We start from the raw sequence: 57,671 nt of genomic DNA, 5'->3' as shown, positions 1-57,671 counted from the left end.
ACGTGGTTGCTAAAATAGCGGATGTTGCAAACACCTTTATAGTTTTTTGTAATCTACAATTCTTTCTTCTGTTCATATAGATCAGTCCCTTCGTTAAAATTCATTATTACTTACATACGAAATATCAGTTTTTTCACTAATGCCGAAAGTGGATTTTTTAAATTCACACTTATAAAAAAATGTTGATGATATTTTTAGATGAGTAAAAAAAGCATAGTAACACTTCAAGTTCCCTTCCTGATTAATTTAGAAACACATTACCTTCATTGATTTTTTTAATCACTCCTCTAAGTAAACAATTAAGATAAATGTCCTATCTCAAAGCTCCTTTCCTAATTTTGGGATTACGAATTAAGTATAGTTCAAAAATAAAGTTATACAATTGAGAAAAATTAAAATGTTAAAAAATTACATTCTCGTAAAAATTTTAACATTTACTAAAAAATATTTGTTATAGAGAGGAGATTCACATACCCATCAAGCTAAACTTTTGAAATATCTCCAAAACGAAAATTCTATCTCTTCATAATTATTCATACAATCCGATTCAGTTTTCCTTTCTATGGGGGCAATTTAACTCTTAACTTGATGGGCATGTGGCGTTACCTCTAGGAGATAGCTTCATCTAGATAGGATAATGTAAACATGAAAAAATGGGTAAAGTGGAAACACGTTTGTTTATTTGCAAAATGAATAAAAAGAAAACCCCCTTGCAGATAAATGTAAGGGGGTTTTTTTGAGTAGTAATTTCGTATCCATGTGTGCGTAAAAATTTTTCCGTTATCGCTCCCTTTGATAGAATCCATTTTCATATAGGTTTTTTACTGAATTTTTTTAAAAATTAAATTTTACGGCTTGATAATTCGTTCAAAATGATTTAATCTTATTTCAAATGATATGTTTATCTATCAAAAATTCTTTTGTAAAGATAAAGGAGTGATTGAGAATGTTAAACGTCCCATTGATGGTAAGCCTTTAGGTGCAGCAGCATTGAAAAGGTTGGGAAGAAATGAGTGAGCTTTCACAATAAAGAACTCTATAACTTTATGTAATGTTTGATACCTTCGATTAGATTTTTTGAAAAACAAACTAATATTAATTGAATCAAAGTTTAGAAAGTAAATATATGAGTAGTAGAAAAAATCCATTAGTTGTTATCATGTCTTGATGAAAAATGTAAAAAATAGGCAAGAGAAATTCTGAGAAAACCTGTTCAGAAAGTATGGTATGAAAGCAGGTTAGTGAGGGGAATTCAAAACCAATTTGATAAAAGCGAGGTAAATAATATGACTTTTGAAGAAAAATTACAAGCATATGCAGAACTTACGGTGAAAATCGGTGTCAATATTCAACCAGGGCAATACTTATTAGTCAATACATCAGTAGATACATTGGATTTCGCCCGTATAGTTGTCAAAGAGGCTTATAAGGCTGGGGCAGGGCGTGTTCATGTTAATTTTTCGGATGAAGAAATGGAACGTGCGTACTTTGATCATGCCTCAGATGAAGAATTTAATCGCTTCCCAGAGTGGATAGTTAAAATGAATGATGAGCTGATCGAACGTAAAGGAGCACTATTAATGATAGATGCTACAGATCCTGATAAATTTACAGGTATTTCATCTGATCGTCTAGTTACCTATCAAAAGGTAGCAGGAGCTGCTCTGAGAAACAATCGCAACGCCGTAATGAAGGATTCAATAGCTTGGTCGATGGTAGCAGTTCCTTCACCAAAGTGGGCATCGAAGGTGTTCCCGGATTTAGCAGCTGAGGATCAAGTACCAGCATTATGGGAGGCTATTTTTAAAGCTGTTCGTATTGGTGAAGGCAATGCTATTGAAAAATGGCGTGAACATGTAGAGAATTTAGAATCTCGTGCGGTCCTACTGAACAATAAAAAATATATGAAGCTTCACTATACAGCGCCAGGAACTGATTTAACAATTGCATTAGCACCACAGCATAAATGGATTACTGGAGGTGGTAAAACTCCTGATGATACTATCTTTATGGCTAATATGCCGACAGAAGAGGTGTATACGTTACCGATGAAACAAGGGGTAAATGGCTATGTAAGCAATACAAAACCATTAATTTATCAAGGGAATATTATTGACGGCTTTAAACTGACATTTGAAGAAGGAAAAATTGTTAAAGCTGAAGCACAGGTAGGACATGATTTATTACAGGAGCTTATTAATGTGGATGAAGGCTCTTGCTATTTAGGTGAAGTAGCACTTGTACCACATGAATCACCAATTTCAGCATCGGGAATTTTATATTTTAATACATTGTTTGATGAAAATGCATCGAATCATTTAGCGATTGGTAAAGCTTATCCAACTTGCTTAGAGGGTGGAAGAGATTTAGAAAACGATCAGCTTGAAACGTTAGGTGCAAATATTTCAGTAACACATGAGGACTTTATGATTGGTAGCAGTGAGATGGACATCGACGGTATTCTATCAGATGGAACTGTAGAACCAATTTTCCGTAAAGGTAGCTGGGCATTTTAAGTTTTTAATTTGAAGAAAGGAGTAGAGTGGATGAAACGATTAGCATAATCGGTGCAACTATATAGGTGTTTCATCTGCTTTTGCTCAAACTGAAAACTACCTCTTTAATTAGAAGTAAAATGCATGCAAAGGAGATATGCCAATGAATTTCTGGGAAGTTGTTTTGATAGTTGTGAATTTTAGTCTATTAAGTTGGATACTGTTAGTAGGAAGAGAAACGAAAAAGTGGTCTAAATTAGCTACTTTGGTTGCCGTTGTAATGGTTACAGTTCAGCTATTGGTAGAAGGTTTTAGATGGCAGATGATTCCGGCATATGTATCCCCAGTTATCTTAATTTTATGCTATTTATTAACTGTGCGGAAAAAGGGCTTTAGAAGTTGGGGTATATTCATAGTTAAGGCTTCGTTGCTATGTATCTATTTGTCTGTAGCAGTTGCGCTACCCTTACTTATGCCAGTATTTTCATTTGAAGAACCAACTGGCCCACATAGGGTCGGTACGAAGGTATATCATTGGATTGATCATCAGAAAAATGAACCATATTCGAAAAATCCAACCGATCGGCGCGAACTGATGGTGCAAATTTGGTATCCTGCAGCTGAAAAAAGCAAGGGGGATCCAGAACCTTATATTCGTAACATAAATGAGCTCTCCAAGGGATTGGAAAAAACATTGTCCATTCCTGCATTTGCATTCAGCCACATGGAATTGGTAAAGTCTCATTCGTTTATGGATTTACAACTCTCAGACTCAGAGAATCACTATCCCATATTACTTTTCTCTCATGGTTTTAATGGTTTTCGTAATCAAAACACGTTTCAAGTTGAGGAGTTGGCTAGTCAAGGGTACATTGTTCTAAGTATCGATCATACCTTTGATGCTGCAGCTACCGTCTTTCCAGATGGTCGAACTGCTTACGTACAGCCCATCAATTTAACTGATGAAGGGGATAGCCACATAAAATTATGGGAGGAAGATGTCAGCTTTGTCCTTAATCAGATAGAGAAACTTAACCAAAACGATGAGACCGGCTTCTTTACAGGAAGACTGGATACATCGCGAATTGGAATGTTTGGCCACTCTTACGGTGGAGCTACCGCAGCACAAATACTGGCAAAAGATTCTCGTGTCAAAGCAGCTATCAATATGGATGGTACATTGTATGGAGAAATTTTTCCTGAAAGTGGAATTGGAAAACCGTTTCTGCTCATGAGTGCAGAAGAGCCTGATGAAGCAGATCCCTATGAAGTGAGGGAGCGATACGGACGTGGGTTAGCTGGTGGTGGTATGTCAATGCTCATTCCTCATACGGATCATACAAGTTTCACTGATTTACATTTGTTCTCCCCTGTGTTGCAGAGCCCAGGTGAAAATCCAAAGGAAGTTCATCGTATTATCAACGAATTCAGTCTGGCATTTTTTGACCAGTATGTAAAACAGAAGGATGACGGCTCCACCCTTAAAAGGCTGATGACCAAATACCCGGAAGTGAATTTTAAGGAAAACCGATAACTTTATGCAGAAAGTAACTTCATTATAAAATATTCAGTAATTAAATGAGGTGCAAACGGATTTAATAAAAGTAGAAAAATTACTGTAATTATTAATTCGCCATGAAAAACCCAGATAAGGTAATCATTTTCTCTACTAAGAAAGCGATTCGTACCATTTCCTTTGGCTTTTGTATTTATTACATTAAAGAATTTAATTTCTTCATCGTTATCTAAATAATGAAATGCTAAAAATGAAACATTCAAAGTACTATCAGTTTCAGTAATATAATTCTTTTTGAAAAGCTACATTCAGCAGCTGGACACTTTATTTTAAATTGTTTATTATAATATCAAATGATATATTTATCTATCAAAAATGACGACTTTATACAGAAAAAGGAGAGATTGACGATGAAGAAAGACTTGTCAGCGTTGAAGGAAGCGAGATTTAATGCAATTCTTGATTCGGCTACTATATTGCTTGTTGAAAATCCTACTGCTTCGATGAATGAAATTGCGGAATATGCGGGAATTGGAATTGCTACACTCCATCGCTACGTCGAAAGCAGGGAGAAATTGATGCTGTTCTTGGGCCATCGGGCTATCCAACTGGTAAGTGATACTGTAAACCAGATTCCACTGGATGAGGAAAGAAGTGAAAACTATATCCCGGAACTCATTGAAGCGTTAATCCCTTTAGGTGACAAAATCTATTTTCTAGGTCATGATGCATCTGTATTTAACAACAAAGAATTAGGTGAAGCAGAAGAGAAGCTGAGGGAACCCTTACGACGCGTTATTGAACTGTTACAACAAAGAGGTTACTTTCAGCAAACGGTTAGTAGCGAATGGATTTTAAATACGCTTTATGCTCTGCTTTTCCATACCTGGGAACAGGTACATGAAGGAAATGTGGCTAAAAAATCTGCCGCAGAGCTTGTTTTAAATACATTTTATTATGGTTTCAAAGCTAAGGATGAGTTGAGAGGAGAGTGAACTGATTTAAATCTATGATAATTAATATCAATAATATAGAAAGTGAAAAGGAGCAATAGAAAATGAATCAAATCTCTATTGTAAAGGCTGTTCATCAGTCCATGGTCGGCGCCCAGCTAAATGTAATGGCATTGGAATACATGGCGTTTCCGCTTGCAGGATCTGAGGAGAAGAACACAGTCGAAGGGACATTTTGTAGGCTATGGCGGCAGGGGAACAACCGTTTTAGTCATCAATACGCCTATGAAGCTCAAATGGACGGGAAAACTTTAGGGATGATTACTTGCTATCCCATACCCGTCTTAAATCGTCTTGCCTGGCCCACTTATAAACAACTGCTTTCGTTCCGAAAGCTGGGGTTTGTTGTTTATAACATTCTGAATATCAAAATGCTTTATTCCATGTTTACCTTGAAGGAGGGAGAAGATGACGAGTTTCACATCGGAACAATTGCCTTACTGCCCGAAAGTCGAGGACTAGGGATAGGTACCAGACTACTTGAGTTTGCCGAGGAGCAAGCTTCGCTGCAAGGTTTTTCCAAATGCTCTCTGACAGTAAAGAAAGAGAACCAACTTGCCATTAAATTGTATCAGAGGATAGGCTACCAGATTACAGGTGAAATTAATAAACCAAAGTTATCGTTGTACAGAATGGTCAAAAACGTAGAACCTTACAACCGTTTATAAAAAAGTTGTACCGTATCAGGGTGCCGCCACATACCTATCAACTAAAAGATTCTGAATTGTCAACAAACTAAAAATGAACTTTTTGTTACAAGTGAATACAAAATTTCGTTCTGGAGGCACTAAAAAATTTTAGCTTGATAGTGATGGGATGGGGCCTCTATAAAAAAACACAGTTTACAATCAAACTGTGTTTTTCGACGTACAATGATTTATCAACATCTCTTGTTATTCTTTAAAATCTGCAACAGAACCAGGATTTCCCCTCAAAGTATAAATTCCAAGGGGAACCGTTTTTTTATTTACTTATATACGTACAGCTGTACCACTGACAGCAACCATTAACATTCCATCACGAACAACTTCGTAATCTACGTCAATACCAACGATAGCGTTCGCACCTTTTTCTTTTGCAAGTTCTTTCATTTCGCCCATTGCAATATCACGAGCGTCTTTTAGCTTACTTTCATAAGCACCAACACGGCCACCGACAACATCACGAACGGAAGCGAATACATCGCGGACAATATTTGCACCCATAATAGCTTCACCATTTACAATGTCAATATACTCAATAATCTCTTTACCTTGAATTCCAGAAGTTGTTGTTACAATCATGACTGACACTCTCCTAATATATTATAATTTTTGATTAGCTTTCTTATGCCATAGAAAAAGTATTTTTGGCACCAGAAACAAGTCTAGTTTCTTACAGAATGAAACCAAGGCAATTGTTTAACATGTGTATCGCTATAACATATGCAATGGATCTTTTAGAAATAAGATAAGCCGCAGTAAGTATTAACGATCCAGGTAAATAAATAGCAATATCCGAAAGTTGGTTCGTATGAAGAAGTGTAAAAATCATAATCGAAATGATAGATGCAATAGCAGTACCAATATGGTAAGAAAAACGATTTATTAATATGTGGCGAAACACAATTTCTTCAAGTATTGGACCCAGAATACCAAATACAAGCAATGTAAATACAAGAGGTACCTCTGCACCCGTTTCAAGGAGCTGCTCTTGGTTCTCTGGTTGACCAGTTGCTAGAAAATACATAACACACTGTTCCACAATTAACGTAAATAAAACTACCATAGGAATACTTACTATTTTCAAAATTGTCTTCTCTTTAAAATAAGTAAAACTTTCAATAATTTCTTTCCTAAAGCAAATGATTCCTACAATAGCAGGTACAGTAAAACCGATGGCACTAAGAACAAATTCTGATTCAACTAAATTGACATTAGCTAAAAGTGATATGCCAAATAGTATGTACAAGCCAATTTGAAATGGTACAAACAGTGTAAAGATTATTAGCATAATGATTTCTTTTTTATTCATTTTTATAAAGTTCACTGTATTGCCCCCATAATTAAATTACCTATAATTTTTGATTTTTCTTTCTACATAACGCTCTCCTTCTAAATATATTTATATAAGATTCTAAACCGGACGGTTCGGTCCGAATCGAAATCTAATGATACTACAAGTTTCTAGTTTTTTAAACCCTTTTTATAAAGTATTAACAAAATCAAAATGGAAAAAAGCAAATATATTTATATTTCAGTTGCTTTGTTACAATTTAATTTCAGTAATCATTAATGGTTAATCTTTTATAGAATGAAGTGAAAGTGGGGGTAGTTCAAACACTTTAGCTAAACATATTAATAAAAATTATATATAATAATCATATGTCTATACGTTAAAATTAACTATATATTTTTACACCTCTACGATTTTAGGTAAAATTAGTTGTATAATATGACTGAATTAAACAATTGGTCATGCTGTTTTGACAGAAAATTCACTTAAGTTATATAGATAATACAATGTGATTAACTTCTTTTCAAACTGTATTGTTTGAGGTTTCCATAAGATAGGGATTGATAAGAAATTTTTGTTCCAAACTTATTTATACTTACAAAAAAATTAAGAAAATAGAGGGTAAACATTACCTAGAATATTAGGATCGTTTTCATTAGGAGGATTACAAAACATGACTAAAGTTGATAAGGTAAAAGAAAAAATTATTGAAACATCTTTATATTTATTTAATACTAATGGGATAACTCGCACATCCATCCAGGATATAATGACAGCTACTGAACTACCTAAAGGATCTATTTATCGTAGATTCAAAAGTAAAGAAGAAATTGTCCTTGCTGCCTACGACAAAAGTGGTGAGATTATGTGGAGTCATTTTCATAAAGCAATGGAAAATAAAAAGACAGCAATTGATAAAATTCTTGCAATTTTCCTTGTATATCAAGATGCAGCTAATAATCCTCCTATTGCCGGAGGCTGTCCATTACTTAATAGTGCCATTGAAAGTACTGGAGTATTTCCAGAATTACAAAAAGCAGCAGCAAAAGGTTATGATGATACAGTAATGTTAATGGCTTCTCTCATAAAAGAAGGAATAGAGAAACAAGAATTTAAAGAAGATATAGACATTATATCACTCGCTTCCTTTCTTGCATCTTCAATGGAGGGGGCTATTATGGCAAGTCGAGTATCTAACGATAATATACACCATCATTATTTTATTGAACAAATAAAACATCATCTTTTCTCCTATTCTAAATAAGTGAGAACTTGCATTGCTTTCATTTAACTTTTATAGACTTAAATTGAATAAACACCCCTCATAAACAGTATCTTCTGTTTATGAGGGGTGTTTGAATAGTTTTTAGACGATGGTTTATGTTTCTTATTAAACGGTTTCATTGTATATAATAAGTGGAATAAAAGTTCAGTTAGATAAAATTCGGTAGTCGAATTTTTTTGCATAAAGCTGTATAATGCTTGTAACGAAAGGGAAATACAGGAAGGGATTTGTAATGAGTTACTATGGAAAAAGATAAACAACAATTAAGCGTTGAAGTTGCAAGATTATATTATCAATCAGATTATAGTCAGCAAGAAATTGCTAACAAATTAAATATTTCAAGACCGACGATTTCTAGATTGTTAAAGTACGCGAAAGAAAAAGGGTTTGTTCAAATTAGCATCGCCGATCCATTTGCGGATTTAGATAACGTTGGGAATTTACTGAAAGAAAAGTACAACTTGTTAGAGGCACATGTTGTGTTTTCTCCAGTACCGGAATATGCAACGATTACAGAGTATATAAGTAAATATGCTGCTGAGTATATGGAAAAGACGGTTAAAAACGGTGATATTGTTGGTGTAAGCTGGGGAATGACGATGTATGAAATTGCTAGAAAAATCGTACCGCAACATGTAAAAGGGGTAGAGGTTGTCCAGCTAAAAGGCGGTATTAGTCATTCGAGTGTAAATACATATGCGAATGAGACGATAGCTTTATTTGCAGATGCTTTTCAAACGACGCCAAGAAATCTCCCTCTTCCAGTTATATTTGATAATGCAGTGACAAAAGAATTAGTAGAGCAGGATCGACATATTCATCACATTATTGAAATGGGGAAACAAGCGAATATTGCAGTTTTCACTGTAGGAACAGTGCGAGACGAAGCGCTATTATTCCGATTAGGTTATTTCGATAAGGATGAAACAAGTTTACTCAAAAAACAATCGGTCGGTGACATTTGTTCACGTTTCTTTGATGGAGACGGAAATATTAGTAGCGAAGAAATTAATAAGCGTACAATTGGAATTGAGTTAGAGGAACTAAAATTAAAGAAACGCTCTATTTTAGTTGCAGGTGGTAATAGAAAAATAAGAGCAATTGATGGTGCGTTGCGTGGCGGGTATGCAAATGTATTAATTATCGATCAGCATACAGCAAAAGAACTGTTGCATTATGAAAAAGGTTAGAAATAAAAGGCGTTCTCAAGATGTTAATTTTGAGAACGCCTTTTATTTTGTTATGTATGAATGATAGGAGTCTTTTTTGAACACAAATTGCCTTTTTAAAAATAATTATGGATATGGAGATACATACTACCATTGTTAACATAGAAAATTTGATTATATATGAAGTGTTCTTTGTTAGAATGCGTTTTATTTACTACAAGAAAATTCCTTTTAAAAAAGAATGAACAAAATTTCAAAAGTATATTTACATTTGTTCAACTAAGAGTTAGAATGAAGTTGTTAAAAGATATGAGGAGTGAAGATAATGAACATTGCAAAGTTAATTGACCATACAATTTTAAAAGCTAATTCTACAAAAGAAGATGTTATGAAAGTAATCGAAGAAGCAAAGGAATATAAATTCGCTTCTGTTTGTATTAACCCAACATGGGTAAAATTAGCGGCTGATGAACTAGCTGGACATGATGTAGATGTTTGTACTGTAATCGGTTTCCCATTAGGAGCAAGCACTACTGAAACAAAAGCATTTGAAACAAAAGATGCTATCGCAAAAGGTGCAACTGAAGTTGATATGGTAATCAACGTAGGCGCTTTGAAAGATGGCGACAACGAACTTGTTGAAAAAGACATTTATGAAGTAGTACAAGCAGCAAAAGGAAAAGCTCTTGTAAAAGTAATCATTGAAACTTGTCTATTAACAGATGAAGAGAAAGTACGCGCTTGTGAATTATCAGTAAAAGCTGGTGCTGACTTCGTAAAAACTTCAACTGGATTCTCAACTGGCGGAGCAACTGCTGAAGATATCGCATTAATGCGTAAAACAGTAGGACCAAACATTGGTGTAAAAGCATCTGGCGGTGTTCGTACACGTGAAGATGCAGACAAAATGGTAGCTGCTGGAGCTTCTCGCGTTGGAGCAAGTGCTAGTGTTGCAATCGTATTAAATGATGCAAAAGGTGCTACGGATAACTACTAATCGATAAAAGGTTAAAGCAATAGATATACGTTTAAAGTATATCTATTGCTTTAATAATTGAAAAAAATGTAAGCGGATACGAATGGGAGGAAACGGCTTATGAAATACTTAATCGGTGTTTTTGGCCTCGTATTGATTTTAGGTATCGCTTGGCTTGCTAGTAATGATAGAAAGAAAGTCAAATATCGCCCAATCATAACGATGGTTATATTACAATTCATTTTGGGGTTTCTATTATTAAATACAAGTGTAGGGAATATATTAATTAGCGGAATAGCAGATGGTTTTGGAGAGCTATTAAAATATGCCGCTGACGGTGTGAATTTCGTATTTGGTGGATTAGTAAATCAAAAAGAGTTTTCGTTCTTTTTAAGTGTATTAATGCCAATCGTATTTATATCAGCCTTAATCGGTATTTTGCAACATATTAAGGTATTACCTATTATTGTAAAATCTATCGGTCTAGCATTAAGTAAAGTAAATGGAATGGGGAAACTAGAATCATATAACGCTGTTGCATCTGCGATTTTAGGACAATCTGAAGTATTTATTTCAGTTAAGAAACAACTAGGGTTATTGCCAGAGAAAAGAATGTATACATTATGTGCATCAGCAATGTCTACAGTTTCTATGTCTATTGTTGGATCATATATGGTGTTATTAAAACCACAATATGTTGTAACCGCTTTAGTGCTTAACTTATTCGGTGGCTTCATCATTGCTTCTATTATTAACCCATATGAAGTTACTGAGGAAGAAGATATGTTAGAAGTACAAGAAGAAGAGAAGAAGACCTTCTTTGAAGTATTAGGGGAATACATTATTGATGGATTTAAAGTTGCGATTACAGTAGCAGCTATGTTAATTGGTTTCGTAGCTCTTATCGCATTCATTAATGCAGTATTTAAAGGTGTAATCGGTATTTCATTCCAAGAAATTCTTGGTTATGTATTTGCACCATTTGCATTTATTATGGGTGTACCTTGGCATGAAGCAGTTAATGCCGGAAATATTATGGCAACAAAATTAGTATCAAATGAATTTGTCGCTATGACAGATTTAGCACAAGGAAACTTTAATTTCTCAGATAGAACGACAGCGATTATCTCTGTATTCTTAGTTTCATTTGCAAACTTCTCTTCAATTGGAATTATTGCAGGGGCAGTTAAGAGCTTAAATGAAAAGCAAGGGAATGTAGTCGCAAGATTTGGTTTGAAATTACTATTCGGTGCAACATTGGTAAGTTTCTTATCAGCAACAATCGTTGGTTTATTATTTTAATAGATTTATATAATATAAAAAGGAATGGTGATTGTAATGAGAATGGTAGATATTATTGCAAAAAAACGTGACGGCAAAGAATTAACGACTGAAGAAATCAAATTCTTTATTAATGGATATACAGACGGAAGTATTCCTGATTATCAAGTCAGTGCCCTTGCAATGGCAATCTTCTTTAAAGATATGACAGATCGCGAACGTGCAGATTTAACGATGGCGATGGTTGAGTCTGGAGAAACGATTGACTTATCAGCAATTGAAGGAATTAAAGTAGACAAACATTCAACTGGCGGTGTTGGTGATACAACAACATTAGTATTAGGACCATTAGTAGCTGCTTTAGATGTACCAGTAGCAAAAATGTCTGGTCGTGGATTAGGACATACAGGCGGAACAATTGATAAATTAGAAGCGGTAGAAGGATTCCATGTTGAAATTACGAAAGAGCAGTTCATTGATATTGTAAACCGTGACAAAGTAGCTGTTATTGGACAAACTGGAAACTTAACACCTGCAGATAAAAAGATTTATGCATTACGTGATGTAACAGGAACAGTAAACTCAATTCCATTAATCGCGAGTTCAATTATGAGTAAAAAAATTGCAGCTGGTGCTGACGCAATCGTACTTGATGTAAAAACAGGTGCTGGCGCATTTATGAAAACAGAAGAAGATGCAAAAGAATTAGCTCATGCAATGGTGCGTATCGGAAATAATGTAGGACGTCAAACTATGGCTGTTATTTCAGACATGTCACAACCTCTTGGATTTGCAATTGGTAACGCTCTAGAAGTGAAAGAAGCGATTGATACGTTAAAAGGTGAAGGCCCAGAAGATTTAACGGAATTAGTACTTGTATTAGGAAGTCAAATGGTCGTACTTGCGAAAAAAGCAAATACGTTAGAAGAAGCTCGTGAAATGCTAATTGAAGTGATGAAAAACGGAAAAGCAACTGAGAAGTTTAAAGAGTTCTTAAGCAATCAAGGCGGAGATAGTTCAATTGTAGACAATCCAGAAAAAATGCCACAGGCGAAGTATGTAATTGATGTACCTGCAAAAACTTCAGGTGTTATTTCTAACATTGTTGCAGATGAAATTGGTATCGCAGCTATGCTACTTGGTGCTGGCCGTGCGACAAAAGAAGATGAAATCGATTTAGCAGTAGGATTAATGTTACGTAAAAAAGTTGGCGATGCAGTAAAAGAAGGCGAGCCATTCGTAACAATCTATGCAAATCGTGAAAATGTAGAAGATGTAAAAGCAAAAATTTACGAAAATATTTCTATCGCTGAAACAGCAGTGGCTCCTAAATTAGTTCATACAGTTATTACTGACTAATCATAATTACACATACTTTAAGGGGGAAATAATATGGATAAGAAAAAATATATCGAAGAAGCAAATAAGATGTTAGCAAAAGCATATATTCCGTATTCGAAATTTCCTGTTGGCGCAGCATTAGTTACGAAAGAAGGTAAAATCTATACTGGTTGTAATATAGAAAATGCTTCTTACGGTTTATGTAACTGTGCAGAAAGAACAGCGATCTTTAAAGCAGTATCAGAAGGAGAGCGCGACTTTAGTTACTTAGTTATTACAGGAGAAACTGATGGACCGATTTCACCATGTGGTGCGTGTAGACAAGTAATTGCTGAATTCTGTGATCCGAAAATGCCTGTATTACTAACGAATGTAAAAGGTGATGAAAAAGAAGTGACTGTTGAGCAATTACTTCCAGGTGCTTTCACAATTGACGATTTAAAATAAGTTAAAAAGCCATTTTGCAATTATTAATTGCAGAATGGCTTTTTTGTTCATATTCCGTTCATAAACTTTGCGTAAAATGATTGCAGCGAATATGGAAAGTTTACAGCAGGAGGAATATAATGAAGAAATTCTATAATGCGGCATGTAGTTACTTATTGGTTTATGATTTTGCTAAAAAAGTCATTTAAATAGATAGGAGTGGAAAGTATGATAGCACTTTTATCAAGTGTCATAGCGGTTTGTATGGCTGTTGGGGTAATGTTTCTACGTTTTAAAGCAGCGAAAAAGCCGGTAACGAAAAAGAAAATTATATTACCACCAATTTTTATGAGTACAGGCACGATGATGTACTTTTTACCAGATTTTCGATTAACATCGTTAGAAATAGTCGAGGCAATTAGTATAGGGATTATTTTCTCTATTTTTCTTATTAAAACAACTAAGTTCGAAATAAAAGGCGAACATATATTTATGAAACCGTCAAAAGCATTCATATTCATTTTAGTAGGCTTATTAGCTGTACGCGTGGCATTAAAGTCATATTTAAGCCAATCAATTGATTTGGCAGAGTTAAGCGGCATGTTTTTCTTACTAGCATTTGCGATGATTGTGTCGTGGAGAATTGCGATGTATCGCTCGTTTACTAAATTAGAAAAGACAATAAACAGAGCTGGAATTTCTATATAGGAAATCCAGCTCTGTTTATGTTTTATTGAAATTCTTTAGCGCGGAACTCATTTGCTTAATTTTAAACGTATTTGAGCATCTTGTAATGCAACTGGTGTAACGTTAAGACCATTCGAATCAACAATTTTTGTATTTAATAAAATGGAATCTAGGCTTCCACGAAATGTTTCTGTATAGTTTTGACGTAACATTTGTTGTTCTTGTTTTTCATCAACTGTTAATCCAGATGTTCTTTCTTTTTTTGATAATTCATTAATACGGAATAAAATGTTTTGCATTTGTTTTCACCTCTAGTTATAATTAATTACATTAGTTACTTACTAATGTATAGTTATTGTAACCTATCTTTCATTAAGTGTCAACGTCTATAAAAATTTCTTTTTTGTAAGGGTATGGAGTGAAAAAGGATGTGAATAACTTAATGATACTTGAAATAGAAAAGATGTTAATATACAATACCGTAGTAGGGTATAAAATTTGTTGTTTTACATTATGAAAGAAATGAGCACAAAGGAGTATGTAATAATGAATGCAGTAATTTCAAAGAAAGAAACAATCATCTCATATACGATTGCTATTTTATTTATTTTAGCCATGGTAACAGCGGGTGTGTTATTAAATGATCCGGAAGTTATTCTGCCGGAAATAGCAGCGATGGCAATTGCTTTATGGGCGTATCGTGAGCCAGGATGGTTAAGGCAACCAGAAAAAATCTTCATTGCACCTTCAATAACAGCTGTGATTGGTTTTATGGTGAATCAAATGGATATTGCTTATTTAGGGAAAGTAAGTTTAACGCTTGTATTCATGATGCTTTTTTTACGTGTAATTCAATCCAATTTAGCACCATCTATTGCGACAGGTTTATTACCATTAGTAACAAATGCGACGGAATGGTCATTTGTTATCGCGGTATTCGCTTTAACATTTATTTTAATGGTTGGTGTTCTTATATTTAAATTGAATAACGGTATTAAGCGAAAAGTGCAAATACAGTATAAATATATGACTGTATTTCTCATACTAAATTTCGTATGGATTAGTTTATGTTGGATAACTGGTTATGAACAATTAGCAGTTATTCCACCAATATTAGTTGTTGTATATGAATCACTTCAAAAGCCGATGTACAATGAAAAAATGGCTTTTAAACAAATAGTAGTATTAACTACATCTGCAACTGTTGGAACAATATTGTACTTTGCGATTGATTCATGGATTGTAGTCACTTTATTAAATATGATATTAATGCTTATTTTATTAAAAATTGTTGGTGTACGTATTCCAGCAGTGTATGCATTTCCATTATTGCCGCTCGTATTTCCAGATGGAATGATAAAGATGTTACCAGTAGCTTCATTTGTCGCGGGAGTATTTTTATTTGGTGCAGTACTACTGTATAAAAAGTGGGAGATGAAGCAAAAGGGCATGGCAATGTAGATAGAGTAAAGATAGCTTTTAATTAGTAAAATAAATAGACACCTGTGAGTGTCTATTTATTTTATGAAAAATTTAGTTTAATTCATTTAAGTAATGAACAAGTTCTGATGCTTTAGAGAAAAATGGGGAATGATCAGCTTCTAAAGTAATAATTTTCTTGCAAGCTGTTTCTGTATTCATTCGGCGCTGAAAATCAATTGGAATCGCCCTATCTAGAGTCGTTTCAATATAAATGCGATCTATGGCTCCAAAGTTTTCTTCAGATATTTTCAGCTCTTGTTGGAAGGGTCCTAGTGGTTGAGGACGCATTTGATTAAAAGATGCTTCTTTAATAGAACCGTCTTCTGTAGCATTTAAAAATGTTTGTTCAATTAGATTAGGTATAAGTTCAGCAGTCAAGTCATTTTCATTTATAGTGAATTGCGGGCCATCTTCTCCGTCTAATTTACTACCAAGACTTTCTCCATTTCGTGGTAAGAAAGCACAAAGATATACTAATTTATCGATTTTATTTGGTATAAGTTCAGCAGTTTGAGTAATAACGATTCCACCCATACTATGTCCAACAAGAATAACCTTTTCATTTTGTTGATTTATATTAGCTGTTACTGCATCAACATAGGAATCTAACGTTATATTTTGTGAAGGAGTTGTATCTTTCCCACTTCCAGGTAAGTCTAGTGTAATAACAGTGTGACCTAAAGCCTCTAGTTGAGGTTTTACTAATTCCCATGCCCATTCACCTTGCCATGCTCCATGTACTAAAATGTAAGTACTCATTTAATCAACACTCCTCTAGGGTATATAAGTTTCATCTATTTGTAATATTGATGATGTATACTCAGTGTAAATGAAGTGGTTTCATAAATATAATGAAGGTTATTTATAGATGATATAAATATATTTTATATAAGGAGAACAGAATGAATGTTTTTGATTTTAAAGTCTTTACATATGTGGCTCGTTTAAATAGTATTAGTCTGGCAGCAAAGGAATTACATATGACACAGCCAGCAATAACACATATTATTAACAAATTAGAGAAACGATATGCTATAACGTTATTTGATCGCTCTAGACAAGGAACGATTCTAACTGAAAATGGCAAAGAATTTTTAGTTGGTGTGAATCGACTTCTAATGGAGTATGAAAAACTTGAGGAAACAGCTTTCCAGTTGAAGAATAAAAGCTTGTATAAAATTGTACTAGCTACGTATCCTTCCGTTACTGTATATTGTTTGGCGGAGTGTATTCAACTAGGGAATATTTATCATAGTCAATATGTACTTGCAGTTCGAGAAGGAAGCTATCAAGAAGTGTTAGATTGGCTATCATCAGGTAGTGCAGATTTTTCTATTTCTATAAAAGAAAATTTAATACAAGGATTTCATTATGATGTCATTGGTGAAGATCCGTATGTTATGGTTTCTTCAAAAAAAGTTCCGCCTAACCTTACTATTAATGATATAAAAAATTATCCTTTTATTATGCCGCTTTCTGGTTGCAAAGAAGTGCTCGAACCGTATTTGATGAAAAATGAAATAACAGTTAATAAAGTGATGGAGTCAGAATCAATTAGTTCAGCATTAGCACTTACTATACAAGTTAATGGTATAACAATCGTTCCGTTATCAGGACTACATAAGCAAATTATTCATGACTTCATTGTACAGCCGATAGAAATTACAATTCCACGACAACTTATTATGCAATGGTCACCTAAAAAAGAGAATGACCCGCTGTTTCTCGCGTTTGTTAAGAATTTATTAGCTCAACTACAGCAAAAGAAAAAATGAATATAATATTACAAAAGATAAGCTCATTTCACTAGAGCTTATCTTTTGTATGTATTACCAATAAAGAGCAGTATCATAAAATCCGATTAAAATAAGGAGAAAACCAGCTATACGCTGAATGCTATTTCCTATTTTCCTGCTCTTCTTCAGTAATGCCCCGTTTAATCCCAGATAGGAGATGAAGGACATTAATACGACGATAGGAAGAGCAGTTCCTATCGAAAAGAACGTTGGAAACAAGTAACCATAATTATATGATAAAGATAAAGGGATTAACGTTCCAAAAAATAGAACGAACATAGTCGGACAAAAAGCTAAGGAAAAGAAGAATCCAAGTAAAAATGAGCCAACTTCATTTTGTTCTCGTATAAATTTGATTGAGAAGAAGTTTCTTGCTTTTATAATACCTGCCAACATTAACCCCATTAAAATTAATAGGGGTCCCATCATTTTTCGTAACCATGGGAAATACAAAGTTAATATTTGCTGAATCTCTTTTCCTAAAAACCATACTAATAGTCCAAGTATCGTAAAAGCCATTATTTTTCCTAAAATGAATAACAGTAGATGTTTCCATACATGTCCCTTTTGTAAAGATTGAGTGCTATAAAGTGTAATAGCACTAATGTTTCCTGTTAATTGGCAAGGAGCAAGGGTACCTACTATGCCTAATAAAAACGAAAATAAAAGAGGTACAGATTTCGTAGTATTCGCGGCATCCATTAAAGGAGACATGAGTTGATAGCTCCATTCACTTATTGTTGAAAACACGTTATATTCACCCTTCTACTTAAATTGGAATGTTCCTTCATTAGCAATCTGCTTCCACGTATTACCCTCATCTGTAGAGATGAACACATTTGATTTCATTGTAGCAAATACGATTTCAGCTGAATTTTGAGGGTTTTGTGAAATATACATAATTGCATCTTTAGAATCTAAAGGTGGAATTTGTATGTTTGTTTCTTCATTTGTAGCAATTGATTTCTTCGTTACGATTTGCTTATTAATAGGGGCGTAAATAACATCTTCATTACTTAATGTAATTGCGGTCGATTCAAGTGATTTAGAGAATAGTTCAAATGTATTTCCGTAATCTGTAGATAAGTAAACACCGTCTTTAGCACTTACCGCGACTACACTAGATTGATTCGGATGTACTGAAAAGGAATGAATCGTACTTGAAAGACCTTTTAACTTACTATTTTTCCATTCTTGTCCGTTGTTCGTACTGAAATAAAAACCTTGTTGTAATTCAGAATTAGGACGTTCGTTGTATAAATAAATTGCTTCCGTATTATATCCGACAGCAAGGTTATGAAAATCGGATTCTCCATAAAACGCTAGCTTTTCAAGGGTATTACCGCCATCAGAACTTTTCAATAATCCTAAAGGATTTTTTTAATTTGCACCTGGTTCAGGGTGACCGCTGGCAAAGAATCCGTTCTTCGTTGCCTGAAATCCCATATAATCATGTAGCTCAGTCTTAGTTTCAAACCATTTTCCATTTTGATAAACTTTTATCCCGCTATGAGTGGCGATAGAAATACCAGACATATTTCCTGCATAACCAATTCCGTGAATGTGCTCGATTTTTCCAGATGTAATTTCTTTATAGAAGTCTTGCGGACTCGTATTTGCTGTTTCTGTATTTTTTGGTTGAGATTGCGCCGTTTCGTTCTTCACTGGTGCTGTTTCGAAGTTGCTAGAACATCCAGAAATTATTAATAAAGAAGTAATTGCTAAACCTGTTGCTACATAATGTTTCAAATTTGTAGACCCCTTTCCTATACATGAGATTTTAAGTATATGGAATAAATATCAAGAAATTGTGGAGTGGTATGCATAATTTAGCGTGGAAGGGGCCCTAGTAATGAAAATTCTCCTTTCGCTATGAGTATAATTAATTGACGAAAAATTATAACAATAATAGAATGAATTGTATTGATGATTAGTTTCACAAGCATACATAGAACACTAGGGGGATTATTATGAAATCAACATTTTTTGCTCAAAATAGAGAAAGACTAACGAAAACATTACCTGATGAATCCGTTACGATTTTATTTGGGGGACAAGCACCGCATATGTCAGCTGATGCACATTATAAATTTGTACCGAATCGTAATTTTTACTACTTAACGGGAATCGATGAACCAAATGTTATTTTTATGCTGAAAAAGTTTGGGAATAGTGTAGAAGAGACACTTTTCATTGAAAAATCAGATCCAGTAATGGAAAAATGGGTTGGGAAGACAGTTTCTAGCGAAGAAGCAGAGGGAATTTCAGGTATAAAGAAAGTTTTATATTTAGATAGCTTTGAAAAAGCAGTATCAAATATACTCTTTACAGAAAATGCGAAGCATCTATATTTAGATATAGAACGTCGCGAGTGGAATGGTACGGAGACAAAAACATTAGCATTTGCTAAACATGTAAGAGAAAAATATCCACACGTAACAATTGGTAATGTATATCCGAACATTTGTGAATTACGAGTTTTTAAAACCGAGGAAGAAATTGAAATTATTAAAGAAGCGATTGCTATAACGAAAGACGGTATTTACAACGTACTTAAGCATGCAAAAGCAGACATGATGGAGTATGAATTAGAAGCTCAATTTGATTTTACACTGAAATCATCTGGCATTAAGCATCATGCGTTCAATACAATTTTGGCAAGTGGTAAAAATGCTACAGTTCTTCATTATGAAGATAATGATGCACAAATTCAAAATGGTGATTTAGTATTGCTAGATTTAGGTGCTCAAAAAGACTACTATAACGCTGATATTAGTTATACATTCCCGGCAAATGGAATATTCTCTAGTCGTCAAAAACAAATTTATAATATTGTATTAAAAGCATTAAAAGAAACAACAGAGATTATTAAGCCGGGATTAAAGTTCGCTGCATTAAATGAGCATACAAAAAAGGTACTGGCAGAAGAGTGTAAAGCAATTGGTTTAATTCAAGAAGATGAAGAGTTATCAAAATACTATTATCATGGTGTCAGCCATTTCCTTGGTTTAGATACACATGATGTAGGAACATATAAAGATAGAATGTTAGAAGAAGGTATGGTTATAACAATTGAACCTGGTCTTTATATTGAAGAAGAATCAATTGGAATTCGTATTGAAGATGACATTCTTGTAACGAAAGACGGGTATGAAAACTTGTCAAAAGATATCATTAGAGAAGTTGAAGAAATTGAAGAATTTATGAGTGTAAATAATGAACATATAAAAGGAAACCAAGCTGTAGTTAAATAATAAAAGAGTCATCACTAATTTATTTGAACTTTATCTCGAATCGTGGACAATTAAAAAAACCATGATTCGGGATAGGGTTCTTTTCTTCGAAATACTAATCTTTAATTATTAATCCTAATAAAGTAGCAAACTGAACAGCTTGATATGTTGATACTTTACATCCTCTTAAATCGTTCACTGAAACTGTAAGTGTATCAAAGGTAGAAGAACTAATATCTATCCCCTTCAGTGATGTCTGATCAAAATTAGCTTCATCAAGACTACATAATTGGAATTCAACTTTTTTAAGTTTACAGTCAAAAAAATCTGCATTATTTAATGAAGTTTCATTAAATATAATTTTTTCTAGTTTAGAATTTCCAAATGCCGCTAAATTCAAAATTGAATTCTCAAATTTAACATTTCCTAAGCTAGATTCTGCAAAATTAACCCCGATTAATTTACTGTTTTTAAATTCGACTCTATGAACAGAAGAATTGCTTAAATTAACATTTGATAAATCGCAGTTTTCAAAACAAACATCTGTAATATCAATATTGCTAAAGTCTGTATTAGTGAATTTACAATTCTTTATCACTGCATCATACAATCGCACTCTATCTACAGATTCATTTTCGAAAGTGGAGTCTATAATTTCACACACTTCTAATGTTGGATCTTCTTCATAAAAAATATCTTGAAAATTCTTTGAAGATAACTCTGGTGAAATTTTTGGTCTATCAATTTTCATCGTATATCAATCCTCTTCTATTTGATATATTTGTGTAATTTGAGTCCATTGTCTGTAAAGAACATTAGTTCTTATTATACAAAAATCTAAGTTCTTTTGTGAAGAGCATTTTAGCTACATTTTTCTTATTTAATAATAGCAGTGTTATTGTTTCTTAAGAAATAACGTCAAAACAAATACGAGAACGGCTAATATAGTCGCTACAAGGAAAGCATTTTGTATTTCTAAAATATTCGCCTCTTGTAATGTCTCCGCTTTTAGTAATCTTCCAATTAGCTTACGTAAGATCTAATTACATCTCCTTATTTTCTTGAAAATCAACTTCTATAATGATTTTGAAAAAGAAAAAGGGGGGATTTTCCATGAAGCGATTTGTATTAGCAGCCATTACAGTCTCTGTAATATTTTTAATTGCTGCCTGTTCTGTGACGACAAATACAACAAATGATCATAAAAATATGAATGATAAAAAAACACTACAGACTGAAACAGCTACAACACCATTGAAGGTTGAAAAAGGACCAGAAGTTACTTTAATAGCGAAAGAAGAAAAGCAAAAATTAAGTAACGGTGTTATTGTTCCAGTCTGGACATTTAATGGCTCATCTCCTGGTTCAGAAATTCGGGTGAAAAAAGGTGAAAAGGTGAAAGTGACATTAAAAAATGAATTATCTGCACCAGTATCTATTCATTGGCATGGATATCCTGTCCCAAATAACATGGATGGAATTCCAGGCGTGACACAAGATGCAGTTGAACCAGGAAAAAGTTTCACTTACGAATTTGAAGCGAACGTACCAGGAACGTACTGGTATCACTCGCATCAAGATTCTGTAAATCAATTAGATAGAGGTTTGTATGGAGCGCTCATTGTAGAAGACACAAAGGAAAAATATGATAAAGATTACACATTAATGTTGGATGAATGGGTTATAGATAAAGAAGAAATTAATAAGCAGTTAAAAGAAATGACAAAAGGGCAAATAGGTAATAAATCTAAAGGTAATGAAAATGGGGAAAAGAATGATGATAAGAACGGCATGGATCATTCTGATATGAACATGGGCAGTGATAAAAAAGACTCTAGTAATATGGAAGGAATGGACCATGGAAATATGAAGATGGAAGGTCATGATATGAGTATGTACGATTTATTCACAATCAATGGAAAAAGCGGTGATTTAGTAGCGCCATTAAAAGTGAATAAGGGAGATAACGTTCGTCTTAGACTCGTCAATGCTGGTTATCTATCACATGATATACATGTTCATGGCCATGATATAAAAGTAATTGCGACAGATGGTCAACCAATAAACGATCCAAAAGTTATAAAGGATAAAGTAATTTCAATCGCACCGGGTGAACGTTATGATATTGAATTTACTGCTAATAATCCTGGGAAATGGTATGTTGAAGACCATTCAAAAAATAAAGGTGCAAAAGGAATGAAAGCTGTTATTGAGTATGATGGCAGCAAAGAGATGAAAGATAAAGCAAACGAAAAAGAAAAATTACCGAAAGTAGATATAATGAAATATGGTACTAAAAAATTAGGTAGTTTCACATTAAATCAAGAGTATACTGCCACATATAATATGGACTTAAATACGCAAATGAATGGAAATGAAATGGTATATACAATTAACGGAAAGGTATTTCCGGATATTGACCCAATTGAAGTGAAAAAGGGTGATTTAGTAAAAGTGAAGTTGGTAAATCGTTCTAAAATGGATGATCACCCAATGCATTTACACGGACACTTTTTCCAGGTGTTGAGTAAAGATGGAAAACCGATAGAAGGTTCTCCAATTGTAAAAGATACATTGAACTTAAAACCGGGTGAAGAATATGAAGTAGCCTTTGTAGCAGACAATCCGGGTAAGTGGATGTTCCATTGTCACGATTTACACCATGCTTCAGCAGGGATGGTAACGGAAGTGAACTATACAGATTATAAATCTGACTATGTTCCAAACCAAAACATTCCTAATAAGCCAGAATAATAGGAAGCAGTTATCCTTTGGATAGCTGCTTATTCATTTTTGTTGCAAGTACTAATGTATGTGTTGATCATGCCCGGATGAAGGTGAGGGAGTATGATCTGGGAATGTCGCGAATACGGCAACGATAATTACTACACTAATTGAAAGTAATAACAAAAAACGCTGTTGAATAAAAGTAGAAAAGTTCTCCGATAACAATTGAATCACACAGGACATAGTAATCGTTATAGTAAGTAAAAGGCTAATGAACAATATATTATGAGCTTGTTGAGCGTTTAACATTTCTGTAATCATTGCTCCCATCATACTTGCCATTAATCCAGAGAACATTCCTTCTAAAGCAGTATATAGGTGAAAACGTAGACCGATTAAGAAACCGATAAAACCACTAATTAAAATAGCAAGCAAAGTAGAATATAGTAATTCCCCCTTAAAGAGAATGCCTAAGTAAAAACCAATACTTAAACCGATACTCATACTAAAAGACATAATAAATACCATATACTCCATTAGGGTACCCTTACGTTTAGAAATATAGGATGTAATAAGAATCGAGGTACAGCAAAGTGTTAAGGTAGTTAACGTATAAGCAAACATTATGATACCTCCTTGTCCTATCGTTCATTTCATCATATGTTTATATGGAGGGTACTTATGCTTATTAATATCTGCATATTATCTGCACAATTTCATAGATGTAAGCAAAGGAACGCTTGATTTGTTAGGGCGTCTTTTTTAATTATAAGCATGTGAAAGAAATTGTTATATTATGAGTTTCTATTGTGAAGCCATAAAGAATAAGCGTATAATATTATAGGTCTCCCATTTGCGAGACAAACCGCGAATGATAAATAAGATTGTTGTTTTATCATCGCTTCTAAACATATAGACAATGAAAGTAACACTGGAATACAGATAGGGAGTTATAAAATGAAATTAATTATTGCCGAGAAACCAGATCAAGGGTTGGCTCTTGTTTCACAGTTTAAATATCGCCGGAAAGATGGATATTTAGAGGTAGAAGCGAATGAGTTATTTCCAAATGGAGCGTACTGTACATGGGCAATTGGTCATTTGACGCAGTTATGTAATCCAGAGCATTATCACGCAGAGTGGAAAAAATGGTCACTTAATACATTACCGATGATTCCAGAACGTTTTCAATTTGAAGTAACAAAGTCAAAGTATAAGCAATTTAACGTTGTGAAACAGCTGTTACATAATCCACAGGTAACAGAAATCATTCACGCAGGAGATGCTGGTCGTGAAGGGGAACTGATCGTACGAAATATTATTAATCTTTGTAACGTGCAAAAGCCGATGAAACGTCTATGGATTTCATCTTTAACGAAGCAAGCTATTTACCAAGGATTTAAAAATCTACTTGATGAATCAGATACAATTAATACGTATTACGAAGCATACACAAGATCTTGCGCTGACTGGGTTGTTGGTATGAATGCATCACGTGTCTTTAGTATTTTGTTAAAGAAAAAAGGAATGAATGATGTATTTTCTGCTGGTCGTGTCCAAACACCAACGTTAGCATTGATTGTAAAGCGAGAGAAAGAAATTGAAAACTTTAAGTCAGAGCCTTTCTGGGAAGTGTTTGCAACCTTTAATATAGAAGGAAAGAAATATGACGGAAAATGGGAAAAGGATAATGAATCCCGCTTAAAAGATCCTGATATGGCGAATAAAATTGCGGCATTTTGCCAAGGGAAACCGGCTGTTGTGAAGGAAATGAAAACGGAGCGTAAAGAGTTTCAGCCGCCGCTTTTATTTAACTTATCATCACTGCAAGCAACGGCAAATAAAGCCTTTAAGTTTTCACCGAAAAAGACGCTTGATATAACGCAAGCACTATATCAAAAAGGGATTGTTTCTTATCCACGTTCAGATTCTAACTATGTTACACAAGGAGAAGCAGCGACGTTCCCTGATATTTTACAGAAGTTAAGTCAGTTTGATGAATATAAAGGCTTATTACCGGCTCCGGTTGAATCCATTATGAATAACAAGCGTTATGTAAATGAAAAGAAAGTAACAGATCACTACGCAATTATTCCGACAGAGCAAGTTACAAACCCAAGCAGACTATCAGGTGATGAAAAGAAAATATACGATATGATCGTAAGAAGGCTTATTGCAGCTCATTATGAAGTTGCAATCTTTGACTATACAACGATTGTAACGCTTGTAGATGAACGTGCTGAATTCATTTCAAAAGGAAAACAGCAAATTCAAGAAGGTTGGCGTAAAGTTATTTTCCAAGACGATAAAGATGACGAAACCATTCTTCCAATTGTAGCTGAAGGCGAAGAAGGAAAAGTTGTAAAGGTGAAAGTGAAAGAAGGAAAAACACAGCCACCGAAGCGCTATACAGAAGGACAACTTATTACGTTAATGAAAACAGCTGGTAAGTATTTAGAGAATGAAGAGCTGGAGAAAGTATTAAAGAAAACAGAAGGTTTAGGTACGGAAGCGACTCGCGCAGGTATTATTACGATGCTGAAAGACCGTAAGTATATAGATGTAAAGAAAAACCAAGTGTATGCGACTGATAAAGGAAAAGTATTAATTACCGCAATTGGTGATAAAATACTAGCTTCACCGGAAATGACTGCGAAATGGGAACAACGTCTTGCGGAAATTGGTGAAGGTACAGCTTCACCAGCTACATTTATGGAACAGACGAAAAAGCTATCAGCTAAAATTATTGAAGACGCAGTGGAAATGTCTGAGAAGTGGGATTTCACGGGACTACATGTTGAATCGATTGAACGGAAAGGATCGAAATTTACAACGGGTAAAAAGGTTGGTAGCTGTAAAAAATGTGATGGTGATGTAATTGATAAGTCAACGTTTTACGGTTGTTCTAACTATAATACAACGCAATGTGATTTCACCATTTCAAAGAAGATATTAAGTAAAACAATTTCGCAAAAGAATATGACAAAGCTCTTAAAAGGTGAAAAGACTGATTTAATTAAAGGCTTTAAAAAGGGCGAGAAAACGTTTGATGCGAAATTAGAGTGGAAAGATAATAAGATTAATTTTGTATTTGAGAATTAATTTGTTAAAAGAGCATGACATAAAACTGTCATGCTCTTTTGTTATTCTTTTATTTAAAATTTAACGATAAAAAAAATCCTTTAAATAATAATTTTTTATTGTAAAACGATAAATTTTGTATTAAAATCAAAATCATAATAAATGAGTGAGGTGCTTTTGTTAAAAGGTAACAACCTTATTTTTAAAATTAGAGGAGGTATAACTATGAACATTAACAATTTGATTGTTAAAAATATGGATAACCCCCATGAGTTGGAGAAGATGTATAGAAAAGATCCGAAAGCTTTTAAAAAAGCATTCTCACAAGCATGGGACCAAAACCCTGATTCTCAGGTTCTAGGTGCTTGGTATGAAAGGTTGCATTTCAAGGAGAAAGTAAATAAAGAAAAAACATCTTTGTTTCAAAAAGGTTTCTTATTCATGGGCCTTTTAGCTATTCTGGCCGGCATAAGCACCAGGGTCATTTTCCACTTTGTCGAACAGGAAGCAATTGCTCCAATTAACTTGGCTTTTGGTGTAATTCCCTTTATTGCTGCTTATTTTGTTTACAATAATACTCCCAAAAAAAGTATTATTTATTCCCTTGCAGCGTTGTTCCTAATTTCCGGGATGTATCTTAATACGTTGCCATTAAATTATAAAGACAGTACCATTCTTGCTTATTTACATCTTCCTATATTTTTATGGGTCTTAGTAGGGCTTGCGTTTACAGGAAATGAATATTCAAAAGGCAGTACAAGATTAGCCTATATAAAATTTAATTTAGAATATTGTCTTCTCTACGCCAGCATGGCAGTGAGCGGAATGATACTAGCAGTATTCACCATGCGTTTATTTAGCTTTGTTGACTTAGATATAGGAGAATTCTATTTTAGTAATGTTGTTTTATTTGGAGCAGCGGCTCTCGCTATTGTGGCTGCATACTTAGTATCAATGAATCTTAAGCTTGCTAAAAATATTACACCATACATATCTAAAATTTTTAGTCCTCTCGTCCTGATCACGTTGCTTATCTATCTTATAACGGTAATTTGGGTCGGGAAAAATCCGTTCTTGGATCGCAATTTCCTAATGGCCTTCAACGGAATCCTCCTTGTTGTATTGGCTGTTACTATATTTTCTATCGTTGAAAGTGACTCGGACGAGAAAAAGAATATTTCAGATTATATAAATTTTCCCTTAATTGTTCTGGCGCTTATTATTGACACTGTCGCATTGTCAGCCATAGTATTTAGACTTTCTTCTTACGGGATTACACCTAATAGACTTGCTGTTTTAGGAGTAAACATAGTGATTTGGGCAAATCTCATTTGGATTATGTTTGCCTATATGCGTTTCTTGCAAAATAAATCAGGACCAAAAGCTATCCAAGATGCCGTTACGAAGTATTTGCCAATATACGGACTTTGGGCAGCTTTCGTTATATTTACGTTTCCTATCATTTTTAATTAGAAAGGATCTGTTAATGTAACGAAAAGTTAATTCTCTATAACATATAAAATTTTTTGAGCCGATCATTTTATAATTGGTATTATTAAGTTTGTAGTTTCGGTAATTTCATTTGTATTGATAAATAAGAAATAAGTGTTGTATGTAATCTTTCCATAATAAAAAACGTCCCAAAATGGGACGTTTTTTATTATGCGTATTGCCGTTTTTTCTTAATAAGCAACAAAACTTGTGAAACAAAAGCTAGTACCGGTAACTCAATCAACGGTCCAATAACGAGTGCAAGTGCGATAAGAGGCTCGTCTGGAAAAGCTGTTACAGCGATAGCGAGTGCAACAGGTGAGTTTCTTGCTAACGTTGTTAAGCTTAGACTTACTGTATCTTTGTAAGATAAATGCATGATGCGCCCGATAAATTGTCCTAGTAAGAAATTAATGATGAAGAACAATAGAACAGGAACGAGTAATAATAAAACGACATTCATATTTTGAAGTAAATATTTACCTTGTGATGCAAACATCGCTACTATTGCTAAACTTAAAAATACAATTTGAGCAGAGCTGAAAAACGGAATGAGTTTATTCTCGAGAGTTTCAGCTTTTTTCATTTTATTCATAATGAATTTTGTAGCGTGTGCAAGTATAAATGGTAAGACGATTACGATAACAATACTTTCTACTAAAACAGAAACCGCTACAGTTTTCATGACACCAGCAAATAAAAATAAATAAATTGGAAGGAGTAGTACTTGCAAAATTAAATTTACAGGTAAAATTGCAGTAGAAAGTGCTACATTTCCTTTCGCTATTTCAGTAAAGATTAAGTACCAATCTGTGCATGGAGTAACCATTAACATTATAAATCCAACCCAAAGTGCTGGATGATCTGAAAGAAATAGTGCTCCTAATCCCCAAGCGAGTAAAGGTGTCCATAAGAAGTTAATAGTAAGACTTGTTCCAGCAAATTTTAAATTACGAAATCCGTTTTTTATTTCTTTTAATGGGATGCTGAGGAATAATCCATATAGCATGAAAAATAAGAAGGGGACAATAAACTGGTCTGAATACGTATGTATCATATTAAATTGTCCGAGTACGATGCCGCATGTAACAGCAAAAAGAATAATAAAAGTTTGAATCTTTTCTATAGTGCTCATGAATAAATCCTTTCTATATATGAATTTTCCTCTCTAAGTTTATTATACAAGTAATAAAGATGTATTTGGTGTTCAATTGTATTTTAGTTAATATTTTTAAATTGAGATTTTATTTTTTATTAAAAGTTACTTGACTAAAGTAAGTGACTATATTACAATCACTTACATAAGGTAATTAAATAACAAAAAGTTTTGATAGCTTAACTTAAGGTATCTATTGGAACTTTTTCTTAGAATAAGAATTTTTATGATGATGAATAATGAATATGAAAAGAAAGATTAGGTGAAGAAAATGGGACTATTTAGCTCATTATTTGGTAAAAAAGAAGAAAATACGAATGTAGAGGGGAATAAAAAAATGTCAAAAGTATTATTTGTAAAAGCAAACGATCGTCCAGCGGAGCAAGCAGTTAGTTCAAAAATGTATGAAACATTTGTAAGTACTTATAAAGAAGCAAATCCAAATACAGAAATTACGGAATTAGATTTATTTGCATTAGATCTTCCTTATTACGGAAATATCGCGATTTCAGGTGGATATAAACGTAGCCAAGGCATGGAGTTAACAGCTGAAGAAGAGAAGGCAGTTGCTACAGTAGATCAATATTTAAATCAGTTTTTAGAAGCTGATAAGGTTGTATTTGCATTCCCATTATGGAACTTTACAGTACCAGCACCATTAATCACATATATTTCATACTTATCTCAAGCTGGAAAAACGTTTAAATATACAGCAAATGGCCCAGAAGGTTTAGTTGGTGGTAAAAAAGTAGTTGTGTTAGGTGCTCGTGGTTCAGATTACTCTTCAGAGCAAATGGCTCCTATGGAAATGGCAGTTAATTACGTAACAACTGTACTTGGATTCTGGGGAATTACAAATCCAGAGACAGTTGTAATTGAAGGGCACAATCAATATCCAGATCGTTCACAACAAATTGTTGAAGAAGGTCTAGAAAACGTTAAAAAAGTAGCAGCGAAATTTTAATTTATGATAGTAAATCGAAAAACCAACATGGATGACCGTGTTGGTTTTTCAGTCTATTTTTCATGTTAAAAAATGTATATTTATAAAATAAAAGAAAAGTTCGAAAATAGTATTGCAAAATATTATATAGCAAACTATAATGAGTTCAAGAATAGTTGATACTTAAATTAAATATTCAGAAAATTCAATTAGTTAAAATTGGAAAATGAGATAAGGAAATTTGAATGGGGGTTATATTATGGCGAATAAAGTACCGTTTTCGTTCATAGTAGTTATTGGATTAATGTTATTTGCACTATTTTTTGGAGCAGGAAATTTAATTTTCCCAGCGATGCTTGGTCAATCAGCAGGAGAGAATGTATGGATTGCTAACGCTGGATTTTTAGTAACTGGTGTTGGATTACCATTACTAGGTGTACTAGCATTTGGTTTTTCAGGTAAAGATGATTTACAGTCATTAGCAAGTCGCGCTCACCCAGTGTTCGGGATTGTGTTTACAACAGTTTTATACTTAGCAATCGGTCCGTTATTTGCAATACCTAGAACAGGAAATGTTTCTTATGAAATTGGTCTTAAGCCGTTTATGCCAGAAGGAGTAGGTTCTACACCTTTAATTCTTTTCACAATTATATTCTTTAGTATCACTTGTTTTTTTTCGCTAAATCCCGCGAAAATTGTCGATATTGTTGGAAAAATCTTAACGCCAATTAAGTTGACTTTCATCGGTATTTTAGTAATCGTTGCTTTTATACATCCGATTGGAGATATGCAAGCACCAGTGGAAGCTTATACATCACATGCATTCTTTAAAGGATTCCAAGAAGGATACTTAACGATGGATACGCTTGCATCATTCGTATTCGGGATTATCATTATCAATGCTATTAAAGAAAAAGGTGCGAAAACGAAAACACAAATTATGGTCGTTTGTGCAAAAGCGACAATAATTGCAGCATCTATTTTAGCAATTATCTATACAGCTCTTTCTTATATGGGTGCTTCAAGTGTTGCAAAGCTTGGACATTTAGAAAACGGCGGAGAAGTATTAGCGAAAGTTTCTAACTACTATTTCGGATCATATGGCGGAGTATTATTAGGATTAATGATTACAGTAGCTTGTTTAACAACTAGTGTGGGACTTGTATCAGCATGTTCTTCATTCTTCCATAAGTTATTCCCAAATGTTCCTTACAAAGCAATTGCAATCACACTATGTGTATTTAGTGCAATTGTTGCAAACGTAGGATTAACACAGTTAATCGCAGTTTCTGTTCCAGTATTAACAGCAATTTATCCACTAGCAATCGTATTGATTTTCTTAACATTCTTCCATTCATTATTCAAAGGAAGAGCTGAAGTTTATCAAGTGAGCTTAATCGTAACATTTATCATCAGCTTATTCGATGGATTAAGTGCAGCTGGAGTTAACATTGAAGTAGTAAGCCAAGTGTTCACTAAATTCCTTCCGATGCAGGAAGTAGGATTAGGCTGGATCTTCCCAGCGATTATCGGTGGATTTATCGGATATGGCATTAGTGTTGTAAAAGCAAAAAATCAAGTTCAACCAGCTAGTGCGAATAAGAAAATAGGTTAAATAAAAAAGTTATAGAACTTGTTTCTATAACTTTTTTTGTTACTATTGATAAGGATAGAAAAAATAAAGTAGTAGGGGAAATAAAATGAAAAAAACAATTGATCATATCGGCATCGCAGTTCGAGATATAGATAGTACGATACGTTTTTATGAAAATGTGTTACTAGGAACTTTAATAGATCGTTACGTAAGTGAAGCTCCTGGTGTGGAAAGCGAAGTAGCCATTCTTGAAGTGGATGGAGATAGAATTGAATTACTTGCACCGACGAATAATACGACATCTCCAATTGCCCGTTTTATTAAACAAAAAGGTAAAGGTGTTCATCACGTTGCGTATCGTGTCGATGATTTAGATGTGGCTCTAGAAGAGTTAAAAGAACAAGGCATTCGAACGTTAGAGCATACACTTCGAATTAATAAACACGGCAGAAGATTAATTTATCTTAACCCAGCGGATACTGAAGGAACGATTATCGAGTATTGTGATTATCCGGAAGAGAAATAGAAGAGGGACATTTTTTAAAAGGTGTTACGTAATAACGTAATACCTTTTTATTTATGTATTTCACATTTTCTTCACAAATGATTCACGATAACTTTTCTTCTTTGATAACTTACATAAATATATTTTATGATATAATAACAATCGACTTTAAAAATGTAAGTTGTATCTATCGTTATAGTTACTATTATATTGAAAGTTTGGAGGTGGAAGAGAAATAAAGAGTTATACTTTATAGAAATTTATATTTAACCAGGTTAATATTTCTACGGAGAATCAAACTTTGGAAGTTAAAGTAATGAAAATAGAGCAATGAGGAAGAGAGAAGTGAAATGAGTGTGAAAGTAATGAGAAGATTAGGGATATGGCTATTACTTGTGTGTGTGCTTATCATATTGATACCGCAAAGTGCATTTGCTCATGCGTACGTTGTGAAATCAAACCCTACTGAAAATGAAACATTGAAGAAAGCACCATCTGTTGTAAAAATCGAATTCGATGAAGACATACAAGTTTCAAGTTTTAATACATTGTACGTGAGAGATACATCAGGTAAAAGAGTCGATTTAAAAGATGCTCATATTGATAAAAAAAATAAAAAGCTATTAGAAGCTGGATTAAAAGACAATCTCAAAAATGGTCTTTACTCCATTCAGTGGAAAGTGATTTCAGCTGATGGACATCCAATTCAAGGAGTTATCCCGTTTCGGATTGGATTAGCGGAAGCGGAAACAGACGATATACAAGTGGAAGAGATGGGGTATGTCCCGCAAATCGATATGATTATGGAACGTGGGATTCTATATACGAGTTTCTCGCTATTTTTAGGAGTTCTCCTCTTTAATCTTATTATGTATAAAGGGAATGCAACCTCGGTTCGATCAAGGAGTAAGAACATAATATGGATCTCCTTATTTGGGATATTTATTAGCTTGTTATTCAACCTACCATTGCAAGCGAAAATAAATGCCGATGTTTCGTGGCTAGAAGCATTCAACCCTTTACTATTAAAAGAAACATTACAGCTTTCTGTTTTTGGTTATATATGGATCACTCAAATGGTTCTCATTAGTACGCTTATAATTGTTACGTATTTTGCGGTGAAGCATGAGAAGTTTTCGTCGTTTAAAGTATGGAGTATTCCAATACTATTATTTATAGGGTTACTTGTTATGAAAGCATTTAATAGTCACGCATATGGTTTAAAGTTTAAAGACATTGCTGTCGTTATGGATTTTCTACATTTATTCGCAGCTTCATTATGGGCTGGTGGTTTATCATCTATTATTCTTCTTTTACGTAATGAGGATAACAAGTGGCATATGTATTGGGATATAATTAAGCGTTTTTCACCGTGGGCAACAGGTGCTGTCATCGTGATTTTAATAACAGGCCTTTTTAACAGTACATTTTTTATTCCAACAATCCACTCGTTATTTGATACGAAGTATGGATTGGCTTTATTAACAAAGATACTTTTATTCATTTTCATGGGGATATTGGGAATTATTCATTATATGAAAGGTAGAATGCGAGCGCAGCAAGGATTAGGAGCTACGGTGAAAGTAGAGTTTATCATTGGAATTATCATTTTCGTCATCGTAGCTTTTATGACAAACGTACAAACACCACCGATGCCTCCTACTGGACCTTTTACAGAGAGTAAGCAATTAGATAATGGATATGAACTTACGCTAAATGTAAGTCCGAATAAGGTAGGACAAAATAAATTCCATATTACACTAAAGGATGAAAAGGGACAGCCTATTACTGATATGGAACAAATGATATTGACGACTCAATCATTAGATATGAACATGGGAAAAGGTTCATTTAAAGTTTCAGTAGTTTCACCGGGAGAATATGAAGCAGAAGGTATGTATATTAACATGACAGGAAACTGGAATATACATGTTCATGGATTAACAAAATCTCTTGATAGTTTCGATACAGATTTTAAATTTATTGTCGGTGGCAGATAAAAAGAAGCTATGTATGAAAAGGAGCTAATAGAAAATGAAACGTATAAAAAAATTAGGAACAACAATGATCGCAACAATTATTGCAATGGGAATTTTTTCGTTACCTGTTAGTGCGCACGTCACTGTAAAACCAGCAACTTCTGATATTGGTTCTTGGGAGACTTATACGATAAAAGTACCAGTTGAAAAAAATGAAGCAACGACGAAAGTTACACTGAAAATACCGTCTGGAGTAGAGTTCCAACAGTATGAACCAGTCCCAGGATGGAAAGTTGAGGAGCAAAAAGATACAGCCGGAAAAGTTAAAACTGTAGTATGGGAAGCGACAGGAGAAGGGATTTTAACCGGCCAGTTCCAGCGATTTACTTTCGTCGCTAAAAATCCGGATAAAGAGCAAAAAATAGCTTGGGACGCATATCAACAATATAAAGACGGAGAAATTGTTGAATGGACAGGTGATGAAAAAGCTGAAAAACCGCATTCACTTACTACAATTGCAAAAGGTACGTCATTAACAGGAGAACATGGTGAAGTGTCTAGTATTGAAAAAAATGAGAGTACAAGTAATATGACAACGATAGCAATTGTCTTATCTATTTTAGCGATTGTATCGTCGGTAAGTGCGTGTGTTCTTGTAGTACGTCGTAAAAAGTAAGACGTAAGAAAGAGCATACAAACAGTAGGCTCTTTCTTACGTTTATTTCATTTCAACTTGCTGCCTTACAGCAAGTGTTTTCGGTTTCATATTTACAAAACAAATACTCACAACAATAAATAATAGTCCGATGAATAAGCTAATGGTAATAGCCTCATGTAAGAAAATTGAACTTACAATAATAGCTATTAGTGGAATGAGGAAGGTATAAGCCCCAACTTTACTTGCTTCACCAGCTCCAACAAGTGTGAAGTATGCAAGCCACCCCATTGCAATAACAAAGAATGAAATAAAGAGAAGTACGCTAACAAATGGCATACTCCAAGCGATACTAGACCAGCTTTCAAACTCTGAACCAAATCCAATTAAGCAAAGGCCACCAATAATAAGCTGAAGTGTTACCATCCAAATGGCATTAACACGGTGACCAGTCTTCTTAATGAATACTGTGCCAAGTGCCCAGCCAATAGCGCATCCTAACGCGAGAAGGATTCCAATAACAGAAATATGTCCTGTTAAACTGCTTGAGCTAATAACGCCTACACCAATAAATCCGAGAACAAGCCCGAAAATTTTCAAGCCGTACATTGATTCTTCAAGCCATATCCACGAGAAAATACCGAGTAAAACTGGTTGTAGAAATACAATGGCGGAAAATAACCCAGCAGGCATATATTGAAGGCCGACAGTTTGTAATCCGTAAAATATAATGATGTTAAGTAAAGAAGAAATAACGTATAAATGCCACGTTTCTTTTAAATGTAACTCTTTGTATTTCGGTAATGCGAACAGGAGTAAAATAAATCCTCCAATTAAAGTTCGAACGCCTGCGAATAAAACAGGTGGTGTATAATGCAGGGCAAACTTTGATAAAGGCCAATTGATTCCCCACATGAAAACGAGAAAGGTAAGGATTATGGCCGTCTTAGTTCGAGAAAGCTGTGTCACTGAAAGACCTCCTTGTTGTTATTCATTTCACTATGATATGATATCGACTGTAATAAATAAAATGAATCTTTTTTATGAGGAGTATAAGTGATTAGTTATGACCATTACACAACTGCAAGTATTAATAAAAACTGTTGAGTTAGGTAGTTTTACGAAAGCTGCCAGGGTATTAAATATGACGCAGCCAGCTGTTAGTCATGCGATTTCAAGTATTGAGTCAGAGTTAGGAGTTACTATTCTTATACGTGATAAACGAAAAGGCCTCCTCGTTACGGATGTAGGAAACAGGATTCTTGTACATATTAGAGAGATTTTGAACGGTGTAGAGAAGATTGAACAAGAAGTTGCGATGGAGAAAGGACACGAAGTTGGGACGATTCGAATTGGTAGTTTTCCGAGTGCTTCTGCACATTTCTTACCCAAAATGATAAACCTTTTTAAGGAGAAGTATCCGAACTTAGAAGTAGTTCTTTGTGAAGGAACGATTAAAGAAGTTGAAGATTGGTTAGTATCGAGGGTTATTGATATAGGAATTGTTATTTTGCCTAATAAAGATATGGAGATTGTTCCATTAACGAAGGGGAAAATGGTTGCTATCTTAAGAGAGGATCATCCTCTTTGTAAGAAGGACTCTATTACAATTCGTGATTTGGAGAATGAACCGATCATATTATGTAAGGGCGGATACGAACCACCCATCATTGATATGTTTAAACAAGCCAACGTACCACTTCGGGCTGAGTATGTAATTTCTACCGTTACTACAGCTTTAAATATGATTCAAGAAGGATTAGGCATTGCAATATTAGCTGAATTATCTTTAACGAATTTACCACAGAATGTGCAAACGAGAGAATTGGAACCGCAAGTATGGAGAGAAATTGCTTTAGCTGTTCCTTCATTAAAGGATTCTTCAATCGCTGTACAGCTATTTATTGAAGAATTTCAAGCGCTATTTGCAGAATAAAAAGGGGTGTCTCATATATCATAATGGGGCACTTTTTAATTTGCTTATAAAAAATCTATGAAAAGGATTGACTTATTTTTTAGTTGTAACTATAATGATTACATCGAGGTGGTGATTACGATGAAAATTAGTAGCCGCTTTTCCATAGCTGTTCATATTTTATCTATTTTGAAAAACAATCCATCTTCACTTTGTACTTCAGACTATATGGCTGAAAGTGTAAATACGAATCCGGTAGTCATTCGTAAAATGATGTCGTACTTGAAACAAGCTGGCTTTGTTTACGTAAATCGTGGACCGGGTGGCGCGGGATTACTAAAGGATTTACATGAAATCACATTGTTAGATGTGTATCATGCAGTGAACGTAGTCGAAGAAGACAAGCTATTTCATATTCACGAGCAACCGAATCCAGATTGTCCAATTGGGGCGAATATTCAAGCGGTGTTAGAAATTATTTTAATTCAAGCACAATCCGCGATGGAAGAAGTTTTGAGAAATATTACGATGGGGCAGTTGTTTGAAACTTTGCAAGAAAAAATGAATGTTTAAATAATATTTATATTTTTTTATCATTAATGTAACTAATTTGATTACAACGATAAGGTAAGGTGTAAAAGTTATGACTGTAAAAATGAAAGTATACTCAGATTTTATATGTCCGTTTTGTTTTTTAGCAAAAGGTCCATTAGATGAGGTAGCGAAAGAGAAAGATGTAGAGATTGAATGGATGCCATTTGAATTACGTCCAAGTCCATATTCAAAAATAGATCCATGGAATGAACCAGAAAAATTAGGTTCATGGGATGCTTTCATTCTTCCGACAGCGAAGAAGTTAGGAATTGATATGCGCTTGCCACGTGTTTCACCACATCCATATACACATTTAGCTTTCGAAGGATGTCAATTTGCGAAAGAACGTGGACTAGGTAATGAGTATCATCACCGCGTATTCACAGCATTTTTCCAAGAAGAGCAAAACATTGAAGATATTGATGTGTTAACAAAATTAGCGGTAGAAGTAGGACTTCCTGAGGCGGAATTTAAAGATGCTTTAGTAACTCGTAAATATAAAGAAAAGCATCAAGAAGCAATTCAACACGCATATGATGAAGCGAATATTATGGCTGTTCCAACTGTCATGATTGGAGATGAAGTCATTCAAGGGCTTGCTAGTAAAGAAACACTAGAAAGGGTCATTGATAAAGAAATTGAAAAGGATAAAACAAATTCATTTGAAGGTATGCAATGTAATACCGATGGATATTGCTAATTCGCTTGTTATGAAATAACAAAATAAATTATAAAACAAACATTTGGAGGAATTAAAATGTCAGCAACTACAACAAACTTAAAAGAAGCAATCGTGAACCGCCGTTCAATTCGTAAAGTAGCAAAAAACGATGCAATTACGAAAGAAAGAATTGAAGAAGTGTTAAAAACAGCTTTACACGCACCAACATCTTTCAATATGCAAAGTGGTCGTATGGTTGTATTAATGGATGGAGAGCATGAAAAGTTTTGGGATATCGTTAAAGAAACACTAAGAGCCCGCGTACCAGCAGAAAACTTTGAAGCGACTGTAGAAAGACTAAAAGGCTTCCATGCAGGTGTAGGAACAGTTCTATTCTTTGAAGATCAAGCAACTGTAGAAAAAATGCAAGAAAATGCCCCATTATATAAAGATCAGTTCCCATTCTGGTCTCATCAAGGAAATGCGATGTTACAACATACTGTGTGGATGCTATTATCTTCTGAAGGAATTGGAGCGTCATTACAACATTACAACCCAATCGTAGATGCTGAAGTGAAAGAAACTTGGAACATTCCGGCAGAGTGGAGCTTAGTAGGTCAAATGCCATTTGGTGAACCAAACGAACAACCAGCAGAAAGAACGTTCTTACCTACTGAAGATGTAGTGAAATTTTATTAAGAAATACAATATGTAACGAGAAGGAAGCTGTGCTTAAAAACAGCTTCCTTTTTTGTAGTGGTGTTAATTTATGCGTATTTAGGGAAGAAATATAAGAAATAATACGGTGAGAAGGGAATTAGAAAAATGAATGATGAGAAAAAATATACAGTGGTAGGTACTGATGTTGAGGAAGTAAAGCGTTTAAATAAAAATTCAGGGTTAACGTATAATCAAGTGAAAGAAATGTTAGCAAAGCAAATGCAAAAAAAGAAGTAATTAGATTGAAATCTTTCATTTTTTCATTTAGCATTTTGATTGGAGAGAGTTAAGTAAAAGGTAACTCTCTTTTTTGTATAGCTAAGCATCTTATAGAGTGGAGGAAGCAACATGAAGAAATGGGTAAAGGTAACGCTGTCTATCACTGGAGGCATTGTCTTATTAGCGTGTGCCGGTGGATATTACGTGTATAAAAATTATTTTCCAAAGGAACCTGAGCGTATTGTATATGATAAAGAAAGAGTGCTACAACCGATACATAATCAGCTTAAAGGAATCAATATAGAAAATGTAAAGATAAAAGAAAAAGAAGTCGTAAATGCGACTGTAGATGAGCTTCAAAAAATGATTGATGATGGAAAGTTGTCATATGAAGAATTAACGAGTATTTATCTCTTTAGAATACAAGAACATGATCAAAATGGAATAACATTAAATTCTGTTACAGAGATAAATCCTAATGCGATGGAAGAAGCAAGAAAGTTAGATCAAGAGCGGGGTAGAAACAAAAATTCGAATTTATATGGTATTCCTGTCGTTGTAAAAGATAATGTACAGACGGAAAAAGTGATGCCGACTAGTGCAGGAACTTATGTATTAAAAGATTGGATTGCAGATCAAGACGCAACAATTGTGAAGCAGTTGAAAGAAGAAGGAGCATTTGTTTTAGGAAAAGCGAATATGTCTGAGTGGGCGAACTATTTATCTTTTACAATGCCAAGCGGGTATAGCGGGAAGAAAGGACAAAATTTAAACCCGTACGGTCCGATTACATTCGATACTTCAGGATCAAGTTCAGGATCTGCTACAGTAGTTGCAGCAGATTTTGCGCCGCTTGCAATTGGAACAGAAACGACGGGATCGATTGTTGCACCCGCGGCGCAGCAATCAGTAGTTGGGTTACGTCCATCTTTAGGTATGGTAAGCAGAACAGGAATTATTCCGTTAGCTGAAACTCTTGATACAGCAGGACCTATGGCAAGAACAGTAAAAGATGCAGCAACGTTATTTAATGCAATGATAGGTTATGACGAAAAAGATGTTATGACAGAAAAAATGAAAGATAAAGAAAGAATTGATTATACAAAGGATTTATCGATAGATGGATTAAAAGGGAAAAAGATAGGGCTTCTTTTTTCTGTAGACCAACAAGATGAAAATAGAAAAGCAGTAGCAGAAAAAATTAGAAAAGACCTTCAAGATGCAGGTGCGATATTAACTGATAATATCCAGTTAAGTGCTGAGGGTGTAGATAATTTGCAAACATTAGAATATGAGTTCAAGCATAATGTAAACGACTATCTTTCACAGCAAAAGAATGTACCGGTAAAATCGTTAGAAGAGATTATAGCGTTTAATAAAAAGGATAGTAAAAGACGAATAAAATACGGACAAACATTAATTGAAGGGTCTGAAAAATCTGTTATAACGAAAGAAGAGTTTGAAAACGTAGTGCAAACGAGTCAAGAAAATGCAAGAAAAGAGCTAGATAGGTATTTAGTAGAAAAAGGTTTGGATGCTCTAGTTATGATTAATAACGATGAAGTTCTTCTATCAGCTGTAGCTGGTTATCCGGAATTAGCGGTTCCTGCTGGATATGATAAAAATGGAGAACCAATCGGTGTAGTGTTTGTAGGGAAACAGTTTGGTGAAAAAGAGCTTTTCAATATTGGATATGCGTATGAACAGCAGTCTAAAAATAGAAAATTACCTAGTTTATAAAAGATTATATGAAAAATAACTGGAATCTAACAATATGAAAAGAAAAAAAGGATTCTTCTCAATTAGTAAGAAAGATTGTCTATAGGAGTTCATAAAATGTAATATATTCAATTTCCATCCATTGAAGGGGGAGGTTAATTCTTAATGAATGAAGTAAAGAGTTTTTTTCGAAGTAGAGGGTTTCAACGGTTTCTCGTTTTAATAATAGTAGCGTTTGTATTATACGCATTAAAAAGTATGATTAATTTAATATTAATTACGTTTATACTGACGTTTTTAATGGATCGATTTCAACGTTTTATTTCAAGAAAATTGAAAGTAAACCGGAAAATTGTTATTGCATGTTTATATATAATACTAGTTTCCTTTATAGGCACAACGTTATATAAATATTTACCTGTGCTGACGATACAAATTTCACAATTAATTTATCAGTTTAAACTATTTTTTCAAAATCCACCTGATAATGAAATCGTTAAATATGCACTTTCGACAATTAATGGCATGGAAGTATCAAAATATATAGAACAAGGTGTAGATGTCATCTATCAATCGATAGCAAATATAGGGAAGGTAAGTTTACAAATATTATTATCTCTAATTTTAAGCTTATTTTTCTTATTAGAAAAAGAGCGTATTATTACATTTACATCTAAGTTTAAAGATAGTAAGTTAAAAATCTTTTATGAGGAAATTGCATATTTTGGTGAAAGATTTGCAAGATCGTTCGGCAAAGTAATTGAAGCTCAGTTTTTAATTGCCGTGGTAAATTGTATTCTTACTGTTATTGCATTAATCGTTTTAGGATTTCCACAGCTACTTGTATTAGCTGTTATGATTTTCTTACTAGGCTTGATTCCTGTTGCAGGTGTGATTATTTCTTTGTTTCCACTTTGTATCATTGCTTACAACGTAGGCGGAGTTATGTACGTAGTATACATACTCGTATTCATAACAGTAATCCATGCTCTTGAAAGTTATTTTTTAAATCCGAAGTTTATGTCTGCAAAAACAAATTTACCAATATTCTACACATTTATGATTCTTATCTTCTCAGAGCATTTCCTCGGAATATGGGGGCTTATTATCGGGATACCAATCTTTATCTTCTTATTAGATGTACTTGATATAAATAATGAGGATGCGACTAAAAAATAAGAAATGATAGAAAATCACAAAAAGTCATAGGAGATAATGAAAATAAAAAGCAATCCAAAATAAATTGGATTGCTTTTTATTTTCATTAAAGAACCGGAGCCATTGTTTCTTTCAATACTTGAACAGAGTGGTCGAATTTTAATTCTTCATCTTCACTTAATTCAACCTCTAAAATTTCACGAACACCGCCGCGATTTAAAACAGCAGGTACCCCGATATAAACATCTTTTTGACCGTATTGACCTTCTAAGTAAGCTGATACAGTTAATACACTATTTTCGTCGTTTAAAATTGCTTTTGTAACACGTAGAAGTGACATACCGATACCATAATAAGTTGCGCCTTTACGCTCAATAATATGGTAAGCTGCATCACGGACGTTTATGAAAATTTTGTCTAAATCTTCTTGATTATACGTGTTGTCTTTTTCAAGCAGTGTTTGTAGTTTTTGGATACCAACGGAAACATGACTCCAAACAGGAAGTTCAGTATCGCCGTGTTCTCCGATAATATAAGCGTGAATGTTGTGTGGACCAATATCGAAGTACTCACCTAACATATAGCGGAAACGAGCAGAATCAAGCGTTGTACCAGAACCGATTACACGTTCTTTCGGTAAACCAGATTCTTTCCAAGTTACGTAAGTTAAAATATCTACAGGGTTTGTTGCGATTAAGAAGATGCCATCAAATCCGCTATCCATAATACTGCGAACGATTTGTTTAAAGATTTTAGCGTTTTTCTCAACTAAATCTAAACGTGTTTCGCCTGGCTTTTGTGGTAATCCAGCTGTAATAACTACAAGGTCAGCATCTTTACAATCTTCGTAGCTGCCTTTCCATACTCTAGTTGGAGCTGGTGCGAATGGAACAGCATGACTTAAATCCATTGCTTCCCCTTCAGCTTTTGCCTCATTTACATCGACTAAAACAAATTCTTCAGCTACGGCTTGGTTAATCATGCAGTAAGCATAACTACATCCAACTGCTCCTGTTCCTACTAATACAACACGGTTAATACCTTTTTTCATTTCAAAATTCCTCGCAATTTCATTGATTTTATTATGTAAGATAATACGTCTTACTTCTATAGAGTCATATCTAGTTTATTACATTTTATAAAAGATATTCAAGTATTTGAAAATGTATCCGTGCAAATCCGCGAACAAAACATAGGAATTCAGTGAACCGAATATAATTCAGTAAAATCCTTTGTAAAAGGGGAAATGGCATGGGGAACCCATTAGCAATGGAAGAAATGCTTCATATTATTCATGCAGGGCTTGTTAAAAAGAATAACCCAAAACGGATTACGATTGCAGGTGCAGGGATTTCTGGATTAGTTGCAGGTTCTTTATTAAAAGAGGCTGGGCACGAAGTAACGATTATAGAAGCAAATAACAGAATAGGTGGCAGGGTGTATACGATTCGGGAACCATTTAGTGTGGGTTTATATTTTAATGCGGGACCGATGAGAATCCCTGACACCCATAAGTTAACCTTAGCGTATATTCATAAATTTAAACTACCTTTAAACCTTTTTATAAATAAAACTTTTGCAGATATCATTTATACGAATAACATTCAAACGAGATTGAATGTGTTTGAAAATGATCCAAGTGTACTTGAATATCCGGTTTTGGATAAAGAAAGAGGAAAAACGGCAGAAGAGCTAATGATTGAGGTATTAGAACCAATACTAAATTATATTAAGAAGGATCCTGATAAAAACTGGCTTATTGTTGAAAAAAAGTATAAAACGTATTCGCTTGGTTCATTTTTAATGGAGTATTATTCAGATGGTGCAATAGATATGATTGGGGTACTTCTTGATATGGAAGCTTATATGGGAATGTCCTTAATTGAAGTATTACGTGAAATGATTTTCTTTACTTCAACAACGAAATATTATGAAGTAACTGGTGGAATGGATAAGTTATCGAATGCATTCTTACCACAATTAAGAGAACATATTTTAATGCCGTATAAGGTTGATAAAATTATACAAGAAGATAATAAAGTAATGTTACAAGGAAATCATGAACAAACGTTAGAGCAATTTACAATAACAAGTGATTTTGCTATTATTACAATTCCATTTTCAGCGTTAAGATTTGTAGAAGTTCAGCCATACTATTTATTCTCTTATTTTAAAAAAAGAGCAATTCGTGAATTAAATTATATTGCTGCAACTAAAATTGCAATAGAGTTTAAAAGTAGATTTTGGGAGAAAGCGGGACAGTGTGGCGGTAAATCTATTACTGATTTACCGATACGGTTTACATACTATCCGAGTTATGGCATTCATACTCCAGGACCAGCTATCGTAATAGCAAGTTATACGTGGGCAGATGAGGCGTTAACATGGGATAGTCTCCCGCAAAGAGATCGTATTCGTTACGCATTAAAAAATTTAGCGGAAATATACGGTGACATCGTCTATAGTGAGTTTGTCACTGGAACATCTTTTAGCTGGAGTAAAAATCCGTATTCTTGCGGTGCATTTACAGCTTTCGAACCAGGCCAAGAGCTCGAGTTATTTCCGTATATTACACCACCATCTGGAAAAGTACATTTTGCAGGAGAGCATACGACATTAACACATGGATGGATGCAAGGGGCAATTGAGTCTGGAGTAAGAGTTGCATATGAAGTAAATGAACAGTGAATCTCTTATATTTACAAATGGTCATTCTTTTAATAAAATGATAAATATAAATCGTAATTATTACGCTTTGAATACATTTGAAGTAAAGAAATGGATGGTCGGTTGAATGAATAAAGTGGAGATTCATATATTAGGTGGTTTTTTAGGTAGTGGAAAATCAACATTATTACAAAATTTATTGTTAGCAGAGAAAAAGAAGAATAGAAAAGTTGCAGTATTAATGAATGAAATTGGTGAATACTCGGTAGATACAGATATTATTGGAAAAGAGAATGTTTTAAGAGAACTTCTTAAAGGATGTATTTGTTGTACATTAAAAGAAGAGCTTGAAATACAATTACATTCGTTATACCAACAAGAAAGACCAGATGTAATTTATATAGAAACGACAGGTGTTGCGCATCCAATTGAAGTGTTAGACGCGTGTGTCTCGCCAATTTTAGCTCCTTTTCTGGAAGTAAAATCAATTGTAGTCGTTTTAGATGCAGTAAGGTGGTTAAACCGAAGTATATTAAGTGCAAATGTACAACAGCTATTGCATGAGCAACTGAAATTTGGTAGTCACATTCTTGTTAATAAAGCAGATTTACTAACAGATGAAGATAAGAACACAGTATTTGAAGAAGTAGAGGCAATAAATGATCATGCGAAAATGTATGAGACAAAGTATTGCAATATATCTTTAAAAGATATAGAGGAAGCAGAATTTCCAAATGATGAGGAACATGAGACACTACATGTCAAACAGCATTTACATATACAAACGATGACGTATCAATTTACGAAACCGATTGAACAAGACAAATTATATGAATGGCTTTCGAATTTACCAGATAGTATTTATCGAGTGAAAGGTTTTGTGAAATTCCATGGAGATAAATACCCTCACCTATTCCAATATTCGTTCGGAGTACCAACTTTATTAGAACAAGACTTCGGTTTCCCGACAAACTTAGTAGTAATAGGAGAAGGACTAGATAAGAAACAATTGGCTGAAGGGTTAGAGAAAGTAGAACTTAACTCTAATTAAGGGGAAAAGACTAACTTAAAAATAAGTTAGTCTTTTTGTATGGTCATTACTGAAATGAAACAGTATTTTCAATTGGATTGCAGAATATATATTGATTGTATGTCCGTTTCCATTACATAGGAAGGTGATTATATATTTGTGCCGAATGTAGAGGGTACTACAAGAGTTTTCCATTATCTATCGAATTAGTTAGTCATGATTACGGACAGGGGATTTTGGCGTGTTTGATTCTATCAGAAAGTAAAGTATGGGGAGGATCACAATGTCGATGAAAAAACGTAAGTGGCTAAAGACAATGTTTACTGGTTGTGTTTTAGGTTCGTTATTAATAACGGCAGCTTGTTCAGGAAAGAAAACAAGTACAGAGGATGAAAAAACGATTAAGGTAGGAGTCCTTGCTTCTTTAACAGGACCGCTAGAATCGTATGGAAAACAAACAGTGAACGGATTTGAATTAGGGTTAGATTATGCAACTGGTGGAACTGGGAAAGTAGATGGGAAAAAGATTAAGTTTGTTGTAGAAGATACAGAAACGAAAGCGGATGTAGCAGTTAAAAAAGCTACGAAGTTATTAGAAGAAGAGAAAGTTGATTTTTTAGTTGGATCGTCTAGTTCAAGTGATACGTTAGCGGTTTTACCACTGGCCGGGGAATATGAAAAGATTATGGTTGTAGAACCGGCAGTTGCGGATAGTATTACCGGAAAGAACTGGAATAAATATATTTTTAGAACTGGAAGAAGTTCCTCACAAGATGCGATTGCAGGAGCAGCAGCAATTGCGAAAAAAGATGTAAAGATTGCGACATTTGCCCCAGATAACGCTTTTGGTCGTGAAGGGATTGCTGCATTTAAAGCGGGTGCGAAAAAATTAGGTGCGAACATTGTGAATGAGCAATACGCGGATACAAATTCAACAGATTTTACAGCGAATATTCAAAATATCATTAGTTCAAAACCAGATTATTTATTTATCGTTTGGGCAGGGGCAAATTCACCTTGGAAACAGTTGAAAGATATGAATGTGGAAGCGCAAGGTATTAAAATTTCTACAGGTGCGCCAGATATACCAGCATTAAAAACAATGGATGCATTAGTAGGTATGCAAGGTTTTTCTGTATATTATCACACACTTCCAAAAAATAAAGTGAATGATTGGCTAGTTGAAGAGCATAAAAAACGTTTTAATGGTGCAGTGCCAGATTTGTTTACAGCGGGAGGAATGTCAGCAGCAATTTCTATTGTAGAAGCCTTAAAGAAAACAAAAGGTGATACAGATGTAGATACCTTGATTAAGAAAATGGAAGGAATGGAATTTGATACACCGAAAGGAAAGATGAAGTTTAGAGAGAAGGACCACCAAGCGATGCAGACACTGTATTCTATCACATTGAAAAAGCAAGACGGTGTTGATTATCCGGTGCCAGTGTTAGAGCGAGAATTAACGATGAAAGAAACAGAACCACCAGTTCAAAATAAATAGACTGAATTTTCTGTTGTTTTTGTATAAAGAGGGGGACCCTCTTTATACATATTTCTTTCATACTCACGGCTTTAAAGGGAGGGATTTCGTGACACATTTGCTAGAGACGAAAAATCTTAGCGTATCTTTTGGTGAACATCATGTTATTAAAGATGTAAATTTAACTGTCCAAAAAGGAAAGCTCATTTCTATTATCGGGCCAAATGGTGCGGGGAAGACAACATTATTTAATTTACTAAGTGGACAGATTTCACCCACAACAGGTGAAGTGTATTTTAAAGGGCAAGATATTACAAAACTATCGATTTCAGATCGAACACGCTTAGGAATCGGTCGCTCTTTTCAGCTTACAAACATATTCCCAGAATTAACGGTACTTGAAAATGTCCGTTTAAGTGTTCAATCATTCGTACAAGATTACTATAGTTTTTTCCCGAGTTCAGCAAAATTAAAGCAACAAGTTGGAGAGGCGAGACGTTTCTTAAAAACAGTATTACTTCACGAGAAAGAGAACGTATTAGCGAAAGATTTGGCACATGGAGAGAAAAGAAAGCTAGAACTTGCGATGTTATTAGCTTTAAAAACGGATGTGTTATTACTTGATGAGCCGACGGCAGGTATTTCGGTTGAAGAGGTCCCTGCTATATTACAAGTGATTGAAAATATTAAGAAACATCCAGAGAGCACAATTGTACTTATCGAACACAAAATGGATATGATACTAGGTTTGTCAGATCATCTTATCGTTTTATTTCATGGAGAGTTATTGGCTGAAGGATTGCCAGAAGAAATTATGAAAGATGAGCGTGTACAAAGTGCTTATTTAGGGGGATTATATAGTGGCACTATTACAAGTGAATAATATAGAAACGTATTTAGATCAGTTTCATATTTTGCAAGGAGTATCTCTTGCTGTTGAGAAAGGGACGATTACTGTACTGTTTGGTAGAAATGGGGCAGGGAAAACAACGACATTACGTTCAGTGATGGGGTTTCACCGCATTGCAGATGGTGAAATTTATTATGATAGTGCAAAAGTAAGTGGATTACCTACACATTTAATTTCAAGGAAAGGAATAGGGTATGTACCAGAAAATCAAGGTATTTTTCATGATTTGACAGTAGAAGAAACATTCGCTCTTGCTAGGGGAAAAGGTGAGGAAGTAGAAGGGAAAATAGAGTGGATGCTGGAACTATTTCCGGATTTAAAGCAGTTTTGGAATAAGAAAAGTGGGCTCTTGAGCGGAGGGCAAAAGCAAATGTTGGCTATTTCAAGAGCGTTTATTAATAGTGATGGATTATTACTTATTGATGAACCGAGCAAAGGGCTATCCCCGATAATGGTGGAGAAATTAATGGTAGCTATTTTGAAGATGAAAGAGAAAACAACAGTTTTACTTGTTGAGCAAAATTTTATGATGGCTAGTCAAATTGGCGATTATTTTTACATTATGGATAACGGACGAATTGTTCATAACGGTTTTATGAATGAATTAAAAAAGGATAAGGAAATGTGTCATAAATATTTAGGAATCTCTTAACATGAATCCGAGGTGAAAAGGATGGATGTGTTAATCAATTTATTTGTAAATGGGATTTCAACAGGGATGCTCATTTTTTTGTTAGCATCAGGTCTTTCACTTATTTTCGGTCTAATGAGCGTTTTAAACTTTGCACACGGTGGTTTATTTGCATGGGGAGCATTTACAGGTGTTTGGTTATTTAATATGACAGGAAGTTATATATTAGCTTTAGTTGGAGCAGTAGCCATGGGAATGTTCCTAGGATTTATTTTAGAAAGGTTTTTTATTAGACCGGTATATGGAAATCATGTTCGACAGCTGCTCGTTACGCTTGGAGGAATGCTCGTTCTTAGTGAGTGTATTAAAATATTTTGGGGGCCAAACCCTATTAGTGCAAAATTACCGTTATGGTTACAAGGAAGTTTTACATTCGGAGGTATTATATTAATTAAATATCGTCTATTTGTTATTTTGATTGGGATAATTATTTACATTGCACTACTACTATTACTCAAAAAGACGAAGATAGGTCTTATGATCCGTGCAGGTGTAATGGATAAAGAAATGGTTCAAGCGCTTGGTATTAATGTAAAAGCGATATTTTCTTTCGTCTTTTTATTAGGAGCAGGGATGGCAGCTTTGGGAGGATTCTTATTAGCACCGTATTCGGGCGTTATTTTCGCCGAGATGGGCATGCAGTATGCAATTTTAGCTTTTATAGTAGTAATTATCGGTGGATTAGGAAGCGTACAAGGTTCAGCTATTGCTTCTTTAATTGTTGGATTAGCTGGTGCTTTTACAGCGTATTTTATACCAGATTTATCACTTGCAATTAATATGTTAATGTTACTATTTTTCTTAATAGTGAAGCCAACTGGACTTGTTGGTGAAAAGGGGTGAAATGGTGAACAACACATCGGACCGAATTAAAGTATACTTCGGAGTATGTATGCTCATTTGTTTAAGTGTATTTCCGTTCGTAAATGATTCACGGAGCCTGTTAATTTTGTTCACTCAAATCTTCATCTTTGCTATTTTTGCAATGAGTTTTGATGTATTGCTTGGGTATACAGGAATTGTATCGTTCGGTCATTGTATGTTCTTTGGGATAGGAGCATATGGGGTAGCGCTTTTATTTGATCGACAAGGCGTATCAATAACGAACTTTTTAATTGGAATAGTAGCTGCAATTATCATTTCAGCAATCGTTAGTTATATAATTGGTTTACTTTCTTTACGGCTGAAAAGTCATTTTTATGCGATGTTAACACTTGCTATTTCACAGTTGTTTTTCGTCCTTGCTGAAAAATGGCGTGGGCTCACTCACGGAGGAGATGGTTTTACATTTGGTGTACCAGACGTATTCCGTGATCGTTTTACGTTTTATTATGTAACACTTATATGTTTACTTATCATTTTTGTTCTCTTACGTCTTTTCACCAAATCTTCTATTGGAAAAGTATTAAAAGCAATTTCACAAAATGAGCAACGTGTTGAAGCACTAGGATATAAAGTGCTTCATTATAAAATTATTGCTAGCATTGTTGCAGGAGTAGTAGCTGCGATTAGCGGTGGTTTATTTGTTATTACATTACGCTTTGTCAATACGACTGTATTTTCAATTGAAATGACACTAAATGCACTCTTAATGACAATGATTGGAGGAGTCGGAACATTAATTGGAGCTATTGCTGGGTCTGGGATTATTGAATCACTAAAATATTATTTATCAGAACTAGCGACGGAATATCCGATTTTTGAAAGATGGACGATTATTCTAGGTTTATTGTATATTATCGTGCTACTCGTTTTTCCGAAAGGATTGGTTGGGACGGTTAAGAAATTGAAGAGTTTTAAAAGGAATAAGAAGGAGAAAAGTACAGAAGTGGAGCAAAACGTGTGAAAAATCAATTGTATACAAAATAAAAATCCCTCTTTTATATTCGTTAAAGAGGGATTTTTATTTTGAAAAAAGTATGTAATCAAAGTCATTTTATTAACCAAATAGTTCATCAGGGATTTGTTTAAAAGAGTTTTGATTTGTAAAAAAATGAACAGCTAATTTCTCAATTGGAACATCTTCAATTGGTACCAATTTATCATTTTTAATCGGTAAAAAAGCTATTCCTTTTCCATCATCAATAAACGCTTCCATAAGCGAATAAGAATCCAACTGTTGAAGTTGTTGCTGAGATAGATTATTTTCTTTTAGAAATTGTATTGTCTTATTCCTAAAAGGGCACTTTTTGTCATTGCTAACGAAGAAAATTTCTTTTGAATAATCAATGGTACATTTTTCTTTCGCTTTTAATAAGCCTACAGAAATTGAGGTTGTGAACACTTTTTTAAACGATGCGTCAGGATAATCCTCATAAGTTATGACCATATCAACTTTTTGTTGCTGCAGTAATTTTTGCAAATGACTACTACTTTCTACATATATTTGATAATTTCTGAAATTTACTTTAATACGCTTACTTAAATAATTTGTCAAAATAGATTGTGACGTCGCTATTATATAAGAAGAACCACTCGTTTTAATTTCATCTTTTACTTCTTCTAATAGAGTTAATATTTTATTCGTGTAATCTAATAAAATGTCACCAGCAGGTAACAAGGAAACACCTTTGTTATCTCTATGTAGTAAAGGTGTTTCTAACTCTTGTTCTAATTTTTTAATTCGCTCAGTTACGTTCGGTTGAACATATCCTAACTCTTTAGCAGCTTTACTAATAGAACCCTCACTGGCTACAGTTTTGAATATAATAAGATCATTTATTTCCAAGTATCTCAGCCCCTTATGCACTATCATTATAAATGATACCAAACATAATTCATACCTATTTTACGTTAGCCACTTATCGATTTATCATAATGTATATAAGATTGAAAGTGAGTGATAAACATGATTGGAATGCAATATAAGGTCATTCTTCCAAAGGATTATGACATGGAGATTATTAAGAAAAGGGTAAAGGATAATGGCTATAAAACTGATGGTTTCCAAGAACTAAATTTTAAAGCTTATTTAATTACGGAAACGGAGAAAAACGGGAATTTTTATAACTGCTATGCACCTTTATATATTTGGAATGGTCATGAAGGGATGAATAAATTTATCTTTGAAGGGTATTACGATAACATTTTACAATCTTTTGGATGGCAACAAATACATATAGGTGTTCCATTAGTGGTTAATCTAAGTGATGGATTTAAGAAAAGTAGATATGTTGTTGAATATGCAGGAAGTATTTCTCAAAGTAAAACGTTGATTGGGACTCAATTAAACATGATGAATGAAGATGTACAAAACAACGAAAAGTGTTTAGGGAATGTAATCGTTTATAATCCGGATAAATGGGGATATAGTAGGTTTGAGTTTTATGAAGAGAAGCCTGATATTGTAGTAAATAAGGGTGTTACAGTATATGAGATTTTACACATTTCACGATGAAATTTTGTTGTATATTAAAAATAAGAAAAGGAATGAAAGTCTATGCCTTTTGTGAAGATTTATTATTCTGAAAACACATTAAATGAAGAAGAGTTGGAAAAAATGGGTGAATGTATCCATCTTTCATTAATTGAACATTTTAACATCCCTGAAAATGATTATTTTCAAATGTTCTTACCTTACCAACAAAACAAATTTTTATATAATCCATATTATTTGTTGGAAAGAGGAGAAAAGAGAACAGAGAATATGATTTATGTTTCTATTACATGTGGACCGGGAAGAACGGTGCAACAGAAAAAAGATTTGTATCAATCGGTATCCTTAAAAATCACGGAATATTCCGACGTTAAAACTTCGGATATTTTTATTACACTAAATGAGACAGCTGCTGAAAACTGGTCATTTGGTCAAGGGATAGCACAAATGGTGAAAATAAAGGGAGAAAAAAATGAAAAATGAACTTATTGAAGTACATATTAAAAAGAAAATGAGAGAAATGTCACCTGCATTTGCTCATTATAGTGAAAAGATATTATTTGAGGAAGTGTGGCGGGATGCCACTTTAACATTAAGAGAAAGAAGTTTGTGTACTGTGTCAGCACTAATCAGTCTCGGTAATACAGAACAATTACAATTTCATCTGAAGCTAGCTAAACAAAATGGGGTTATGGAGAATGAATTGGTTGCATTAATAACACATATGGCTTTTTACGTTGGTTGGCCAAAAGCTATGGCAGCTTTAAATATAGTAATGAATGAAATGAAAAGTTAAGAATAATGATAAGTAAGAATTCATGTTTATATGAATTCTTACTTATCATTATTTATGCAATACTCTATCGCTATATTTATTACATTTTATCTTGCTTTTTTATCACTTGCGTAGTAAAGTGATAGTAAGATGAACGCTAGGAAGTGATGAAACATGCGTGATAATACGATAGGATCATTAATATGGTTACGTTTAATACGATTTACGAACCAAAGTAATCAAATGTCAAATGAGTTTTTAAAACGTTTTGATTTAACGACAGCTCAATTTGATGTGCTTTTGCAAATACGTACGTATCAACCACTCACACAAATGGAGTTAGCTGAAAAGGTAACTGTTACACAAGGTGGCATTTCTCGAATGTTAACTCGTCTTGAAAAAGAAGGATATATTGTACGAAAACAAGATTGGAAAACGAAAACAATTAGTCTTACAGAGCAAGGAGAAGCTGCTTTAGAGAGAGCATTGCCAGAGCAACTTGCATTTCAATCTTCGTTTTTTGATGATGTATTAAATGAAGAAGAGCAGAAAATATTATACGAGCTGATGACGAAAGTTCATAAGCATAGCGAAAAAAAAGAATTACCGCAAGAGTAATTTTTTTTACCTCATCAATTGACTAATCAAGTGATGAGGTAGGTAATACGGAGATATACTTGACTTACCAACGTTTTTAGAAGAAAAACTAATACTACATTATTAAAGGGGAGAGTAACTATGGAAAAATACCGTATAGATACAAGAAAAGGAATTGAGTTTGGGTTATATTCAATTGGCGATCATGTTTTAAATCCACATAATGGGGAGAAAATTACGCCAGAAAAAAGAATTCACGAACTAATTGAAACAGCTAAGTTAGCAGATGAGGCAGGGCTTGATGTGTTTGCTGTAGGCGAAAGTCATCAAACGCATTTTACAACGCAAGCTCATACAGTTATTTTAGGTGCGGTCGCGCAAGCTACGAAAAATATAAAAATTGCAAGTTCCGCAACGATATTAAGTACATCTGACCCAGTTCGAGTATATGAGGATTTCGCTACCATTGACTTGATTTCTAATGGTCGTGCTGAAATCGTAGCTGGTCGTGGATCTCGTATTGGAGGATATAGTTTACTTGGTTATGATGTGAATGATTATGAAGAGTTATTTGAAGAGAAGATGGATCTTTTATTAAAAATTAATAAAGAGGAACATGTAACATGGAATGGGCAGTTCAGAGCACCACTTGAGCATGCTTCAGTTATCCCTAGAGCTAAAAATAATAACCTGCCAATTTGGCGTGCGGTTGGTGGACCGCCAGCTAGTGCAATTAAAGCAGGACGTGCAGGTGTGCCAATGATGATAACAACACTTGGTGGTCCAGCAATTAACTTTAAAGTGTCAGTAGATGCTTACCGCGAGGCTGCTCAGCAAAGTGGATTTGATCCAGCTAGTTTACCAGTTGCGACAACGAGTTTATTTTATACGGCAAAAAATTCACAAGATGCACTTAGTGAATATTACCCTCACATTAATGCTGGTATGCTTACACTGCGCGGTGGTGGGTATCCGAAACAGCAATTTACAAATGCAATAGATTACCGCGATGCTTTAATGATTGGTAGCCCACAACAAATCATTGAGAAAATGCTTTACCAATATGAATTGTTTGGCCAACAACGCTTTATGGCACAAATTGATTTTGGCGGTGTACCATTTGATAAAATTGAGAAAAATATTGAATTAATTGCTACTGAAATATTACCAGCCGTTAGAAAACATACAGCAAAATAAATAAAAAAACTGGGAGTCTAATTGACTCTCAGTTTTTTTATTTGTTATGGAAAAATGACAAAAAAATGAACTTTTAGTCGAGGGAGAGGGAAGTTATTTTCTATTTTTGAATAACATTATTTCGAGTTTGAATTTTGAAAATACATTTTTCTCTTGACAAAAAATAAGCATTTATCGAGGGTAGTTTCGAGGACATTTTTTCGGTTTAAAGTCAAGTGTATGAAGAAAAAACGATTGTTTTATAGATATAAAAGTAAGCCGTATATTGAAAAAACACATTTTGCTAATGAAAAAAATCTGATTCAAAAAAATGACAAAAGACATATTTCAGACAAAATGATGTCAATAATACGTCAAAAATAACCTGAATTTACTATGCAGGTATATTATACAATTCGATTAACGAATAAAACACTACAGAAATAGTGAAAAGGTAAAAAATAGCATTACAATAGTTTGAAAAACTGAAACTTCATATTTTTCGACAATACATACAAAATGTTTTTGTCTTTTCGTATTTCTTAATAATTGAGTTTGATAAGATTGCTCAATTAACTTTTATTATAAAAACTATGAAGGAAGTGATTTTAGTATGGAAACGCTCGAATTGGCACGAATACAGTTCGCATCAACAACGATTTTCCATTACTTTTTTGTTCCGCTGTCAATTGGTTTAGCTTTTATTATTGCGATCATGCAAACGTTGTATGTGGTAAAAGGGCAAGAAGTATATAAGAAGATGGCAAAGTTTTGGACGCAATTATTCCTTATTAACTTTGCAGTAGGTGTAGTAACAGGTATTTTACAAGAATTTCAGTTTGGTATGAACTGGTCAACGTATTCACGTTTTGTAGGTGATGTATTTGGTCCCTCGCTTGCAATTGAAGGATTACTGGCATTTTTCATTGAGTCTACATTCCTAGGTTTATGGGTATTCGGTGAGGATAAATTACCGAAGCGAATTCACTTAATGTGTATTTGGCTCCTTTCAATTGGAACGATGTTATCAGCATTCTGGATTTTAACTGCAAGTGCATTTATGCAGTCACCTGTCGGGTATGAAATGGCAGCTGATGGTCGTGCACAAATGAATGATTTCTTAGCCATTATTCAAAACCCACAACTATGGGTACAATTCCCGCATACAATTACAGCAGCAATTGCAACAGGTGCATTCTTTATTGCGGGTGTAAGTGCATGGAAAATTACAAAAGGACAAGAAACTGTAGTATTTAAAAAATCTTTCCGCATTTCTATCATTGTTGGAACAATTACAACGGCGCTTGTATTATTCTTCGGTCATGCACAAGCGCAACAATTAATTAAGACACATCCAATGAAGATGGCGGCAGCTGAAGCGCTATGGAATACAAGTGAGGATCCAGCGCCATTTACAGTATTTTCGAAAATTGATACAGAGAAGAAAGAAAATTCGTTTGAAATTCAAATCCCTTATATGCTAAGTCTATTATCGTATGATAAGTTTAGCGGTCAAGTTGAAGGGATGAATCAAATTCAAAAACAATATGAAGAAAAATATGGACCTGGAGATTATATTCCTCCAGTGCATACAATGTTTTGGAGTTTTAGAGCGATGGTAATGAGTGGAACATTCATGCTTCTTCTAGGAGCTTACGGATGGTTCTTATCAAGAAAAGATCGTTTAGCTGAAAAAACGTGGTATTTAAAATTAATGGTGTATGCAATTTCTCTTCCATTCATCGGTAATACAGTAGGGTGGATTATGACTGAAATGGGTCGTCAACCTTGGGTTGTATTTGGTGTAATGAAAACAGAAGATGCTGTATCACCAAATGTAACATTCGGTGAAGTATTATTCTCACTTATTTCATTCACATCAATGTATTTAATTATGGGTGGAATTTGTGTGTACTTATTTGTTCGTACCATTAAGGGCCACAAGAATAAGAAAACGAAAAAGGATTATCAAAGCCATGATCCATTTGATAAGGAGGAAGAGTATGTTATCTCTTAATGAGTTATGGTTTTTAGTTATTGCAATCTTATTTGTTGGATTCTTCGTACTGGAAGGTTTCGACTTTGGGGTAGGAATGGTTTCGAGGTTTTTAGGAAAGAATGATTTTGAAAAACGAGTTTACTTAAATACAATAGGACCGTTCTGGCACGCGAATGAAGTATGGCTTGTTTGTGCTGGTGGAGCCATGTTTGCGGCATTTCCGCACTGGTATGCAACTTTATTTAGTGGTTTTTATATTCCGTTTGTATTTATGCTTCTTGCTTTAATTTTAAGAGGTGTTTCCTTTAAATTTCGTGCGAAAATAGATAATCATAAATGGAAGAGTGCGTGGGATTGGGGGATGTTTATTGGAAGTATGTTACCTCCTATCCTTTGGGGAGTTGCGATTGCAAACTTTATGGTAGGTGTACCTATTGATGAGAGTAAAAATGTTGTAGGTGGATTCCTGCAATTACTTCATCCATTTGCGTTACTTGGGGGAGTAATGTTTCTCCTACTATGTATTGTTCACGGATTACAATTTCTTACGATACGTACAACTGGTAAATTGAGAGAACGTGCACGAAATGCTGCAATAAAAATTGCACCATTTTCATTAATTACACTTCTTGTTTTTGCTGGTGTGGGGTTATGGAAAACCGACATTTTCACTGCTCATGGAACAGAATGGATTATGGTACCAATCGGAGCTTTTGTAGCACTATTAGTGTCCACGTTATTAAATAAAAGAAGAAGAGATGGTTGGGCTTTCTTTATGACGAGTTTAACAATCATTTTACTAAGTGCGAGTGTATTTATCGGTATGTTCCCACGTGTTATGATTAGCTCTTTAGGAGCAATGAATGATTTGACAATTTACAACGCAGCATCAGGAGCTTATGCATTAAAACTTATGACTTACTTTGCGATTGCTATTTTGCCTTTCGTTATCGGAAGTCAAATATGGAGTTATTATGTATTTAGACAACCTGTTAAGTCAGACAACGATTTGGAGTACTAATGAAAAGAAAAAGAGGACTTCCGTCTTATCCCGGTAGCCGTATTTTATATGTAGCGTTAACGATTATTAGTATTTTAGAAGCTTTTAGTATTATTGCGCAAACAATCTTTTTAGCACGAGCTATTACGTTTTTATTT

The 57,671-nt window shown here is 34.1% G+C and carries 56 protein-coding genes and 1 pseudogene (2 of these 57 only partly in view); 44 read left to right on the top strand and 13 right to left on the bottom strand.

Annotated features, from left to right (window positions below; genetic code table 11):
* A protein-coding gene (locus tag ACS2FK_RS15690; RefSeq protein ID WP_001081793.1) for a M60 family metallopeptidase crosses the window boundary here: on the bottom strand, positions 1-76 show its start. Its footprint begins 1,700 nt before the window's first position; 76 of the gene's 1,776 nt are visible here — the first part of the coding sequence; it begins with the start codon at positions 74-76; its stop codon lies off the left edge, out of view.
* A 1,210-nt stretch (positions 77-1,286) separates the two neighbouring features.
* On the opposite strand from ACS2FK_RS15690, the gene ACS2FK_RS15685 reads away from it, so the two are divergent.
* The 4 genes from ACS2FK_RS15685 to ACS2FK_RS15670 all read left to right on the top strand — a co-directional run bounded on the left by ACS2FK_RS15685 (position 1,287) and on the right by ACS2FK_RS15670 (position 5,692).
* Complete coding sequence (locus ACS2FK_RS15685; RefSeq protein WP_063547062.1) at positions 1,287-2,516, top strand: aminopeptidase; 1,230 nt, start codon at positions 1,287-1,289, stop codon at positions 2,514-2,516.
* A gap of 142 nt (positions 2,517-2,658) precedes the next feature.
* Positions 2,659-4,029 carry an alpha/beta hydrolase family protein gene (locus ACS2FK_RS15680; RefSeq protein ID WP_063547063.1) on the top strand — a complete coding sequence of 457 codons (1,371 nt, stop codon included), beginning with the start codon at positions 2,659-2,661 and terminating at the stop codon, positions 4,027-4,029.
* A 392-nt stretch (positions 4,030-4,421) separates the two neighbouring features.
* Positions 4,422-5,006 (top strand): TetR/AcrR family transcriptional regulator, encoded by a 585-nt coding sequence (locus ACS2FK_RS15675; RefSeq protein ID WP_000710980.1) that lies wholly within the window; start codon positions 4,422-4,424, stop codon positions 5,004-5,006.
* Positions 5,007-5,068: 62 nt separating this feature from the next.
* Positions 5,069-5,692, top strand: coding sequence for a GNAT family N-acetyltransferase (locus ACS2FK_RS15670; protein WP_063547064.1), 624 nt, complete (start codon positions 5,069-5,071; stop codon positions 5,690-5,692).
* A gap of 303 nt (positions 5,693-5,995) precedes the next feature.
* Here the strand turns inward: ACS2FK_RS15670 and ACS2FK_RS15665 are convergent, their stop codons facing one another.
* Together ACS2FK_RS15665 and ACS2FK_RS15660 are read right to left on the bottom strand one after the other, a co-directional pair.
* Entirely contained in the window at positions 5,996-6,307 is a 312-nt protein-coding gene (locus tag ACS2FK_RS15665; protein ID WP_000637518.1) for a heavy metal-binding domain-containing protein, read from the bottom strand.
* 91 nt (positions 6,308-6,398) lie between these two features.
* Positions 6,399-7,052, bottom strand: a complete 654-nt coding sequence (locus tag ACS2FK_RS15660; protein WP_001009301.1) for a CPBP family intramembrane glutamic endopeptidase — start codon at positions 7,050-7,052, stop codon at positions 6,399-6,401.
* 640 nt (positions 7,053-7,692) lie between these two features.
* Between ACS2FK_RS15660 and ACS2FK_RS15655 the strand changes: the two genes are divergently transcribed.
* The 7 genes from ACS2FK_RS15655 to ACS2FK_RS15625 all read left to right on the top strand — a co-directional run bounded on the left by ACS2FK_RS15655 (position 7,693) and on the right by ACS2FK_RS15625 (position 14,205).
* On the top strand, positions 7,693-8,283 hold the full coding sequence (locus ACS2FK_RS15655; RefSeq protein WP_063547065.1) for a TetR/AcrR family transcriptional regulator: 591 nt from the start codon (positions 7,693-7,695) through the stop codon (positions 8,281-8,283).
* A 263-nt stretch (positions 8,284-8,546) separates the two neighbouring features.
* Positions 8,547-9,494: a sugar-binding transcriptional regulator gene (locus tag ACS2FK_RS15650; protein ID WP_063547066.1), complete on the top strand. Its 948-nt coding sequence runs from the start codon at positions 8,547-8,549 to the stop codon at positions 9,492-9,494.
* A gap of 304 nt (positions 9,495-9,798) precedes the next feature.
* A complete protein-coding gene (deoC, locus tag ACS2FK_RS15645) occupies positions 9,799-10,470 on the top strand; it encodes a deoxyribose-phosphate aldolase (RefSeq protein WP_001017432.1) in 672 nt (223 codons plus the stop codon).
* A 99-nt stretch (positions 10,471-10,569) separates the two neighbouring features.
* Positions 10,570-11,751: a NupC/NupG family nucleoside CNT transporter gene (locus ACS2FK_RS15640; protein ID WP_000876186.1), complete on the top strand. Its 1,182-nt coding sequence runs from the start codon at positions 10,570-10,572 to the stop codon at positions 11,749-11,751.
* A gap of 36 nt (positions 11,752-11,787) precedes the next feature.
* A complete protein-coding gene (locus tag ACS2FK_RS15635) occupies positions 11,788-13,089 on the top strand; it encodes a pyrimidine-nucleoside phosphorylase (RefSeq protein WP_001983022.1) in 1,302 nt (433 codons plus the stop codon).
* A 33-nt stretch (positions 13,090-13,122) separates the two neighbouring features.
* Positions 13,123-13,518: a cytidine deaminase gene (locus ACS2FK_RS15630; RefSeq protein WP_000358521.1), complete on the top strand. Its 396-nt coding sequence runs from the start codon at positions 13,123-13,125 to the stop codon at positions 13,516-13,518.
* Between the two features lie 207 nt (positions 13,519-13,725).
* Positions 13,726-14,205, top strand: a complete 480-nt coding sequence (locus ACS2FK_RS15625; RefSeq protein WP_000561070.1) for a CcdC family protein — start codon at positions 13,726-13,728, stop codon at positions 14,203-14,205.
* A 47-nt stretch (positions 14,206-14,252) separates the two neighbouring features.
* Here the strand turns inward: ACS2FK_RS15625 and ACS2FK_RS15620 are convergent, their stop codons facing one another.
* A complete protein-coding gene (locus ACS2FK_RS15620) occupies positions 14,253-14,483 on the bottom strand; it encodes a DUF896 domain-containing protein (protein ID WP_001179618.1) in 231 nt (76 codons plus the stop codon).
* A gap of 247 nt (positions 14,484-14,730) precedes the next feature.
* On the opposite strand from ACS2FK_RS15620, the gene ACS2FK_RS15615 reads away from it, so the two are divergent.
* On the top strand, positions 14,731-15,645 hold the full coding sequence (locus tag ACS2FK_RS15615; RefSeq protein ID WP_000994724.1) for a membrane protein: 915 nt from the start codon (positions 14,731-14,733) through the stop codon (positions 15,643-15,645).
* Positions 15,646-15,717: 72 nt separating this feature from the next.
* Here ACS2FK_RS15615 and ACS2FK_RS15610 read toward each other — a convergent pair whose 3' ends face one another.
* Positions 15,718-16,425, bottom strand: a complete 708-nt coding sequence (locus ACS2FK_RS15610; protein WP_023521695.1) for an alpha/beta fold hydrolase — start codon at positions 16,423-16,425, stop codon at positions 15,718-15,720.
* 143 nt (positions 16,426-16,568) lie between these two features.
* Between ACS2FK_RS15610 and ACS2FK_RS15605 the strand changes: the two genes are divergently transcribed.
* Positions 16,569-17,441, top strand: coding sequence for a LysR family transcriptional regulator (locus ACS2FK_RS15605; RefSeq protein WP_063547067.1), 873 nt, complete (start codon positions 16,569-16,571; stop codon positions 17,439-17,441).
* 54 nt (positions 17,442-17,495) lie between these two features.
* Here ACS2FK_RS15605 and ACS2FK_RS15600 read toward each other — a convergent pair whose 3' ends face one another.
* Both ACS2FK_RS15600 and ACS2FK_RS15595 read right to left on the bottom strand, forming a co-directional pair.
* Positions 17,496-18,212 (bottom strand): urease accessory protein UreH domain-containing protein, encoded by a 717-nt coding sequence (locus tag ACS2FK_RS15600; RefSeq protein ID WP_222592260.1) that lies wholly within the window; start codon positions 18,210-18,212, stop codon positions 17,496-17,498.
* Positions 18,213-18,227: 15 nt separating this feature from the next.
* Positions 18,228-19,211: pseudogene (locus tag ACS2FK_RS15595) on the bottom strand (F510_1955 family glycosylhydrolase).
* A gap of 221 nt (positions 19,212-19,432) precedes the next feature.
* Here ACS2FK_RS15595 and ACS2FK_RS15590 point away from each other — a divergent pair.
* On the top strand, positions 19,433-20,716 hold the full coding sequence (locus tag ACS2FK_RS15590; RefSeq protein WP_063547069.1) for an aminopeptidase P family protein: 1,284 nt from the start codon (positions 19,433-19,435) through the stop codon (positions 20,714-20,716).
* Between the two features lie 94 nt (positions 20,717-20,810).
* Here ACS2FK_RS15590 and ACS2FK_RS15585 read toward each other — a convergent pair whose 3' ends face one another.
* Positions 20,811-21,446 carry a pentapeptide repeat-containing protein gene (locus tag ACS2FK_RS15585; protein WP_000687268.1) on the bottom strand — a complete coding sequence of 212 codons (636 nt, stop codon included), beginning with the start codon at positions 21,444-21,446 and terminating at the stop codon, positions 20,811-20,813.
* A 362-nt stretch (positions 21,447-21,808) separates the two neighbouring features.
* On the opposite strand from ACS2FK_RS15585, the gene ACS2FK_RS15580 reads away from it, so the two are divergent.
* A complete protein-coding gene (locus ACS2FK_RS15580) occupies positions 21,809-23,449 on the top strand; it encodes a multicopper oxidase family protein (protein WP_063547070.1) in 1,641 nt (546 codons plus the stop codon).
* Positions 23,450-23,500: 51 nt separating this feature from the next.
* Here the strand turns inward: ACS2FK_RS15580 and ACS2FK_RS15575 are convergent, their stop codons facing one another.
* Positions 23,501-24,046: a hypothetical protein gene (locus ACS2FK_RS15575; RefSeq protein WP_000458538.1), complete on the bottom strand. Its 546-nt coding sequence runs from the start codon at positions 24,044-24,046 to the stop codon at positions 23,501-23,503.
* A 333-nt stretch (positions 24,047-24,379) separates the two neighbouring features.
* Here ACS2FK_RS15575 and topB point away from each other — a divergent pair, with 333 nt between their 5' ends.
* Both topB and ACS2FK_RS15565 read left to right on the top strand, forming a co-directional pair.
* The gene (gene topB, locus ACS2FK_RS15570) at positions 24,380-26,524 is read left to right on the top strand and encodes a DNA topoisomerase III (RefSeq protein ID WP_000766771.1); all 2,145 of its coding nucleotides are present in this window, start codon (positions 24,380-24,382) and stop codon (positions 26,522-26,524) included.
* Positions 26,525-26,728: 204 nt separating this feature from the next.
* Positions 26,729-27,976, top strand: coding sequence for a DUF4153 domain-containing protein (locus tag ACS2FK_RS15565; RefSeq protein WP_063547071.1), 1,248 nt, complete (start codon positions 26,729-26,731; stop codon positions 27,974-27,976).
* A gap of 187 nt (positions 27,977-28,163) precedes the next feature.
* Here the strand turns inward: ACS2FK_RS15565 and ACS2FK_RS15560 are convergent, their stop codons facing one another.
* Positions 28,164-29,129, bottom strand: coding sequence for an arsenic resistance protein (locus ACS2FK_RS15560; RefSeq protein WP_000103823.1), 966 nt, complete (start codon positions 29,127-29,129; stop codon positions 28,164-28,166).
* A gap of 292 nt (positions 29,130-29,421) precedes the next feature.
* Between ACS2FK_RS15560 and ACS2FK_RS15555 the strand changes: the two genes are divergently transcribed.
* The 5 genes from ACS2FK_RS15555 to ACS2FK_RS15535 all read left to right on the top strand — a co-directional run bounded on the left by ACS2FK_RS15555 (position 29,422) and on the right by ACS2FK_RS15535 (position 34,847).
* Positions 29,422-30,114 carry an FMN-dependent NADH-azoreductase gene (locus ACS2FK_RS15555; RefSeq protein ID WP_000522528.1) on the top strand — a complete coding sequence of 231 codons (693 nt, stop codon included), beginning with the start codon at positions 29,422-29,424 and terminating at the stop codon, positions 30,112-30,114.
* 238 nt (positions 30,115-30,352) lie between these two features.
* A complete protein-coding gene (gene brnQ, locus ACS2FK_RS15550) occupies positions 30,353-31,708 on the top strand; it encodes a branched-chain amino acid transport system II carrier protein (protein WP_001284784.1) in 1,356 nt (451 codons plus the stop codon).
* 85 nt (positions 31,709-31,793) lie between these two features.
* A complete protein-coding gene (locus ACS2FK_RS15545; protein ID WP_000750850.1) occupies positions 31,794-32,213 on the top strand; it encodes a VOC family protein in 420 nt (139 codons plus the stop codon).
* A gap of 329 nt (positions 32,214-32,542) precedes the next feature.
* Positions 32,543-34,192: a copper resistance CopC/CopD family protein gene (locus ACS2FK_RS15540; RefSeq protein WP_063547072.1), complete on the top strand. Its 1,650-nt coding sequence runs from the start codon at positions 32,543-32,545 to the stop codon at positions 34,190-34,192.
* Positions 34,193-34,226: 34 nt separating this feature from the next.
* Positions 34,227-34,847, top strand: a complete 621-nt coding sequence (locus ACS2FK_RS15535) for a YcnI family copper-binding membrane protein (RefSeq protein ID WP_000821382.1) — start codon at positions 34,227-34,229, stop codon at positions 34,845-34,847.
* 42 nt (positions 34,848-34,889) lie between these two features.
* On the opposite strand, the gene ACS2FK_RS15530 is transcribed toward ACS2FK_RS15535, so the two are convergent.
* A complete protein-coding gene (locus ACS2FK_RS15530; protein WP_023521703.1) occupies positions 34,890-35,795 on the bottom strand; it encodes a DMT family transporter in 906 nt (301 codons plus the stop codon).
* Positions 35,796-35,892: 97 nt separating this feature from the next.
* Here ACS2FK_RS15530 and ACS2FK_RS15525 point away from each other — a divergent pair, with 97 nt between their 5' ends.
* The 7 genes from ACS2FK_RS15525 to ACS2FK_RS15495 all read left to right on the top strand — a co-directional run bounded on the left by ACS2FK_RS15525 (position 35,893) and on the right by ACS2FK_RS15495 (position 41,833).
* Complete coding sequence (locus ACS2FK_RS15525; protein WP_063547073.1) at positions 35,893-36,762, top strand: LysR family transcriptional regulator; 870 nt, start codon at positions 35,893-35,895, stop codon at positions 36,760-36,762.
* A gap of 120 nt (positions 36,763-36,882) precedes the next feature.
* Complete coding sequence (locus ACS2FK_RS15520) at positions 36,883-37,314, top strand: Rrf2 family transcriptional regulator (protein ID WP_042515328.1); 432 nt, start codon at positions 36,883-36,885, stop codon at positions 37,312-37,314.
* Positions 37,315-37,384: 70 nt separating this feature from the next.
* Entirely contained in the window at positions 37,385-38,035 is a 651-nt protein-coding gene (locus tag ACS2FK_RS15515; protein ID WP_000216673.1) for a DsbA family oxidoreductase, read from the top strand.
* A gap of 57 nt (positions 38,036-38,092) precedes the next feature.
* Positions 38,093-38,695, top strand: coding sequence for a nitroreductase family protein (locus ACS2FK_RS15510; protein ID WP_001277012.1), 603 nt, complete (start codon positions 38,093-38,095; stop codon positions 38,693-38,695).
* A gap of 126 nt (positions 38,696-38,821) precedes the next feature.
* The gene (locus tag ACS2FK_RS15505; protein ID WP_000997344.1) at positions 38,822-38,953 is read left to right on the top strand and encodes a hypothetical protein; all 132 of its coding nucleotides are present in this window, start codon (positions 38,822-38,824) and stop codon (positions 38,951-38,953) included.
* Between the two features lie 111 nt (positions 38,954-39,064).
* Positions 39,065-40,675 carry an amidase family protein gene (locus ACS2FK_RS15500; RefSeq protein ID WP_000759469.1) on the top strand — a complete coding sequence of 537 codons (1,611 nt, stop codon included), beginning with the start codon at positions 39,065-39,067 and terminating at the stop codon, positions 40,673-40,675.
* Between the two features lie 144 nt (positions 40,676-40,819).
* Positions 40,820-41,833: an AI-2E family transporter gene (locus ACS2FK_RS15495; RefSeq protein ID WP_063547074.1), complete on the top strand. Its 1,014-nt coding sequence runs from the start codon at positions 40,820-40,822 to the stop codon at positions 41,831-41,833.
* An 85-nt stretch (positions 41,834-41,918) separates the two neighbouring features.
* Here the strand turns inward: ACS2FK_RS15495 and ACS2FK_RS15490 are convergent, their stop codons facing one another.
* Positions 41,919-42,863: an L-lactate dehydrogenase gene (locus ACS2FK_RS15490; RefSeq protein WP_000715321.1), complete on the bottom strand. Its 945-nt coding sequence runs from the start codon at positions 42,861-42,863 to the stop codon at positions 41,919-41,921.
* 200 nt (positions 42,864-43,063) lie between these two features.
* On the opposite strand from ACS2FK_RS15490, the gene ACS2FK_RS15485 reads away from it, so the two are divergent.
* The 7 genes from ACS2FK_RS15485 (at position 43,064) to ACS2FK_RS15455 (ending at position 50,436) form a co-directional block, all read left to right on the top strand.
* Positions 43,064-44,500: a flavin monoamine oxidase family protein gene (locus tag ACS2FK_RS15485; RefSeq protein ID WP_000528004.1), complete on the top strand. Its 1,437-nt coding sequence runs from the start codon at positions 43,064-43,066 to the stop codon at positions 44,498-44,500.
* Positions 44,501-44,606: 106 nt separating this feature from the next.
* The gene (locus tag ACS2FK_RS15480) at positions 44,607-45,530 is read left to right on the top strand and encodes a CobW family GTP-binding protein (protein ID WP_001044937.1); all 924 of its coding nucleotides are present in this window, start codon (positions 44,607-44,609) and stop codon (positions 45,528-45,530) included.
* A 262-nt stretch (positions 45,531-45,792) separates the two neighbouring features.
* Positions 45,793-47,010, top strand: coding sequence for a substrate-binding domain-containing protein (locus ACS2FK_RS15475; RefSeq protein ID WP_000062000.1), 1,218 nt, complete (start codon positions 45,793-45,795; stop codon positions 47,008-47,010).
* Between the two features lie 88 nt (positions 47,011-47,098).
* Entirely contained in the window at positions 47,099-47,872 is a 774-nt protein-coding gene (locus ACS2FK_RS15470; RefSeq protein ID WP_000149328.1) for an ABC transporter ATP-binding protein, read from the top strand.
* Positions 47,850-48,551, top strand: a complete 702-nt coding sequence (locus ACS2FK_RS15465) for an ABC transporter ATP-binding protein (protein ID WP_001196696.1) — start codon at positions 47,850-47,852, stop codon at positions 48,549-48,551. Before ACS2FK_RS15470 ends, ACS2FK_RS15465 begins: the two co-directional genes overlap by 23 nt.
* Positions 48,552-48,572: 21 nt before the next feature.
* Positions 48,573-49,433 carry a branched-chain amino acid ABC transporter permease gene (locus tag ACS2FK_RS15460; protein ID WP_063547075.1) on the top strand — a complete coding sequence of 287 codons (861 nt, stop codon included), beginning with the start codon at positions 48,573-48,575 and terminating at the stop codon, positions 49,431-49,433.
* 49 nt (positions 49,434-49,482) lie between these two features.
* Positions 49,483-50,436 carry a branched-chain amino acid ABC transporter permease gene (locus ACS2FK_RS15455; protein WP_003274156.1) on the top strand — a complete coding sequence of 318 codons (954 nt, stop codon included), beginning with the start codon at positions 49,483-49,485 and terminating at the stop codon, positions 50,434-50,436.
* Between the two features lie 93 nt (positions 50,437-50,529).
* Here the strand turns inward: ACS2FK_RS15455 and ACS2FK_RS15450 are convergent, their stop codons facing one another.
* Positions 50,530-51,318: a LysR family transcriptional regulator gene (locus ACS2FK_RS15450; protein WP_063547076.1), complete on the bottom strand. Its 789-nt coding sequence runs from the start codon at positions 51,316-51,318 to the stop codon at positions 50,530-50,532.
* A 120-nt stretch (positions 51,319-51,438) separates the two neighbouring features.
* On the opposite strand from ACS2FK_RS15450, the gene ACS2FK_RS15445 reads away from it, so the two are divergent.
* From ACS2FK_RS15445 to cydD, 8 genes are all read left to right on the top strand, one after another.
* Positions 51,439-51,987 (top strand): DUF4865 family protein, encoded by a 549-nt coding sequence (locus ACS2FK_RS15445; RefSeq protein ID WP_063547077.1) that lies wholly within the window; start codon positions 51,439-51,441, stop codon positions 51,985-51,987.
* A gap of 42 nt (positions 51,988-52,029) precedes the next feature.
* Positions 52,030-52,449 carry a tautomerase family protein gene (locus tag ACS2FK_RS15440; RefSeq protein WP_001117237.1) on the top strand — a complete coding sequence of 140 codons (420 nt, stop codon included), beginning with the start codon at positions 52,030-52,032 and terminating at the stop codon, positions 52,447-52,449.
* A complete protein-coding gene (locus ACS2FK_RS15435; RefSeq protein ID WP_000787201.1) occupies positions 52,439-52,762 on the top strand; it encodes a carboxymuconolactone decarboxylase family protein in 324 nt (107 codons plus the stop codon). Before ACS2FK_RS15440 ends, ACS2FK_RS15435 begins: the two co-directional genes overlap by 11 nt.
* Before the next feature lie 153 nt (positions 52,763-52,915).
* Complete coding sequence (locus ACS2FK_RS15430) at positions 52,916-53,359, top strand: MarR family winged helix-turn-helix transcriptional regulator (protein WP_001205523.1); 444 nt, start codon at positions 52,916-52,918, stop codon at positions 53,357-53,359.
* A gap of 120 nt (positions 53,360-53,479) precedes the next feature.
* Positions 53,480-54,535, top strand: coding sequence for an LLM class flavin-dependent oxidoreductase (locus tag ACS2FK_RS15425; protein WP_000417549.1), 1,056 nt, complete (start codon positions 53,480-53,482; stop codon positions 54,533-54,535).
* 592 nt (positions 54,536-55,127) lie between these two features.
* Positions 55,128-56,531, top strand: coding sequence for a cytochrome ubiquinol oxidase subunit I (gene cydA / locus ACS2FK_RS15420; protein WP_000448869.1), 1,404 nt, complete (start codon positions 55,128-55,130; stop codon positions 56,529-56,531).
* On the top strand, positions 56,518-57,534 hold the full coding sequence (cydB, locus tag ACS2FK_RS15415) for a cytochrome d ubiquinol oxidase subunit II (protein WP_063547078.1): 1,017 nt from the start codon (positions 56,518-56,520) through the stop codon (positions 57,532-57,534). The genes cydA and cydB overlap by 14 nt, the downstream gene beginning before the upstream one ends.
* A protein-coding gene (gene cydD / locus ACS2FK_RS15410; protein WP_063547079.1) for a thiol reductant ABC exporter subunit CydD crosses the window boundary here: on the top strand, positions 57,534-57,671 show its 5' portion. 1,584 nt of this gene lie beyond the right edge of the window; 138 of the gene's 1,722 nt are visible here — the first part of the coding sequence; it begins with the start codon at positions 57,534-57,536; its stop codon lies beyond the right edge, outside the window. Before cydB ends, cydD begins: the two co-directional genes overlap by 1 nt.

The sequence above is a fragment of the Bacillus cereus group sp. BceL220 genome (genome assembly GCF_051776965.1).
Lineage (GTDB): Bacteria > Bacillota > Bacilli > Bacillales > Bacillaceae_G > Bacillus_A > Bacillus_A cereus.
This window is presented reverse-complemented; position numbering and strand designations above follow the sequence as displayed.

Bases quoted from the DNA above. Each gene is read 5' to 3' on its own strand.
- ACS2FK_RS15685 (WP_063547062.1), top strand. From the start codon at position 1,287: ATGACTTTTGAAGAAAAATTACAAGCATATGCAGAACTTACGGTGAAA.
- ACS2FK_RS15680 (WP_063547063.1), top strand. From the start codon at position 2,659: ATGAATTTCTGGGAAGTTGTTTTGATAGTTGTGAATTTTAGTCTATTA.
- ACS2FK_RS15675 (WP_000710980.1), top strand. From the start codon at position 4,422: ATGAAGAAAGACTTGTCAGCGTTGAAGGAAGCGAGATTTAATGCAATT.
- ACS2FK_RS15670 (WP_063547064.1), top strand. From the start codon at position 5,069: ATGAATCAAATCTCTATTGTAAAGGCTGTTCATCAGTCCATGGTCGGC.
- ACS2FK_RS15665 (WP_000637518.1), bottom strand. From the start codon at position 6,307: ATGATTGTAACAACAACTTCTGGAATTCAAGGTAAAGAGATTATTGAG.
- ACS2FK_RS15655 (WP_063547065.1), top strand. From the start codon at position 7,693: ATGACTAAAGTTGATAAGGTAAAAGAAAAAATTATTGAAACATCTTTA.
- ACS2FK_RS15650 (WP_063547066.1), top strand. From the start codon at position 8,547: ATGGAAAAAGATAAACAACAATTAAGCGTTGAAGTTGCAAGATTATAT.
- deoC (WP_001017432.1), top strand. From the start codon at position 9,799: ATGAACATTGCAAAGTTAATTGACCATACAATTTTAAAAGCTAATTCT.
- ACS2FK_RS15640 (WP_000876186.1), top strand. From the start codon at position 10,570: ATGAAATACTTAATCGGTGTTTTTGGCCTCGTATTGATTTTAGGTATC.
- ACS2FK_RS15635 (WP_001983022.1), top strand. From the start codon at position 11,788: ATGAGAATGGTAGATATTATTGCAAAAAAACGTGACGGCAAAGAATTA.
- ACS2FK_RS15630 (WP_000358521.1), top strand. From the start codon at position 13,123: ATGGATAAGAAAAAATATATCGAAGAAGCAAATAAGATGTTAGCAAAA.
- ACS2FK_RS15625 (WP_000561070.1), top strand. From the start codon at position 13,726: ATGATAGCACTTTTATCAAGTGTCATAGCGGTTTGTATGGCTGTTGGG.
- ACS2FK_RS15620 (WP_001179618.1), bottom strand. From the start codon at position 14,483: ATGCAAAACATTTTATTCCGTATTAATGAATTATCAAAAAAAGAAAGA.
- ACS2FK_RS15615 (WP_000994724.1), top strand. From the start codon at position 14,731: ATGAATGCAGTAATTTCAAAGAAAGAAACAATCATCTCATATACGATT.
- ACS2FK_RS15610 (WP_023521695.1), bottom strand. From the start codon at position 16,425: ATGAGTACTTACATTTTAGTACATGGAGCATGGCAAGGTGAATGGGCA.
- ACS2FK_RS15605 (WP_063547067.1), top strand. From the start codon at position 16,569: ATGAATGTTTTTGATTTTAAAGTCTTTACATATGTGGCTCGTTTAAAT.
- ACS2FK_RS15590 (WP_063547069.1), top strand. From the start codon at position 19,433: ATGAAATCAACATTTTTTGCTCAAAATAGAGAAAGACTAACGAAAACA.
- ACS2FK_RS15585 (WP_000687268.1), bottom strand. From the start codon at position 21,446: ATGAAAATTGATAGACCAAAAATTTCACCAGAGTTATCTTCAAAGAAT.
- ACS2FK_RS15580 (WP_063547070.1), top strand. From the start codon at position 21,809: ATGAAGCGATTTGTATTAGCAGCCATTACAGTCTCTGTAATATTTTTA.
- ACS2FK_RS15575 (WP_000458538.1), bottom strand. From the start codon at position 24,046: ATGTTTGCTTATACGTTAACTACCTTAACACTTTGCTGTACCTCGATT.
- topB (WP_000766771.1), top strand. From the start codon at position 24,380: ATGAAATTAATTATTGCCGAGAAACCAGATCAAGGGTTGGCTCTTGTT.
- ACS2FK_RS15565 (WP_063547071.1), top strand. From the start codon at position 26,729: ATGAACATTAACAATTTGATTGTTAAAAATATGGATAACCCCCATGAG.
- ACS2FK_RS15560 (WP_000103823.1), bottom strand. From the start codon at position 29,129: ATGAGCACTATAGAAAAGATTCAAACTTTTATTATTCTTTTTGCTGTT.
- ACS2FK_RS15555 (WP_000522528.1), top strand. From the start codon at position 29,422: ATGGGACTATTTAGCTCATTATTTGGTAAAAAAGAAGAAAATACGAAT.
- brnQ (WP_001284784.1), top strand. From the start codon at position 30,353: ATGGCGAATAAAGTACCGTTTTCGTTCATAGTAGTTATTGGATTAATG.
- ACS2FK_RS15545 (WP_000750850.1), top strand. From the start codon at position 31,794: ATGAAAAAAACAATTGATCATATCGGCATCGCAGTTCGAGATATAGAT.
- ACS2FK_RS15540 (WP_063547072.1), top strand. From the start codon at position 32,543: ATGAGTGTGAAAGTAATGAGAAGATTAGGGATATGGCTATTACTTGTG.
- ACS2FK_RS15535 (WP_000821382.1), top strand. From the start codon at position 34,227: ATGAAACGTATAAAAAAATTAGGAACAACAATGATCGCAACAATTATT.
- ACS2FK_RS15525 (WP_063547073.1), top strand. From the start codon at position 35,893: ATGACCATTACACAACTGCAAGTATTAATAAAAACTGTTGAGTTAGGT.
- ACS2FK_RS15520 (WP_042515328.1), top strand. From the start codon at position 36,883: ATGAAAATTAGTAGCCGCTTTTCCATAGCTGTTCATATTTTATCTATT.
- ACS2FK_RS15515 (WP_000216673.1), top strand. From the start codon at position 37,385: ATGACTGTAAAAATGAAAGTATACTCAGATTTTATATGTCCGTTTTGT.
- ACS2FK_RS15510 (WP_001277012.1), top strand. From the start codon at position 38,093: ATGTCAGCAACTACAACAAACTTAAAAGAAGCAATCGTGAACCGCCGT.
- ACS2FK_RS15505 (WP_000997344.1), top strand. From the start codon at position 38,822: ATGAATGATGAGAAAAAATATACAGTGGTAGGTACTGATGTTGAGGAA.
- ACS2FK_RS15500 (WP_000759469.1), top strand. From the start codon at position 39,065: ATGAAGAAATGGGTAAAGGTAACGCTGTCTATCACTGGAGGCATTGTC.
- ACS2FK_RS15495 (WP_063547074.1), top strand. From the start codon at position 40,820: ATGAATGAAGTAAAGAGTTTTTTTCGAAGTAGAGGGTTTCAACGGTTT.
- ACS2FK_RS15490 (WP_000715321.1), bottom strand. From the start codon at position 42,863: ATGAAAAAAGGTATTAACCGTGTTGTATTAGTAGGAACAGGAGCAGTT.
- ACS2FK_RS15485 (WP_000528004.1), top strand. From the start codon at position 43,064: ATGGGGAACCCATTAGCAATGGAAGAAATGCTTCATATTATTCATGCA.
- ACS2FK_RS15480 (WP_001044937.1), top strand. From the start codon at position 44,607: ATGAATAAAGTGGAGATTCATATATTAGGTGGTTTTTTAGGTAGTGGA.
- ACS2FK_RS15475 (WP_000062000.1), top strand. From the start codon at position 45,793: ATGTCGATGAAAAAACGTAAGTGGCTAAAGACAATGTTTACTGGTTGT.
- ACS2FK_RS15460 (WP_063547075.1), top strand. From the start codon at position 48,573: ATGGATGTGTTAATCAATTTATTTGTAAATGGGATTTCAACAGGGATG.
- ACS2FK_RS15455 (WP_003274156.1), top strand. From the start codon at position 49,483: ATGCTCATTTGTTTAAGTGTATTTCCGTTCGTAAATGATTCACGGAGC.
- ACS2FK_RS15445 (WP_063547077.1), top strand. From the start codon at position 51,439: ATGATTGGAATGCAATATAAGGTCATTCTTCCAAAGGATTATGACATG.
- ACS2FK_RS15440 (WP_001117237.1), top strand. From the start codon at position 52,030: ATGCCTTTTGTGAAGATTTATTATTCTGAAAACACATTAAATGAAGAA.
- ACS2FK_RS15435 (WP_000787201.1), top strand. From the start codon at position 52,439: ATGAAAAATGAACTTATTGAAGTACATATTAAAAAGAAAATGAGAGAA.
- ACS2FK_RS15430 (WP_001205523.1), top strand. From the start codon at position 52,916: ATGCGTGATAATACGATAGGATCATTAATATGGTTACGTTTAATACGA.
- ACS2FK_RS15425 (WP_000417549.1), top strand. From the start codon at position 53,480: ATGGAAAAATACCGTATAGATACAAGAAAAGGAATTGAGTTTGGGTTA.
- cydA (WP_000448869.1), top strand. From the start codon at position 55,128: ATGGAAACGCTCGAATTGGCACGAATACAGTTCGCATCAACAACGATT.
- cydB (WP_063547078.1), top strand. From the start codon at position 56,518: ATGTTATCTCTTAATGAGTTATGGTTTTTAGTTATTGCAATCTTATTT.